Source organism: Alteromonas sp. KUL150 (assembly GCF_009811475.1).
Taxonomy (GTDB): domain Bacteria; phylum Pseudomonadota; class Gammaproteobacteria; order Enterobacterales; family Alteromonadaceae; genus Alteromonas; species Alteromonas gracilis.
Map to the genome: position 1 here is coordinate 1 of NZ_BLIJ01000034.1, position 42,284 is coordinate 42,284.

A 42,284-nucleotide genomic window follows, 5' to 3' on the forward strand; every position below is an offset into this window, starting at 1 on the left:
ACTGGTATCATGGCGCGTCATCAAAATAATAATGGACCAACATTTATGGATTCGACGTCTCGCCCAAGCCTGTTTCAGCGCTATATGAATGGCAGTTTGGTACTGCAAATTATCATTGGTATCGTATGTGGTATCGCGATAGCGAGTTTTTCACCATCGGCTGCCCAATCAGCAGGGCTGTTGGGTAACTTATTTGTAAAAGCTCTTAAAGCCATCGCGCCGCTTTTGGTTTTCGTTTTAGTCATGGCGTCTATAGCCAACCATAAGCAAAACGAACAAACTTTTATAAAACCGGTGCTTGTGCTTTACCTTATAGGCACACTAGTGGCCGCGCTTACCGCCGTGTTGGCAAGTTTTGCATTTCCTACAAGTTTAAGCTTAGTAACCTCAGACATTAGCCAATCTGCACCGAAAGGGGTCTCTGAAGTCCTTTCCACGTTGCTTTACAACATGGTAGATAACCCGGTAAATGCGCTAGTAAACGGAAACTATATTGGCATTCTGACTTGGGCTGTAGGTCTAGGTTTAGGTCTTCGTCATGCTAGTGACGCAACGAAAGCGCTACTTCAAAACATGGCAGATAGTGTAACAACCGTAGTGGGTTTTGTTATCAAACTCGCGCCCTTCGGTATTTTCGGCTTGGTAGCCAATACCATTGCCACAACGGGCTTTGAAGTATTGCTTGGCTATTCCCATTTATTAACGGTACTCATTGGCGCAATGCTATTTATCGCCCTTGTAACTAATCCGTTGTTGGTATTTTTGGCAACGAAAAAGAATCCGTACCCTTTGGTGTTTAAATGTTTAAAAGAAAGTGGCATTACGGCATTTTTCACCCGTAGTTCTGCGGCGAATATTCCGGTAAACATGGCGCTATGCAAACGCTTAAAGCTTGATGAGGACACCTATTCGGTATCTATCCCGTTAGGCGCGACCATCAATATGGCTGGGGCTGCGATCACAATCACCGTGTTAACGCTAGCTGCGGTTAATACTTTAGATATTTCCGTAGACTTTCCCACCGCTGTGCTGTTAAGCGTTATCGCAGCAGTATCGGCATGCGGAAGTTCAGGCGTAGCAGGTGGTTCGCTGCTGCTTATTCCGCTTGCCTGTAGCCTGTTTAATATACCTAATGAAGTGGCTATGCAGGTGGTCGCGGTGGGCTTTATTGTTGGCGTATTGCAAGACTCTGCTGAAACCGCACTCAATAGCTCAACCGACGTTTTGTTTACCGCCGCTGCGTGTGAAAGGGCTGGCGGCCAGTAAACATAAAAGAGTCAAACGTAAAAGCGTTAAACATGTTAAGTGTGCGAACTTATTGCATCTACCGCTTCAAAAATTAGCCGTGCAGCCAGTTTTGCTGTGCGGCTATCAATATCATAATTGGGGTTCATTTCTGCAACGTCACACAGTCTCCACTGATACCCGTAAGTACTTTGTTGCTGTGCTAAAAAGTGCAGTGTGTTGATAACAAGCGTGGGGGAAATTCCCAACGCACTGGGCGCGCTAACGCCAGGTGCTTGTGCTGCTTGGAACGCATCTAAACATATGGTGACATAAAGCGCATCAATGTCTTTTAGCATCGGAGATAGCAGTTCATCTATTCGCTGCATACACAGCGACTCATCATTTAACGCCACATCGGTTAAATAACGGGTGTTAGACGCATTAGCAAAGTTAAATAGCGCCGGTGTATTGGCTGCTTTAGATACGCCCAAGCAAGTGTAATGAAACGGTGTGTCGTGAAGCTGACAATGCTCGTACACTTGCCTAAATGGCGTACCTGAACTGCTGTTTGGAGATGGTTTTCTTAGGTCGAAGTGGGCGTCGAAATTAATGATACCAATGCGGATATTTGGGGATTTAGCCTTGAAAAGCCCTTGATAACTACCCCATGCGATTTCATGTCCCCCTCCCAGTCCAATGACTAATCCGTCATTTTGCTTGAGGGCATAGCTGATGGCATCGGCATATTGAGTTTGTGCTTGGGCTAAGTTATCTTGGGCAGTAACATTCCCTAAATCCGCCAATGATGTGCCTGGCCAGTGCCAAGGCAAGTTTGCAAGCGCATGGCGAATAGCGTTTGGACCAGCAGCTGCACCTACGCGGCCTTTGTTAAATGCCACACCCAAATCACTTTCAAAACCAACAAGAGTAACGGAGTCGGCTAACGCAGTTTCGTCGCCTGCCTCGATTTCGCTGACTTTTTGATGCCAACGTAGGCCCTCAACACCGTCTTCACTGTCTACTCTGCCTTCCCATTCAAACATGTTTACCTTCCTTATAAACCGCCACAGGGCGGTGGCCATTAATACAATAGGCAAGCTCAGCGGGCGTTTCGATATCCCACAGCGTTAAGTCAGCAAGCTTGCCTGCTTCAATAACACCTCGGTCGTGCAGCCCGAGTGCACTCGCCGCGTGCATTGTAGCGCCGCGTAGCGCTTCTTCTGGGGTGAGTTGAAACAGCACACACCCCATATTTATCGCGGTAAGGATAGAGGCTATCGGCGAAGTACCTGGATTAAAGTCAGTCGCTAAGGCCATGGGCACATTGTGCGCCCTTAGAGCACTTACCGGCGGCTTTTGCACTTCGCTTAAATAATAAAATGCGCCCGGTAACAGCACGGCAACGGTGCCACTTTGTGCAAGTAAAGGAATATCGCTGTCAGCTAAATATTCGATATGATCTACCGATAGTGCGCCGTACTTAGCTGCTAGAACTGCGCCTTTGCTGTCGCTAAGCTGCTCTACATGAGCTTTAATTGGCAGGCCATGCTTCTGTGCACTGCTAAATACACGTTCTGTTTGTGAAGTAGAGAAACCGATGGTTTCACAAAATACATCAACGGCGTCAGCCAAATGTTGCGAGGCAATGTGAGGAAGTGCCTCTTCACAAATAAAATTGATATACCCGTCTGGGTCCTCAGCGTATTCGTTTGGTAGGGCGTGAGCGCCTAAATAGGTGGTTTGAATACTCACAGGAAGGTGCTGCTCAAGCGATTTAGCTACACGTAACATGCGCACTTCAGTGTTTAAATCCAGCCCATATCCTGATTTTACTTCAATGGTGGTAACACCTTCTTCGCACAGTCGCTTTGCTCGCTTTATCGCGGTATTAAGCAAAGTGGGCTCATCTGCTCGTCGTGTTTTTTCCACTGTGCCTTTAATGCCACCGCCTCGTTGTGCAATGTCCACATAGCTTGCACCCTGTAAACGCATTTCAAATTCTTCAGCGCGGTTACCGCCGTAAACTAAATGAGTATGACAATCTATAAAACCAGGCAATAGCCAAGGAAGTTTAGTTTTATCCCCTTCATCTTGCGGAATTAGAGTAGTGGCGTCTATGACGGTATTGGCTTGCTGGAATACCTCGCCCAGTGCGTCATGGCAAGGAATTAACGCAGCAATTCTGCCGGCTGTTATGGCAATAGCATGTGACGATAGTTCGCCATAAGGAAAGCCGTTGTCTTGCATAGACGCAATGCGAACATTGTAAATAAGCGTGTCGTACTGATAACCCATAACGTGGTCCACTCTAAGTCACTCTTTGTTTAACTCTATCCAGAGTCACTACTGAAAGTAGTGTAAATTTTGAAGTAAGTGTACTTGTGCATACTTGTATATACAAGTATGCTGTTAGCATACTATTAACAATTTAGTTGTGACTCCACGATATGCAACCTCGATACAGGGTAATTAAAGCGGCAATTTTAGATGCCATTGAAAACGGTGACATGAAGCCAGGCAGTCAGGTGCCCTCGGAAAATCAGCTAGCGCAACAACACAGTGTTAGCCGGATGACTGCGCGAAGAGCACTAAGTGAAATGGTGGACGAAGGCATTTTGATGCGTAGCCAAGGGATCGGCACTTTTGTGTCGGATAGTCGCCCTATGAGCTCAATGCTAGAAATTAAAAGTATTCGCGATGAAATTGAGCAGCGAGGCCACCGTTACACCAACGAAATTTTAGTATTGGAAACCGCGCCTGCCAGCGATACCATTTCCCAGCGCTTGGCCGTCGATTTAGGCGCTCCCGTGTTTCACAGCATTATTGTACATTGCGAGAATAACTTACCTGTTCAGTATGAGGACAGGTGGGTTAACCCGGCATGGATAGACGATTACTTAAATAAAGATTTTAAAGCGCAAACCGCAAACTTTTATCTGAATCAAGTTGCGCCCCTTTCACAAGCCGATAACAGTGTAGAGGCGGTGGTTGTTGAAAAAGATATTGCGCAGGCGCTATTAATCAAACCCAAAGAACCATGCCTTAAAATTACACGACGGACATTCTCCCGAGTGCCAAATGCATTAAACAACCATTTAAGTGACAGCGGCGAGTCGCTATCTGCTAAGACGCGCGCAAAAAACACATCAAGTGCTGTCGTGAGCTACGCCGTTCTCTATCATCCAGGTAGTCGATACCGTCTGGGAGGACATCTAGAGTTCTAAGTATTACTGCGCCGCGAGCGCCAATAACTCGCTACTTTTTAAAACAGATACTTCCTAATAAAAATATAAATTGGCAAGTCAAAAAATATGCCTAGGAGAAGTTTATGAAACGCCTCGACCCTACAAGAGATATTCGTGCCCCAAGAGGCAGTAAGCTCAATGCGAAGAGCTGGCAAACCGAAGCTCCGCTTCGCATGTTAATGAATAATTTGGATCCGGAAGTGGCTGAGCACCCGCAAAATCTTGTAGTTTACGGTGGTATTGGTCGAGCTGCCCGTGATTGGGCGTCGTACGATAAAATTGTTGAAGTACTCAAGCGCTTAAATACCGACGAAACTCTACTTATTCAATCAGGCAAACCGGTTGGCGTATTTCCCACTCATGAAAATGCGCCGCGAGTACTTATAGCTAACTCTAACCTTGTACCTCACTGGGCAAACTGGGAGCACTTTAACGCGCTAGATAAAGCGGGTTTGATGATGTACGGGCAAATGACGGCAGGGTCGTGGATTTACATTGGCTCGCAGGGCATTGTTCAAGGCACGTATGAAACCTTTGTAAGCGTGGCGAAAACACATTTTGAAGGCAGGGCTGAAGGGCGCTGGATTTTAACTGGCGGATTGGGTGGAATGGGCGGAGCACAGCCCTTGGCCGCGACCATGGCGGGCTTTTCTATGGTGGCGGTAGAGGTTGATGAAACCCGTATAGATTTCAGAATTCGAACAGGTTATTTAGACAAAAAAGCACATTCGTTAGAAGAGGCTTTAGCCTTTCTAGATGAGGCCAAGCAAGACGGTAAGCCAGTATCAATAGGTTTGCTTGGAAATGCTGCAGAGGTATTTCCAGATATGTTATCAAAGGGGATTATCCCTGACGTAGTAACTGATCAAACGAGTGCCCACGACCCACTAAATGGCTATCTGCCAGTGGGTTGGACCCTAGATCAAGCCGAAGCGCAACGTAAAAAAGATGAAGCGTGCGTTGTTAAACAAGCAAAACAGTCGATGGCACTGCAAGTTAAAGCCATGCTTGGTTTTCAGCAAGCGGGTGCCGCCACCCTCGATTACGGCAACAACATCAGGCAGATGGCACTAGAAGAGGGTATTGAACATGCTTTCGATTTCCCGGGGTTTGTTCCTGCCTATATTCGACCGCTTTTCTGTCAGGGCATAGGACCTTTTAGATGGGCGGCGTTGTCCGGTGATCCAGAAGATATTTATAAAACTGATGCCAAGGTTAAAGAACTCATACCCAACAATCCACATCTACATAACTGGTTAGATATGGCCAAAGCGCGTATTCAATTCCAGGGTCTTCCCGCGCGTATTTGCTGGGTGGGACTAGGAGAACGCCAAAAGCTAGGGTTAGCATTTAATGAAATGGTTCGAAGTGGTGAGCTTAGCGCGCCAGTCGTGATTGGTCGGGATCACCTTGATTCGGGCTCAGTGGCTTCACCAAATAGAGAAACTGAGGCCATGCTTGATGGTTCAGATGCTGTTTCGGACTGGCCTTTACTAAACGCGTTATTAAACACTGCGGGTGGCGCAACCTGGGTGAGCCTTCACCATGGAGGCGGTGTAGGTATGGGCTTTAGTCAGCACTCGGGCGTTGTAATAGTGTGTGACGGCACTGATGAAGCGGCTGAGCGTATAGCCCGAGTACTCCATAATGATCCTGCCACAGGCGTGATGCGTCATGCTGATGCAGGCTACGACATAGCGAAAGACTGCGCTGCTGCGCACAACCTCGACCTTCCTATGATAGATTGTGCGGGTAGCACTCAGGAAGGGAGTGGTACAGGTCTAAACCAACACGCAGTTAAAGCTTCAGATAAAGGGCCTGACAAACGAGCAGGCGGGGAGGCGTAATCATGTCACATTCGTCTTTCTTCACTGATAACGCTGGCGTTAAGCAGTTAAACCTTGTACCAGGCACACTGACCCTTGAACAATTAAGAGAAGTGCATAGGCATCATATCCACTTGTCGCTGGATGAGAGTGCTATACCGGCTATAAACGCCGCCGAGCAAGTTGTGCTCAATGTAATTAAAGAGAACCGAACTGTTTATGGCATTAATACGGGCTTTGGTTTGTTGGCTAATACGCGTATTCATGTTGATGAGTTGGAGTTATTACAGCGCAGTATCGTGTTATCGCATGCGGCCGGTACGGGCGATTTTATGCAAGAAGATACTGTCCGCTTGCTCATGTTATTAAAAATAAACTCTTTGGCCAGGGGGTATTCAGGCATTCGGTTAAGTGTAATAGAAGCGCTGATTACTTTGTTTAATGCACAGGTTTATCCCGCCATTCCTGAAAAAGGTTCGGTCGGGGCCAGTGGAGACCTCGCACCGCTAGCCCATATGAGCGTGGTGCTGCTAGGAGAGGGGGAAGCCTTTTTCAAAGGATCGCGAATTAGTGCGGCTAAAGCACTCGAAATAGCAGGTATGAAGCCTATTGCCCTTGCGCCTAAAGAAGGATTGGCGTTATTAAACGGTACGCAAGCGTCGACAGCGTTTGCGCTTCAAGGGTTGTTTTACACTGAAAATGCCCTTCATAGTGCTATTGGCATTGGTGCGCTAACAGTGGAGGCGGCCCTTGGCTCTCGCGTCCCGTTCGATGCACGTATCCATGAAGTTCGCGGTCATAAGAGTCAGTGCGATGTGGCTGCCGCCTTTAGATTTCTTCTTGATACATCTGAAATTGGAAATTCTCACCAGCGATGTGAAAAGGTACAAGACCCTTACTCTTTGCGTTGTCAGCCACAGGTTATGGGCGCCTGCTTACAGCAAATGCGCTATGCCAAAGATATTTTAGAGGTTGAAGCCAATGGTGTTAGCGACAACCCTCTGGTCTTCGTAAAAAGTGGCAGCAATACTGTCACGCCAGCGGGAGATATTTTATCCGGCGGAAATTTTCATGCAGAAACTGTGGCGATGGCGGCAGATATGTTAGCAATTGCACTTTCTGAAATTGGCGCGCTATCAGAGCGCAGAATGTCGCTTATGATAGATACCCATTTAAGCGGCCTACCGCCGTTTCTCGTTGAAAATGGCGGAGTAAATTCAGGGTTCATGATTGCTCAAGTAACCTGTGCGGCACTCGCTAGCGAGAATAAAACCTTGGCGCACCCTGCATCAATCGATTCTTTGCCAACGTCGGCGAATCAAGAAGACCATGTATCCATGGCAACGTTTGCGGCGCGAAGGTTAAGAGATATCTTTGATAATGTAGCAGGTATATTGGCCATTGAATGGCTAGCGGCCTGTCAGGGAGTAGATTTCAGAAAGCCGCTTGCAACAAGCGAAAAGCTGCAGATGCTGATGCAGCTATTAAGAGAGCAAGTACCGTTTTACGACAAAGATCGCTATTTCGCGCCGGACATTGAAAAAGCAAAGCAACTGATTAAGCAATGCGACCTTATGGATAAGACACAGTTAAACCTGTTAGGTTAGAATGATCCAGGCTTGATATTTCGAGTAAATACAATGCAGATCATAAATAAGGTAACGGTGGGAAAAGTATGAAAACAAATGGACGTTGGTTCAATTCGCAAGAGGCTCGTACTTCTATGAATGGCAATTTTGTGAAAAGCTCCCTATTAGGTTTACTCGCTGCTTCAGTATTTACTTTGGCGGGCTGTAGCGACAGTGAAGTGGGCGATGTATCGCTAGGGCTTTTTACTACAAAAGATATTAAAATTGACGCGCTTCAAGACCCTGTAGTGACTGGCGTAACCTGTCATATTTCAAGTATTGAAGCGAACCTGGATTTGTCAGACCCATCAGACAGTTCTATCGCGTGCAGACAAACTGGCCCCATTACCGCTGAAATGCTAGAGGCTATTGATAAATCTGATTCAGGAGAAGTGATCTTCAAAAAATCAAAAAGCGTGTTTTTCAAAAACATGAAGCTTAGAAGAATTTACGATGCCGATTCAAAAACACTGATTTATCTGTCTTACAGCACCAAAGAAACATCGGGCAGCTACAAACATAGCTTGTCTACCGTACCGCTATGGGAAACGCTCGCGTTTAAAAAGCCCGCCTGATTTAACAAATTGCGCTGACATTGCGGTGTTGTCAGCGATACCTGCTACCTGCTGTTTTAGGTACTACCAACATGCCCTCACTAGAAGGCATGTTGGTATACAAACTTCGAATGTCGCTTACATTGGATAGCCTATTGCCAATCAAAAGACACTATTGATAGCTGATGACAAGTAAGCGATAAGCGAAAAGAACTCGAATGCAAACTAGAAGAAGCGGGTGTATACCAGCATTGCATTAAGTGATGTGTCATCATCGGTTAATGGGCTGTCGCTAATACTGTCGTCAAAGAATGTCGCACCTAGCTCTAAGCGCGTTATGCCTTTGAAGAACTGCCGTGTAGACACTGCAATACGAATTTCAGTATTCAAGGCCCCATCACCATTGTAAGCGCTGCGAAATGCAGTGGCTTCTTCTGGGCGAACGCCGTAGTAGTAATCTACATAGTTACTATCTTGGTAGTTTACGCCTATGGATGGTTCTATCATGTATTGGTCTATTCTAAACTGTTTACCAATGCGGGCTGACGCTTGATACCCGTCAAACTTGCCTAATATATCCGCGCTGGTGGAAAGTGAATAAACCCAGCCACCGGTGTTGTAATTAAGCCCTATCCCAGCGGCGTAGCTAAAGTCTCTGTCTTCCATGCCGGTGAAGACGGCGCTATCGTCTTCTTCATAGCCTGCAAAAACAGGCACCAGTTGGGCGTCTAGCGTAAAACCGTCTTGCTGAAAAAGTTGATAGCCCACAAAGGGGCCGTATACGCGAAGTTTTTCGCCCGTGTAGCCAATGATAGGTATTGGAACAATACGGTTGTCGAAATCGGTATACACGTCTTGAGACGCCGCCACGCCAAAGCCCCACATCCATCCTTGAGGCTGCTGTGCGTTTCGCGGTTGTTGAGCAAAGGCTGCCGCGGATAGCAATAATGATGAAGACAGGCTTGCTATGCCTAAATACGAAGTGAATTTCATGGTTACATTTCCTTTTTTAAAACAATACAGTTCAGGCTCAAGCTTCGATCAACATGCCGCACGTATTTAAGTACATGTTTCATTGTTGTGTGCGTTTTCCCTCCGTTTTAGCAATACGCACAAATAAAAATTGCTTACTGTGTGATAAGAGCATTCTATTCCCCAATACGCATTAGAAAGACTTGGATATCGATACACACGGGCATGTTATCGGGGTTCCAATCCGATAAGTATGGCGAGCATTTGTTACAGTGAAATTTACCCATTCGTTTTAAATAAAACCCTGGTTTAGGTGTCATTTCATTTATACGGTGAATATCCTCACTTGCTAACCTTGGGTTAATTCATTAACGCCAGAGTTTACTCAGAAGGCTTTTCTTCTCAGTCGGTCCGAATATCCACAGGTAAATTCCATACCAATGCACGTTGTTTTTATTGAAAAGATGTGCGATTTTAAGTTACTTATAACCTTACTTTTTTAAGTTATAAAATTTGCGCTGAGACAGTTAATCTTAGATTAAAACCATTGTTTAAAAATTAAGAATAATACGAAGGATCGACAATGAAATTGCCAATTAAATTATTTGCGCTGCTAATAATATCTATCATAGTTACTGGGTGTGCCTCTACATATGTCCCTCCAACAACAGGTTATAAAGCGCCTGAAAAAAGTAAGGTCGGCGTTTTGGTTGTAGCTAAGGAGTACCCCAGTCACACACATGTTGGTACCACTATTTTTAACAACTTTAGTAAAGAATATGAGTACGACTGGCAGCTCAAAGAAACTATCTTTAAAACTTTCGAGAATAAAATAGAGAATGGGACCTCATTCGAAGTTGTTGATTTATCGAACTTCCTTTCTGAAGGTAGCACGCCGAGCTTTGTCACTGTGGAAAATAAAGAATGGGTATTTAACGAAACAAGTGCGGCGATTAGAGAAAAGCTAACTGCAGAGGGAATAACAGCGGTTGTAATTATAAAAGAATCACCAACACTAGCTGCAATGGAATGCGGCATGTACGGTTGTTCGGAGCACTATAGTCAAGGTTATGGACTCTTTACACGAAGCTTTCTGGGTTTAGATAACTACATGGCATCTGCTAGTTTTCAAATATCTATCGAGACAATTGATAAACCGGTGGATATCACGCGTTTAGAGCGTGTGAAAGAAACACAGAGCTACTTGGCAAAGAACAAACAACTAGAAGATTTTCGTGACCCTGAAGATTTTGAAAATATTACAGAGAACGAGCTTTTACCTGTGAAGGCAGCGCTTGTAGAGTATTTTGATAATTTAGCGGTAATGACGCGTCAGTTCTTAATTGGAGCGGACGTGTCTACAGGCAAATGAAAAGTTGATTAACTTCCTTTGTAAACATTGAAAGGGGCAATATAGCCCCTTTTTTAAATTAACTTACGCGTTCTCTTTATGCGCTAAGAACTCTTCATAATTACCGTCGAAGTGATTAAGCTGCTTATCCTTAATTTCGATAATTTGCGTCGCTAGCGATGAAACAAACTCGCGGTCGTGGCTTACAAAAATAACCGTGCCGTCAAATTTGTAGAGTGCATTGTTCAGCGCTTCAATCGATTCCATATCCATGTGGTTAGTAGGTTCATCCATCACCAATACGTTAATGTCTTCAAGCATTAATTTACCGAACAACAACCGGTTCTTCTCACCACCAGAGCATACCTGTACGCGCTTGTTAAAATCGTCAGACGTAAATAATAAACGGCCTAGCATGCCTTTGATCTGAAGGTCATCATGTTTGGGGCTGCGCCATTGGCTCATCCACTCAAACATTGTGATATCTTCTGCAAAGTACTTGGCGTTATCCTGCGGAATATAACCAATTGCAGCATTTTCTGCCCATTTGAAACTACCTGAGGTGGGCTCAATGTCGTTTACTAAACATTTTAGCAGCGTGGTTTTTCCTGCGCCGTTTTCACCGATAATAGCCAAACGCTGACCGGCTTCCAGAAGCAAATTTGCATCATCAAAAAGTGGAAGGTCTGGATAGCTATGGCCTAACTTTTCAAGGGTGATGGCGAGGCGGTGAAGCTTTTTGTGCTGCTTAAAGACAATGTATGGCTTGCGGCGGCTAGAGGCTTTCACTTCAGCAAGCTCAATCTTCTCAAGGCGACGAGCACGAGAGGTTGCTTGCTTTGCTTTTGAAGCGTTTGCAGAGAAGCGCGCTACGAAGCTCTGTAGTTCTTCAATTTCAGCTGACTTCTTCGCATTTTCAGCGTGAAGCTGCTCTTGAACTAGCATGGCAGCTTCGATGTAATCATCGTAGTTACCCGGATATACACGTAGTTCACCATAGTCGATATCAGCCATGTGTGTGCACACAGAATTAAGAAAGTGCCTGTCGTGCGAAATGATAAGCATGGTCGACTTACGCTTGTTAAGTTCGTCTGCCAACCAACTGATGGTGTAGATATCCAAGTTGTTGGTGGGTTCGTCAAGAAGCAGAATGTCTGGTTCAGCGAACAGGGCTTGCGCTAAAAGTACACGCACTTTCTTGCCTGGCGCGACTTCTTTCATCAAACCAAAATGGTAGCTCTCGTCAATGCCCGCAGAATTTAAGATATCCCCAGCGCGGGCTTCAGCGGTATAACCGTCCATTTCGGCAAATTGCGTTTCAAGGTCGGCGACACGCATGCCGTCTTCTTCGCTCATATCCGCTTTGCTATAAATGGCGTCACGCTCTTGTTTTACTTCCCAAAGCTCGCGGTCGCCCATGATCACAGTATCGACAACGCTGAATTCTTCAAACGCAAACTGGTCCTGACTCAGAATGCCCAGCTTAGTGCCAGGTGACATAGAGACATTACCGGAGGAGGGCGTAAGCTTACCACTCAGAATTTTCATAAAGGTTGACTTGCCACAACCGTTCGCGCCAATAAGGCCGTAGCGGTTGCCATTGCCGAACTTTGCGGAAATATTTTCAAATAATGGCTTAGAGCCAAACTGCATTGTAATGTTTGCGGTGGTAATCAAAACAGGTATCCAGGGGTAAAACGATGAGAAGAGATACTAACGATTAATAGCGTCGCTAATATTTAAAAGCGCGCGCACTATAAGGAATTGAAGGCGACATGTCGAGGGAATTTTGAACAGTTTTTAGTTCCCTTGGCGATAGAAAGTTGCATACCCCATTTCCACTGCGCATTACGATACATAAGCACATAGGAAAATAATGCATAAACGTAAAAATTTTACCCATTACTTAAGTAAGCAGCTTTAGGTTTATTCTAACGGTAGATTTTTTAATAACGGCTGAGCTTGAGAGTACGCGATAGCCAAGCCGCGCACTACAAGGCTTTATTGAGGCGAGAAAATAAAAAAAGAACGTACTTAATGGCACGGTCTAAAATTTGCTACTAACTTAAATTGAGATGAAAACGCAGAACGCAATCGCGCCTGTGAAGTCAGTGCGAAGTTTTATGGAACCGTGCGTTAACTGCACCAATGACGCAGTTAACACAATGAAAAATAAAACTGGGCATTTTTAAAAAGGAAATCCTATGAAGTACTTGAAAAAAATCGCAATTGGTTGCTTTTCAGCAACGGTTTTAATGTCTGGCAGCGTGCACGCTGAGGCAATTAGTTCAGATGCCGTTATGCAAACTCAAGTTGCTCAGTATAATAAAACCCAGCTGATTAACATGGTTAACCGCTCTGATGTACAAAGCAAACTGATTAGTTTGGGCGTTGATAGCAATGATGCCATTGCTAGAATTAATGCTATGACAGATAGCGAGATTGCACAGCTAAACGATGAAATAAACCAAGCGCCTGCGGGCGGTATTGTTGGGGCGGTACTTACTGTTCTTGCAGTGATTGCTATTTTAGATCTAGTTGGTGTAACCGACGTATATCCGTTTATTCGCCCAGTGAACAGCTAATTGAATGAATGGCATTATTAAGAAAGCCTGCTATCTTGCAGGCTTTTCACTCTTTCTTATTTTGACTGGTTGCCAGTCTACCCCGCAAGCTGATCAGTTACGACAAGAGGGGCTCTCCTCCTTACCTGAATCTCATACTATTCAAACAGTGCCATTTTTTCCACAGGAGCAGTATTACTGTGGGCCTACTACGTTATCTGAGGTATTTGGATATTACGGAAAAAATGTTTCTCCAGAAGAAATCGCACCTAAGTTGTTTATTCCAAACAAGGACGGAAGTTTGCAACTAGAAATGGTTAGCGCTACGCGTCAGTATGGTCTTTTGCCATACACTGAACGCGGAACACTTTCTTCTTTATTGCAGTTTGTTAAAGACGACATACCGATAGTCGTTTTCCAGAATTTATCTATACAGCTACTCCCCCAATGGCATTATGCCGTTGTTATCGGATTCGATAGTGAGAAAGGCTCAGTAACATTACATACTGGTGTAACGCCAAACCATGAAATGTCTCTAGAATTGTTTGAAAGAACGTGGGGGAGGGGGAATTATTGGTATTTGGCGCCTGTCCCCCCCGGAGTAACGTCGTCTGAGATGACGCCATTTACGTATGTAAGCGCTGCCTACGATATGCTAAAAGTTGGTGATGAAGAGCAGGCATTAGCTTTCTTAGAAACAGCGACAAACCAATGGCCAGATTATTGGTTGAGTTATTTTTTAGTTGCAAATCACTATCTTTCTGCTGATGAAGATAAAGCCGTACGTTGGTTTGAAAAAGGCTATGACGTGGGGAAAACGCAAAATGCTTATGTTCACAACTATATATTGGCTTTGAGGAAAAGCGGTGCAAATTCAAAGGCCGACACGATTTTAACTGAAGCATTAGTGCAGTTTCCCAATGACGAAAAACTTATAGCGTTAAAGCGATCATAACAACTGTTGAGGTCGAACCACGTACTGCTAATGTACGGTTCCATTAGACAAAATTTGGTCTACTATTAAACCACGTTAGTAGGTTTCGTTTCGACTATGCAAAAGCATTTAAGCACTTCTTTTATTAATTATGATAACGGCATTGTTGTGTCGGAACTGCACGGCATTTTTAATCAGAAAAGCGCTGAAGAGTATCAAAAAGCACTTTTTTCATTAGTTATGAGCCTAAATAATCAGCCTTTTGCGCTGCTCGCTGACATCAGTCGTGTAGAAGGTGCTACGCCAGAAGCTTTCGATATAGTAAAACGCATTATTAATCGTCTGCCTGAATTCGGTTTGGTCGCCAAGGCTTATGTGTATAAAGGGCCAGTGATCAAAGGGATGATGTTTCAGCGAATTCCAGAGCTTGAGCAATTGGAATATTCCTTTTTTACCGACCGCAATACGGCCTCCGATTGGCTTACCAAAGAATACCAACGACAGACTAGTTCTCACTCCTAAAGAACATTTGGTGTAGGTCTTGCGTAAACATTAGTTCATGAAAAGCACAACACCTCGATAGGAGCCCTCACCAGTGAACAACATTAGTATTTTCGATAACGAGCAAACAGTTGCGATACTGGGGCTAGTTGGTGTTGTTATTGTGCTTTTCGCCATCAAGCGACTCATATTGGTGCGTTTGAAGGCAAAGGCGCGTTCAGAAACAAGCAGTATGTCAGATATCTATCGGGTGCTCGTACTGTCTTTAAACGCGCCTTTAAACTTACTGATACTGATCATTTTTGCACAGTTAGTTAAAAGCATCATTGCGGTCTTTGGGGTTGAAAGCGAAGCGCCTATAAAAGCGCTTGATACGGCCATTGATGCTGGATTGATAATCACGCTAGTTCTCTTTTTCGAGAGATTTGTTACTTATTCACTGAAACGCTATCGTGACCAGTCGACTATTGTGAAAAATACCAGTGCTATCGCAGGTGGTGCTGTACGTGCTGTATTTTCCATATTGGCCATTCTCATTATTTTAAGCACTATGGGCGTATCCATAACGCCTATCGTTGCTTCTTTGGGTATTACGTCACTTGCAGTAGCGCTAGCCCTACAGCCCACGTTAGAAAACTTCTTCTCAGGTATTCAACTTGTTATGGATAAGCCTATTCGCATCGGTGATTTCATAGAGTTAGATTCAGGGGAGCAAGGGTTTGTTGAAAAAATAGGATGGCGCTCAACGTGGGTCAGAATGCTGCCCAATAATATTGTTATTATGCCTAACAGTAAGTTATCTAACTCGAAGTTAATTAACTATTACTATCCTGAGCGGGAATTGTCGGTGCCGGTCGAGGTCGGCGTTCACTACAGTTCAGATTTAGATCACGTGGAAAAGGTATGTTTAGACGTTGCCAATACTATTTTAAAAGAGCATGAGTACGGGGTAGATACCTTTAAACCCTTTGTGTTGTTTCATACCTTTGATAACTCAAGCATAAATTTAACGGTGATGTTGAGAACCCGTGAATACTTTAATCGATTCTTTATCAAAAGCGCGTTTATCAAAATGCTGAAAAAGCGTTTTGACGAAGAGGATATCGTTATCCCATTCCCAATTACTGCGGTTAATATTGAGCAGGAAGGCGCCGCTAATTTCTTGTCGACAAGGAATGGACAAACAAAGCCTCAGAGTTAAAAAAATGGTTACCTCAGGATACCGCTTTGTTGAATGCTTTAGTCTAGCTTGTTGGGCCATACTCCAAACAAAGCGAATGTAGAACCATCAAAAAAGCCACGTTAGAAGACGTGGCTTTGGCATTTACTCGCTATATCATTTATAGCGTATTAAAACGTATAGCGCGCTGATACACCTAGCAGGTCTACATCGTCAGCGATGACATAAGTTGCACCAAACGAGAATTGTGGTGTGAAAAAGTAGTCAGCACCGATTTCAAAGGCAGTGTCGTCTTCTTCAATGTCGATATAACGAATAGCACCGCGCAATTCGAATTGCTCAGTAAGCATTGAACGAATACCTGCGGAAACGCCGTAACCGTTGTCGTCTTCACCAGAAATGCCGTCTAGTTCTACATCTAAATTGACATACTCATAAGTAACTTCGCCAAAAAAGTCTGTATTAGCGGTTAATCCATAGCGGTAACCAATACCAGCTGAAGCATAATCTAAATCGATATCAACCCCAGCAACATCTTCACCAAGCTGACCGTAACGACCAGTAAGATATACGCTTTCATTCAGAGATTTAAAGCCTTGAATTTGAAAGCCCGTTGGCTCGAAGTCGCCTGCGTCTTCGATGTCTGCTTGTACATATCCAGCTTTGACGAAGTCATAAGAAGGCGAAGCTGCGAAAGCATTTAAAGAGAGCGCGCCAAGAATACTGGCGATAATAGTGCGTTTCATTGTTTCTAATATCCTTTTAACAATCATAACTTCCAACCACTTTTGGAAGCTTCAACATTATGGGGATGAGTTTTGAAAACCAAATAGGTTAGTACAAGAAGTTTTTGTTTATTGACTATAGCCAGCGCGGTTTTTAAGTCGTGATTGAAATTACATTGTCGAAAGAATGATCAGTTAATGCTTTTTCAATGATAAACAGATAAGAATACTGGCAAGGCTCAGTGCGGATGTGGTGTAGGCAAAAGAGGCTGTAGGCTCCATATTTAAAAGGGTTACCGCGTAAGCGCCAATCGCAGCTCCTGTAAGGTGAAAAAAGCCGGTTAATGCTGCTAAAAAGCCAGCAGAGGTGCCAGAAAAACCAAGAATAATAGTGACACTGCACGGCATTGCTATGCCAATAAAAAAGAAAACAATGTAGCTGAACCCCAATACTATTGCTAAAGCATTTACGTGAAGAGGCACAGTGAGAACCCAGAATACAAGTGACAGCACGAATATAAATAGGCTGGATAGTCGAAACTTCTGCAATACAGGAGTGGCTACCAAACGAATATTCATTACGCTGCCTAATACGAAGCATAGGGTTGCAAATAGCGAGTAGATTGAAAACATTGTTTTACTTAAACCGAACTGCTCCATCACCATAGATGGCGCGGCCGTGATAAAGCTAAACACAATGCCATAAAGAAGCCCGCTCGCCATACCTACCGCGGCAATTTTTATAATTGATGCCTTGATAAGAACCAGTGTCTCGCTTAGCACATTCTTTGAGTTAGAAGGAATGTATTGCGAAACGGTAGACATTACCGATAAAAGCAGTACAAGCGCTACAGCACCCATCATTAGAACAAAGTAAAAGATGGCAGTAGTACCGAAAGACTCACCAATCAACGTGCCCACGAGTGGAGCGATGGCAGGGGCAACAGCGAATGCAATATTCGTTAACGAGAGTGAGGTATTTAGCTGTTGTTCAGAAAATATCTGCCTTGATAAACCGCGGGACACAGACACACCCACACCGCCGCCAAGGCCTTGTATGATGCGCCCAATAAGAAAGGTTTTTTCAGTGTCGGCGAAAACGAGCATAATCGTTCCTGCCCCGAACACCAAAATGCCGCACAGCAGAAGTTTTTGCTTGTTGACATAATCGCAGGCGATACCAAAGACAAGCTGTGACATAGAGAAGGCGACAAGAAAAATAGCAACGCTCTTTTCTATAACGCCAACGTGACTGTTGTACATTACCGCTAAGTCGTAAAAAAAAGGGCTATAAATGCTCGTGGAAACTTGGCCCAATATAGAAAGTATGATGAAGGTGCCAGTTAGCAGATAGAAAGTATTGGAAGGCATTGACGACTTCATTAAATGACTAACCAGTATTTAAGTAACGAGTAATGCAAATGCTACAGTTGTGATATGACAGTTTTAATAAAGGCTATGGAAGCTAAGACGTTACCGATGAAACGATATCAGACTCTTTATCATTAACGTTGGTCAAAACTAATGAACTTAAACAATGCTTCGTGAAGAAAATGGTGGCCCACCCTGACTTGAACAGGGGACCTGCCGATTATGAGGCCCCATTGGCAAGCTTATAATCCCTTTATAAGTGCGCTTTTTAACGTGGTCATGACCAGCAACTTACCGATATTGTTACCACCTATGAATTGTATGGTGTAACTCAAATTGATTCTTACCAGTTCTGAACTAAACTTTATTATGGTAGTATAAAGTAGGATTGAATCCTTACAAAGTTTCTTTCATTGGAGGTAAATTATGGCAATGGTAAAGAAAAGTATCACAGTAACTGATCAACAAGAACAATGGATGCAAGCACAGCTAGCTACTGGCAATTATGCCAGTGACAGTGAGTTATTACGAGACTTAATCAGAAAAGAGCAAATGCGTACTAGCCAAGTTGAAGTTATTAGACAAGAACTGCTCAAAGCAGAGCAAAGCGGTTTCAGCTCTCGTTCTCCTGAAGATATTGTTAATGCGGTGATTGCTAGAAAACAAACTAATGGCGAAGTATAGATTAAGTAGTGCTGCCGATCAGGATTTCGAGCAGCTATTTGAATATGGCATTGATAACTTTGGGTTAGCTCAGGCTAAATCATACGTTGATGGGTTGATTATTCAGTTTCAAAGCATTGCGGAAAACCCGTTGCATTATCAGGCTGTAGATCACATTCGTAAGGGATATAGACGAAGCGTGTATGGAAAACATGCTATTTACTATGTCGTTTCTAATGACAGCGTTGATGTCATGCGAATACTAAGAGCAGAAAACCTTAACACTGCTTTTGAGTAATTAATGTGTCCAGCTCGTTATCAGATAGGCTCTTAGAAATTGATAATCGACTTCAGCAGCTCGCTGAAGAAAAAGAGTCATTGTTAAATGAACGTAATAGTATTCTTGCACAACAAGAAGTCGAGCTAGCCAAACACTTTAACCAACACGTTTCACCTAAAGCTAAAGTCGATTTATTCATTTCTTATTTTAAAGGTCGAAATGACGTTTACCCGTTTCGTTGGGAATCGCAAAATGGGCGAAGTGGTTATTCGCCAGCGTGTTGGAATGAATGGAAACCTAAAGTTTGTAATAAACCACGGATTAGTTGCACGGAATGCTCAAATCAACAATTCAAGCATTATGATGGTCAAGCGATATTTGATCACCTAAAAGGGAATCAAACGATTGGGATTTACCCACTTCTAGAGAACAACACAACCCACATTCTTGCTGCTGATTTTGATAAAGACGATTGGATTCACTCCGTTAAAGCTTTTTCTGAAGCCTGTGATTTTTATAAAGTACCTCACATTATCGAACGCTCTAGAAGCGGCAATGGTGGACATGTATGGATCTTCTTTTCGCAAGCTATTGAAGCAGTCAAAGCTAGAAAGTTGGGTAATGGGCTATTAACGAAAGCGATGGAAATGTACCCTGCGCTCTCATTTACTTGCTTTGATCGTTTGTTTCCGAATCAAGATATTATGCCAGAAGGTGGCTTTGGTAACTTGATAGCATTACCTCTTCAACTAGAGCCAAGAAAACAAGACAATAGTGTATTCATAGATTCGTCAGGGATAGCTTATAAAGACCAGTGGTCTAAGCTGGCTTCCATTCAAAAAGTTGATAATACAGCACTTGAAGGGTTGCTGTCCGAAATAACGTTAATCGATGAAAAAGCTAATAATGACTTGGCAGATAAGCCTTGGAAGAAACTATCTACTATTGATAACGATGTGATTGCCAATTGCCCGGAAGAAGTAACCTTAGTTATTGCTGATCAAATTTATATTCCTATCGAGAAGTTTCCCGGCAAATTAACATCAATACTAAAACAGTTAGCAGTATTTTCTAATCCAGAGTTTTATAAACGGCAAGGCCTTCGGTTATCTACTATTGGGATTCCAAGATATATCTGTGCAGCTCATATAGAAGGCCACTTCTTAATTCTGCCGAGAGGTTGTTTATCGTCTGTAAAAGCTAAATTAACCGAGCAAAAAATTGAAGTAAATCTAGATGATAAGCGTTTTTCAGGTGACAAGCTTATTAAGGTTAAATTTACAGGAAAGCTGAAAAGTCAGCAGAATAAAGCAGTAAATGCGTTATTAGATTCATCTGTTGGGATACTCGAAGCTTCTACAGGCTTTGGTAAGACAGTTACTGCTTTAGCACTGATTGCTAAACGCAAGGTGAACACTTTAATATTAGTTCACAGCCGGCAACTGGCTGAACAGTGGTTAGGGCGTATTAATGTTTTTCTAAAAGATACTGAAGTTGGCTCATTACTTGGTGGTAAGGAAAAGCTGTCGTATCAGGTTGATGTGGCTACATATCAAAGTTTAGTCAGTCGAAACGGTATGGATATAAAGCCATACATTGAAAAATATGGGCAAATTATTGTCGATGAATGCCACCATTTATCAGCATCAAACTATGAAAGCTTGATCAAATCCAGTCATGCTAAATTCCTTCATGGGTTTACAGCAACACCAAAACGGCAAGATGGCTTAGAAAAGCTAATGATGTTTCAACTTGGATATATTGTTTATAAAGGCGTTAAATCAGGTTCAATGCTTAATCGGCAAGTGATAGCACATGAAACAGATACAACGTTTCCTAAGGAGTGGCTAGAGCCTGATACTAAGCCTCATATTTCACAAATTTATAAGCACCTAGTAAACAGTGATTGCAGAAACCAAAAGATCGTCGACGATATTCTCCGTTGTATTGATGATAAACGTGCTGTAATGGTGTTAACCGAAAGAAAAGAGCACATCGAGCTTTTGTCAGCTTTACTAACGCAGAAAGAGCTAATGGTTGTAGAGTTGCATGGTGGAATATCAGCTAAACAGCGGCAAGAGCGCATCGCTATGCTTGAAGAAAACAAAGATCTAAGTAACGATAAACAGGTAATTCTTGCAACAGGTAAGTATGTTGGCGAAGGGTTTGATTTACCATACTTGGATACGTTATTCATCACCTTACCTATAGCGTGGAAGGGTATATTAGCTCAATATGCTGGCCGAATTGGACGAGAGTGGAGCAACAAAAATTCGGTTCAGGTTTATGATTACCTTGATGACTTCCCAACACTCAAGCGAATGTTTTCAAAACGAGAAAAGGGATACAAAGCATTGGGTTATGAAATTACATACCGTTAACCGTACTTGAGTATTTAACCAGCAACTCAATTTTTAATTAATTGCTCAAGCTTTGGCTATAAACTAAAAAATACTCAAGTATATGCAGTATTTTCATTGAAATTACGCAAACGTGTTCGAAACAGCTAACAGAATCCCTAATACCTATCTGATGACCTAAACTAACCCTTTGGATTTACAGGGCTTTCCAAGCAAGGCATACTTATACTATATAACTTTATCTATTTTTCACAGGATTAATAACTTCTTCTCTGGTAGTTCTAGTCAACTGAATTACTTTACATTTGGTCATTGACTTTATCCTATTCATTAAGTCTGGATGCATAAGCACTTCAACGCCTTCAAGTTCAATGACATCGGTATCATAAGAGTCTTCGTATATTTTTTACCAATTGCGTAAAACTAAAACGTCATTGCCCGAGTTATCCTGAGCTATAAAAGGATTACTGGGAGCAATTTCAAGGCCTAATGCTGCTAACAATGAACTATGCGGCACTAGAACGTTCAACTCCCCTAACCAGGTTGTGTAATCGTCAAGGCCAAAGCTAAGGTGGCTATATTACGTGAAATAAGCTGTGTCTATACCTTTAGGGAAGTAGATGATGACATTTTGAATGTAACACTTGATAGTCCAGAGAAGGTTTATCAAGTGTTTAAGCATTTGAAGCATGAAACCAAAGAGCGTTTTATCGTGGTGAACTTGAACAGCCAGCATCAAATCATCAATTATTAAGTTATAGCGATTGGCACGGTAAATCAGATATCACTTCGTCCGGCTGAAGTATTGAGAACAGCCATTTTAATTAACGCACCAGCTATTATTCTAATTCATAACCATCCATCAGGTGATCCAAAACCAAGTCAGCAAGATTTTCATTTTACCGAACAAATTAAACAAGCCGCAAAGATGTTCAGTATCTATGTGCTTGACCATGTTGTTATTGGATATGAGCGTTTGATAGAGCTGTCAGAGATTAAGCCCTGTTAAAATCAGGGTTTCAACCAAATTCATAGTTACCAAAAAATTACACTAATTTCGTTACTAGGGGCGATACTCAATCAAACGTGGCTACTTTTTAAAATGAAATTTAGGGAAAATAGAGGTGGTCCTAGTTGACCTTGGTCGGGATTGGCGACTTATATGGTAAAACAGAAAATAGTGAGCAGTTATTCACCATCTAGCCCACGTATTTAGTGGAAATGGTGGCCCCACCCTGACTTGAACAGGGGACCTGCCGATTATGAGTCGGATGCTCTAACCAACTGAGCTATGGGGCCGTAACTTTTTATTTTGCTTACAACAGGCTTACATCAAAATTTCAGTTAGCTTTATTTTTCTATAAGTTGTTGTCTTTAATATACTTTATATCTCTTAAAATGACCAGCGCAACTTATTATGAGTCGGATGCTCTAACCAACTGAGCTATAGGGCCATTTAGAGATGCGTTCTAATATTGTTTTGGATAGCAATAACAAACGAGCGCAAGTATAAGCAGTTTTAACTACCTTGTCACGCCTAGGTTAGGGGTTTGTGATTTGTTTGCTTTATTTTTGTTCACTCAGTGGTTTGAATTACTCAGCGAGTTCACTTTATTGGGGCTAATAATGGTATTCTGTAACGAACGAAGTGCACAATGCCGTAGTCGGTTCTTATAAGCAGCTCATAAAGCGATATTGCATAGTTCACCTTAATTAATAAATAACGCGGTTTCCTTTTCCAACTGCTCGCTAATCACAGGAAGTAAATAATAAGATGAAAAAGTCTTTTCGCGCGCCCGTCATATCTTCTCTATTCATAGCTGTGTTCTTCTCGCTAGCTGGGTGTGACGTAATAAATTTTAAAGGAAGAGAGCCCGGTGAAATTCCTTTTAAATTAGTAGGTGTGGATACTGGCGCTTGCCCCATGATCATGAGCATAGGCCAGCAGCGCTGGAATATAGACTACTTTGGCTTTTATCTTAGCAAGCCTGAGCTTCGCATTGATGGAAAATGGCAAAGAGTGAAGTTTAAACAAACTCAGTGGCAAACGCCGAATGCGGCTCTGCTAAAATTCCACAATAAGTGCGTTAATCCCGATGATGCTAACACCAAAATAGTATTGGATGTGTCTGAGCAACTTTTGAAGTTATCAACTAACCTCCGTTTTACCATGGGGTTACCTTTTGATATTAACCACGCTAATCCATCTACTCAGCCGTCGCCATTGAACGATTCGTCGATGTTTTTAAATCAGCGTAACGGCCACACGTTTCTTAAGTTTGATGTGTCCAAAAGCGGAGAAGAAGCGCACGAGTGGTCTTATCATCTAGGAAGTGCAGGGTGTGAGTCGGAATCTGAAAACACACCCCCAGAGAGTTCTTGTGCTTTTACAAACCGCGTAGAATTCATTTTGCCAATGACGCAACTTGATACCGACTTAGATTTAGAGGTATCAGTGTCTAATATCGTCGCCCAGGTTCAAATAAACGAGGCACCAAACTGTGTGTTCGCATCTTCAGAAATCACGCCATGTGACAAGCTGATTCAGAATTTGGTGCACCGACCCTGGATAAAGTGGCAGTAATAACCTGACATCGTCATGTTTATACGAAAATATACGAAGGGCGAAAAATAGCCGTTTATTGCTTTTGATGACTAGTTTATACTCCGAAAATATACCAATTAAATGCCTATGTGTTGATTATTAACTTCGTGGTAGACTTTGATACTTACAAGTTACGTTAATAATAAAAAAAGCAGGTAAAAAGTCGCGGAGACGAAAATGACTGAAAAACCTTTCATTACGAGTGGTCGAAATACTATCATTCATAAAATCAGAAAGCTTGACCTATTGGTGACGAACGGAGACGAGAACCCTCCGATACTAGTGACCTACAAAGGTATTAAGCAGTATGAAGGTAAAATTCCAGATAACAAACGCGAAGCCAAAGCGTTAGATATGGAATTGGTAGACGTTACCACCAGCGAAGTCTTTGGCGACGAGAAAACGTTAGTTTTTATTCAGACACTAAACGGCAAAGAATACAAAGTTGACTACTCAAAAGTCGGTACGAGTATGTTTATCAAAATTCACCAAGACAGTATTTTTTAGAAGAATTCAAGCATTAAGCGTTATAGCATAATGTATTAAAACGGGGGCCAATAGCCTCCGTTTTTTTTATAACAACTCATGTTGATTCGGTATTATCCTCAAGGTAGGTTCACACTGATTGAAGTGCCAGCTTTGAGCAGTAATTGTTTAAACTTGACGATCGTCATTTTAAAAACACATCAATGTTCTCCCCTATACCCTCGTCATTCCTTTTCCGCGTTACAAAGAATGTTGCAAAGTGTGTGTTAAGTTCGACTAATAACTGTTTAGACCGATGGTTAAACCTCTGCTTTTGTGCGCTTGTCGCAACATCTCATATAGCGGTGTTTTAACGTTTTTATCGCGTAGTCATCACAAAGTTTCACTAATTTAATGATGCGGGGGCTTAAAGAGGTCGTCACCGCGTTGCCAAATATTATCAGAGGAACTTGTTATGTTTATGTCACGCCGTGTTACCCAACTTGCTTTACTTGGAATGAGTCTGTCACTAACCGTTACTGCCGCCAGCGCTGCTTCGTATCCACGTGAGCTAGAGAACAACTTAATTGCAGTATGCGAAGCAGTGAAAAGTGACAATCGCTTGAAGCTTCACCGCGCTGTAAAAGCCACAGGCCTTAATATGAAAAATCTGCACACCGGCTTAGTGTGCAATGGGCAAGATATGCTTACGTTCGCTATTACTAATGGCGCGGATGTCAATGCGCAGCATATCGCTCGTCGTATCAATGCAAGCCCAAGTGTTTTAACTGCAAAACGTTGAACGATTTCTGTTTACCCTGACCATTGGGCTACATAAAACGTAGCCCTTTTTTAAAATTGTTTATTTCACTTTCTTAGTCATGACTTTTTTGAAAGTTAGAATTAAAAGTTCTTGGTGCTAGTATTCTTTGCACCTGCAAGGGAACGCAAATGATCGCACTGGTATTCTTACAATCTACTTCTCTGCAAAAGGCGCTTTGTGAAATATTAGAAAAGCGTGGTCTGTTCAGTAAAATTTATAGCGCAGATTCAGCTGGTCATTGCCTGGCGCTCGCTGAAAAGTATCAAAACGCTATCGGGTTTTACTCGGTTGCGCCATCAAGCAGAAATCTAGCCTCAAAATATTGGCTGGCTGTGGGCAGTCAAGACGAAGAAGCTTTGTTAGCTTTTTCTCACAATGCATCAGGTTTTGTAAAGATTCCACTAGAAGAAGCGCAGGTTTTACGAGCAATTGAAAGTGCGAAAATTAAATATCACTGCTACGAGCGAGATTTTCAATTTTCTCAACTTATTAGAGGCTTATGTAAACAGTACGGTGTCTCAGAATCCGCGCTACTAGCGAGCTTAAGACTGCAACTATTCAAAAATGCCCAGCCTTGTGTAGTGGGGATCCGCGCTGAAAACGGGTGGTGTTGCCTAAACCCTGAAGATATCAAATGGATTGAGGCTGCGGGTGATTATATGTGCGTTCAAACCTTGTCAGAAAGTTATGTCGTTCGCACTACTTTGTGTGACTTACTTAAACGGTTGGGAGCGCACTACTTTAAACGATGCAATCGCTCAGTCGCCGTCAATGAAATGCATGTTGCTCACTTGGAGCAAAAATGCAGTCAGCAGCAAGTTGTCATGCAAAGCGGCGAAAGCTTTAAAATTACCGACAAATATTACTATCAGTTTTGGCAGTAAAACGCAGGCTGCTCTAAAGATAAAAAAGCGCTGAGTTGTGCGTATACGACCATGGTACTGCTAGCGGTTAAATGCGCTTCTCGTTACACTACATCGATTGGAGTTGCAGATAAGTCATAGTAGGGAGTATGCGTGCAAAATGTGAAAGACACGATGGTAGGCGCGGCCGCAGTTTTCATCGCTTATTATCTTGGCCTTTTAATTGTAGGTGCAGCATCTCTTCCCATTCCCGGCCCGCTTCTCGGGCTTTTTCTGCTGCTCGTGGCGTTATTTTGCTTTCCAAAGCTTGAACATTATGTAGCGCGCGCAGTAACGTTTCCTCTCAAGCACATGTCACTACTTTTTATCCCAGCGGTGTTAGGCGTGACCATGTATTGGGGGGAATTGAAAACTTATGCTTTAGCTATTGTGATTGCTATTGTCGTTACGACGTCGTTTAGTTTGGGCTTTACTGCTTGGCTATCGCAACAGCTTTTGAACTCAAAAAAGCGCGGTGTTCTAGCTAACGGTAAAAATTTCGGCGATGTAGATGATTGAGGCTTTACATAATACTTTAAGTTTTCAAGGTTTACTCTGGCTGAGCATTTCTATCGTCAGCTACATGATAGCGCTTTGGGCCAATAGAAAATGCAGTGGCCACCCTGCGGCTCACCCCATTATCATCACAGCGTTATTTGTTTCCTTGGGGCTTTATTTTTCCAATACGCAAGTTTTTGAATATCAACGTGCTGCTTCATTACTGCATTGGTTGTTAGGGCCAATCACGGTAGCACTCGCCCTACCTATTTATCGCCAATGGCAAAAGTTAAGGCATTATGGCTGGCGTTTAGTAGTAAGTATAATTTTGGGCGGTGTACTCGCCCCTTTTTCAGCGTGGTTGACACTTTTTATATTCGATACGCCCCGCGCTATACAATTCACTATGCTCGCCAAATCAATAACCACGCCCTTAGCGATGGAGTCTAGCGCACAAATAGGGGGGATACCTGCGTTAGCTGCTGTTTTCGTTATCGTTACCGGTATAGTGGGAGCTGTAGTGGCTTCTACTATATTTTCCCTTTTTAACGTTAAAAATCGTCAAGCCCAAGGTGTCGCGCTAGGTACTGTCGCCCATGCCATAGGCACTGCAAAGGCAATCCAAATGGGAGATGATGTTGCTGCTATGGCAACATTAGGCCTATGTGTGAACGGCATTTTTACCGCACTAGCCTTGCCCGTCGTTTTTAGCTTATTCATCTGAGCGAATGAATCTTAGTCTCTTTAACGCTTAAAGTAGGGGGAAAAGCTGAGCTTGCACGTAGGCCTGCCTTAATTGATGCAAAACACGCTGGCAATATTCTCCAAAAGTGCTATTTCTTAGTGAGGTGATTCGTATCACTATATGCATGAGAAAAATCGTATAAATTTAGCGATGCGGTAATCGAAGACGTTCAGTCGCAAAACGACACTTCAGTTCAAAGTTGTATTGCCGATATAGTCTGGATTGCGACAAAATATCAGTGTTTGCTGGTTTCAAAAGTTAGGTGGTAAAAGAACTTAATGTTTTCTGTACTCGTTTGTGACGACTCGTTAGTTGCGCGTAAGCAAGTGGCAAAATGCCTCCCTCAAGATTGGGACATTGCTGTGCACTTTGCGAAGAATGGCGATGATGCCCTCAAGGCGCTTGCCGAAGGCAAAGGCGATCTTTTGCTGCTCGACCTAAACATGCCTGTTCTCGACGGGTACGGCACGCTCGAGGCAATTAGGGAAAAAGGGTTAAAAACAAAAGTAATAGTAGTGTCCGGAGATATTCAGCCAGAGGCTCATGAGCGTGTGACATCCCTAGGTGCTTTGGACTTTATTAGAAAGCCTGTCGATCCTAAAACGTTAGCAGAAGTCTTAGATAAATATAATATTCTTCATAATGATGAGGAACCGCAGCTAGAGGCATCTCCCCTCGACCCTGATATAAGGGATTGCTATCAAGAAATCACCAATATCGCGATGGGTCAGGCTGGCGACCACCTTGCTCGTACCATGAACGTTTTCGTCGAGTTACCTATTCCCAACGTAAACTTAATTGAAGTTTCTGAGCTTCATATGATGCTATCGGATATCGAAAGTCATGAACAAGTTACTGCTGTGTGCCAAGGCTTTTTAGGGCCTGGAGTCAGCGGTGAAGCCTTGTGTATTTTGAGCGACTCAAGTTTTGATGATGTGGCAAAAATACTTAATGTGGAAGGTGAAGTTGACGACCAACTTCAGTTAGAACTCTTGATGGATGCCGCAAGTATACTTATTGGTACTTGCCTGACAGGTTTGGCAAATCAAATGGACATTAATTTTAGTCAAGGGCACCCTATCGTTTTAGGACAACACCGCGCCATTACTGAAATCATCGCCATGAACCAGATAAAATGGAAGCGTACGCTTGCCATTGAATTGAGTTACGGTTTAGAAGGGTACAATGTGCAGTGTGATTTGATACTGCTGTTTACGGAAGAGTCGATGAAGATGATGAATTCTAAGCTTGCCCACTTGTTGGAGGATTACTGATGAGCCAACATTTAGATGAGTTATTAGAGTTTCATTGGATGATGGACATGCTACAGACCGTTGACGTAGGGATCGTTGTTTTAGACAGGGACTTCACCGTTAAAGTCTGGAATGGCTTTATGGAAAGTCATAGCGGTCTTTTACCTAGCGACGTCAGGGATAAATCTTTGTTTTCGCTATTCCCCTCAATCAAGCAAGATTGGTTTATGAAAAAAGCTAAGCCTGTCTTCGACTTGAAAACTCGCGCTTTCATGACATGGGAGCAGCGCCCCTATTTATTCAAGTTTCCAAATTATCGGCCGATTACAGGAAGTGAATCTTTCATGTATCAGAACCTTACGCTTTCTCCACTGACCTCAGCAACGGGTAAGGTGGATTATATCAGTATGATGATCTATGACATGACTGATGTAGCGGTAGGTAAAAAGCAGCTTGAGGCATTACAGGTAACAATGTCTGAAGCGCAAGAAGCGAAAAAACTCTTCTCATAGCCGCGACAAGCTGTATGCGTTAATGACTAATAGTTAAACAGCGACATAATCTACATCAAGTTTTCACCTGACACTGTGTTTAATTCATTGCACAGTGCAATGGGAGTATGTATGCAATTAAACGTGTTTTCAGGTTCAGATAGGTATTCTGGTGTCCTAGGCCGATGTCTAATTTTTATCGCAGTTGTAATGCTTTTGGCTGCTTGTGGCGGAGGCGGAGGCGGTGGTGGTGATAGCGATAGCGGGAACAACACTGGAAACCTTGTTGTCAATGCAGGGCCAGACGCTACTGTGACTGAGGGTGCTAGCTATGCTTTGAGTGCCCAGGTTAGTGGAGGCGATGGAACATACACGTACAATTGGACTGCTTCGCCTTCATTATCGATTGCTCACGATGATACCAGTTTATCTGCAGCGAGCTTTGTTGCGCCACTGGTAAACAATGCAACGCAATACACAGTAACGGTTTCCGTTAACGATCAAAGCGGTAACACAGCAAGCGACTCTGCCGTAATTACCATTGCTCCAGTCAATATTCCTCCCCAAGCGAGCATTGCTGTTCCACAAAGAGACGACCTGCCTCAAAACACGTTTCCTGGTGGTGTTGAGCTAATATTAGATGGCACCTCAAGCCGAGATCCAGATGCTACTGATGAAGCAGTATCTGACTATATGTGGTCTCAAACTGATGGTGTTAATGTGATTACAGGTGTTGAAACAAATCTGTCAACGCTGACTATCGTTACGCCGATAGCAAATGAGGAGCAGTCGCTTTCTTTTGAGTTAGTGGTCACAGACAGTGAAGGAGCGACCGATACTCAAGCTATTACTATTGTTGTGCAGTCTGAAACGGATACGCTTCCTACGGTAAGTGCGGGTGTTTCTCAAGGTGTGTTTAGCGGCGAGATAGTAATACTCGAAGGCGAGGCCACAACCAGCATTCCAAATGCTATGCCTCTCACTTATCTATGGGAAAGAAGCAACAACGTTCCGGCTGGTTCGACAGCAGGCCGTCCTATTGATGACAACGACGCGCTTTCAACCTTTGCCGTAGCGCCTGCTGTTTCAAGTTCTACAGTGGTTGCGTATACGCTTACGGTAACTGACGCCAATGGAAATAGCGTAGAAGATACAATAAACGTTCAGGTTCGTCCCATGCCTACGCCGCTTATCAACGATACTGGATTTTTACAGCAGGCAACGAATAATGCGTTAACGCAGGCGCAGCAAAATGAATTCCCAGGTCAAGATGGGCAAAGAGGGGCGGATGTTGTTGAGCAAAATGGGTTGATTGAAAAAGCCGGTCGCGGAAAAGCTGGTTTTGATTTTACCCGCTTAAACGCTAACGGGGATGAGCAGGATGCTGACGCCGATTCGTGGTCTTGTGTACGCGACAACGTCACCGGATTAGTATGGGAAGTAAAGACTGACGACGGTACGTTTCAAGATAAAGACTTTACTTATTCCTGGTTTAGCGAAGAAGTAAACGGCGGTTTTGAAGGGGATGAAACAGGCGCTAATGGCACCTGTTTACTCACAAATTGTAACACGTCAGCCTATGTTCAGGCCGTAAATGCGCAAGGTTTGTGCGGCTTTTACGACTGGCGTTTGCCTACTCATCATGAGCTTTTCTCATTAATGCACTTAGGTATTGCTGCTGATGTTGCTATAGATGAAGACTATTTCCCTAACACCGGGGAGGTCTCCTCAGTGCCTTTGTGGTATTGGACGTCCGTACCAAGTGCTGACGGTGTAAATAGCGACGATGCGCAAAATGCATGGGCATTGGACTTCGATTCAGGGGTTGATAACTTCCTTAATAAATCAACAGCTGGCCGAGTGCGTCTTGTAAGAGCAGGGAGATAGTGATGAGTAACGTAATGAAAGAAACAACCCTTACAAGCAAAGTATCATCGGCGATTAAAGCCCTATTTATTTCGACGTTTCTTACTTCCGTATCAATTTCAACAATTGCTCAGGAGTGTTTATCAGACGGCCTAGAAACCACGCCTAATGATAACTTTGAAGCAGTGACGACGAGTACGTTGTTGGATACTACTACTGACTTGGTATGGAGACGTTGCGCTGAAGGCCAAACCTGGGATGGTTCGACATGCAGTGGCGAAGCGGTGAAATATACCTGGCAGCAAGCGCTGCAGCTAGCCCACGAAGCCAGCAACGAAGATTTGCTAGGGTGGCGATTACCGAATGTTAAAGAGTTAGCAACAATTACAGAGCGTGACTGTGTTCGCCCAGCGATAAACAGTTCTCTTTTCCCAGCCACGCCACCAGATGATTTTTGGACATCAACGCCATCGGCGGATGATCCTGACCGCGCGTGGGTTGTTGCGTTTTTTAACGCGAGTCATTCCATAAAGGAAAAAGACCGGTTTATCTACGTGCGTCTAGTGCGAACCTTTACCAACGACTAAGTATAGAGAGCACAAAAGCGTATTAAACTTTAGCCTTTCGTCTAATATCTTGGGCTGGGACTTTTTATCACCAAAGCACGCTTTATAATGCGTGCTTTCTCTTTTCAAGTTAGCCGGCAAATTGTTACACGAAAGTGTTTTGTCAATCACGCGATGGTTATGATACCTGCGGGTAGATGTTCTCGACATGTTCAACCTGATTTTTAGCACGTTAGACTCATGATGGCTTTTTATTTCCGAGTAAGCTAGCCACAATGACAGTATGAAAATGATATCGCGCCTAAAGGCAGGCTTTCTTACATTCTGTTTGTTCGCTGGACTTAGCACGTCAGCACATGCGGAATATACCTGCAATATTGATTTTGCCTATGGTATTGCTGTTAACGACCAGCAGCTTCGTGTGATGGATAAAACCCGAACTGTGGTTCAAATTAACGGTCAAGACCAATTGTTCATTGGCGGTCGCTGGCAGACACTGAATGAACAAGAGCGGCAGTGGCTAGAAGAGTATTCTTCAGGTTTGCACTATGTAGTTCCAAAAATGATTATTTTGGCTACCGAAGGTGTCGACTTGGCTATTGATACCATTGAACACGTGTATTTAGGTTTAGTTGGCAGCGACCACGATAGCTATGAGCGTTTAAACGCTGCTATGAAGCGCGTGCAAAATCGCGTGAAAGATAAATTTAGGCACGCCAGTAATCATTATTTTATCGGCCCCGGGTCACTTGAAAGCGTTGATGAATTTGTTGATAGCGAAATTGAAGCACAGCTTGAGGAAGCTATTTCTACTTCAGTTGGCGGCATATTATCGGCGATAAGCGGCATTAATACCGGAAGCGGAGAGGTGAATCAGGAAAAAGTGGCTGAAATTACACGGCAGCTCAACAATGTCGGAGAGCATCTTGATGTAGGTGACAAAGCCACCACTTTGCGTAAAAAAGCAGAGTGGTTTTGTGAAAAACTTAAGCGTTTAGACGTTGCAGAAGAAAACCTTCGAGCCAGCGTACCTGCCTTTAAACCTTACAATATCATTACGCGCCACGATGAAAGTGAAAATTAGGCGCAGATAGGAAAGCAACACCGTCTTTCAAAACTGTTTATAAGAGAAAAGCCTGCGTGAGCAGGCTTTTTCGTTCCAAGTTCTTTGTGAGGCTTAAGTAAAGTTGAAAGCTTAGAAAAGCTTTCAACTTAGGATAAGTAGGTTTAAACGAAACACGACAGTAACGAGTTGAGATATCTACGTCCTTTAGCAGTTACCTGCCAGTGACTATCTGAAATAGAAAGTAACCCTTGGTGATGAGCATCAGAAAGCGCACGCTTAACATCGTCAGCTACTTCAATACCCGTAAAGTCGCTGAAGTCACGTATCGGGCAAGGCTCAACTAAACGAAACCTATTCATAAAAAACTCAAACGGCAGGTCGTCTGCACTAACCAGTGTTTGCGTATCTAAATACGGTCGGCTCATTTCCATGTAGCCTCTGGGGTGTTTTACCTTCACCGTGCGATGGATTGTGCCATTTGAACCGTCGGTAATTTTACCGTGAGCACCACAGCCAATACCTAAGTAATCGCCAAAGCGCCAGTAATTGAGGTTATGACGGCATTGATGTCCTGTTTTTGCATAACCAGAAATTTCATACTGTTGGTAGCCAGCAGCCTCTAATAAACGGTGTCCCTTTTCCTGTATTTCCCAGAGGATATCGTCGTCAGGTAGTTCTGGTGGTTTGGAATAAAAAGGCGTGTTTGGCTCGATAGTCAGCTGATACCACGAGAGGTGATAGGGGTTTAACTCTATACCTTGCTTCAGATCTGTCATGGCATTCTCTACGCTTTGTTCAGGTAGACCGTGCATGAGATCCAAGTTAAACGTAGGTAGCCCCGCGCTGTGCGCTTGTTTTACCGCGTTTTCGGCTTGGCTTTCGTTATGAATGCGACCTAGCACCTTTAAATGCTTAGGTTGAAAGCTCTGAATGCCCACCGAAATTCGGTTTACGCCCGCCTGATAAAAGCCTGCAAACTTACCTGCCTCAACGGTACCTGGGTTGGCCTCCATGGTGATTTCAGCAGTGTCGCTCAAGTTAACCCGTTGTTTAACGCCGTTTAAAATGTCAGCCATGGCCTCGCTTGAAAACAAACTGGGCGTGCCACCGCCAATAAAGATTGTCTCAACAGGGCGGTCTCCAATGCGTTTGGCATCAATTGCTAAATCGTCCAGCAGGTGCGCCACATATTCTTTCTCGGGTAAATCAGATTTAAGCCCGTGAGAGTTAAAATCACAGTACGGACACTTCTGAACACACCAAGGAATGTGGATATAAAGGCTAAGCGGTGGATTACGCAAAAGTCGCTCTCATATTATCAAGCAAAATCGCTAGGGCGTTGCCGCGATGGCTAATGCGGTTCTTTTCGGCTTTCTCCAATTCTGCTGCAGTACAGCCATGAGTTGGCACGTGAAATACGGGGTCGTAGCCAAAACCGTCGTTACCAGAACGAGCGGTTAAAATTTCACCTTGCCACTTACCTTGACTAACCAGTGGTACCGGATCGTCGGCATGACGCATAAACACCAAGGTACAAAAGAAATGCGCTTTACGCTGAGTTTCGCCATCAAGGGCAGCTAATAGCTTGTCGATATTGGTATCATCAGTTGCATCAGCGCCAGCATAGCGGGCTGAATAAATACCGGGCGCACCGCCAAGGGCGTCAACCACTAAGCCTGAGTCGTCAGCAATAGCAGGAAGGCCTGTTACTTTTGCGGCATGGCGCGCTTTAATAATGGCATTTTCAACGAATGTTGTGCCTGTTTCAGGTACATCAGATACACCTAATTCTTTTTGGGCCACAACGTCTACGCCGTAATCTGCAAATAAGGCGGCGAACTCACGCACCTTGCCTTGGTTACCTGTGGCTAAAACAATCTTTTCTGGGAATTTCATTGTGTACTCTTTTGAACTGACGGTGAGTTAAGGCGGTAGGCAGCGGCTGCGGGCGAAACATTGCCTCCACAAACACGCGGTAAACACATCCATGTGCGCTCCGCTGCCGCATCCCTGCAGTAGAGGGTTTGTGTCGGCAATGTTCCACCCACATCCTGGCCACCGCATTAACTCACCTGAATGCTACTTATTGACTATTTTCGCACGCTTTACTTTTTCTTCTTAGGCTTAGCTTTTGCCTTGGCTTTGTCTTTGGCCTTCACTTTTTTCTTTTTTGGGCCAATTTTAGGCGTTTTATTTTTAGGGCGTAGCTCGTCGATGACGCGAGCTTTAAGCGGTTCGCCCATGTAACGGGATGCTTTTGTTACCATTTCAAAGTCGTGAGCTTCAACCAAAGATATAGCCGTACCTTTTGCGCCGGCACGACCTGTTCTGCCTATACGGTGAACGTAAACATCGGCCTTGCGAGGCATATCGAAGTTAATGACGTGACTTACATTTGGTACATCAATACCTCTCGCAGCGACATCGGTAGCTAATAAAATTGGCACCTCACCGCTTTTAAAGCGAGCCACAGCAGCATTGCGTTTATCTTGTGGCATTTCGCCCTGTAGCCAGCACACCGGGATGTCCTTCGAGGCTAAAAAGTCTTTTAGCATTTGAAGACGGTCGCGTGTTTTCACAAAAACAACCGCAGACGTCGTCGTTTCTTGCTTTAAAATATTAACCAGCAAAGCTTGCTTGTGATTCATATCGTCAGCAAGGTGATACCATTGGTGAATTTTGTTTTTCTCTTTACGCGACGGGTTCGCTTCAACCACTTCTGGATTATTGAGAATGTCGTGCGCAAAGGTTTTAACACCTTTACCTTCCAGCGTGGCAGAGAACAATAGGTTTTGCTTGCGCCAGCGCGCTTCCGCAGCAATTTGGTTAACTACCGTTGAGAAACCCATATCCAACATGCGGTCAGCTTCATCAAGAATTAAACACTCGATATCACGGCAATCTGCAGCTTCTTTTTCGATATGCTCAAGCAAACGACCTGGCGTGGCCACAAGAATATCGAGATTTTTGCTCAAGGTTTCTTTGTCGGTGCCATAGTTAATACCACCTGTGATAACGCCGCACACAATTTGGGTGTGCTTAGTAATGGCAACGGCTTGCTCGTGAACCTGTAATGCTAGTTCACGGGTGGGCGTTAGAATTAGAATGCGTGTGGCCCCAGGCTGTTTACGCGGGTAATCAAGTAAGAACTGACAGGCAGACAATAAAAATGCCGCAGTTTTTCCCGTTCCCGTTGGTGCAGACGCCAAGATATCTCGCCCGTCTAACGCATGAGGGATCACCAGTTCTTGAATGCTAGTTGGAGTTTCAAACCCCATATCGGCAACTGCGTGACACAGTGCTTCGTCTAATTCGAGTTCTTCGAAAGTCATAGTATAAAAAACGCTCTAAATGAATGGGGCGTATTGTACCATTGATACACCATTTTAAGCAGTAAATCTCAACCGACTTCAACAAGTTATTCTTTTCTAAGAAGTTGATTTGTTGCTCTCATAATACTTTAGGAGAGATCTCAATAAAAAAATGGTTTTGTTATGTTTTTAAACTATAACTATAACCATCAATATTCGCGACAGCTATGTCTTATCTTCCGTTTTTACTTGTGCGTATAGGGAAATTTAGTGACTTTAAAAAAGCGTTTAATTATTGCTATTGTATCTTTGGTAACGATGGCAGTCTTGCTATTGTCCGGTCTATCACTATACGTATCAGTGACAAGTGCTGAAAGTGCACTCCAAGCGTCAGCAAAAGACAAGTTACGTCAGCAAGCAATTCAAACTAAATCTGCTATTCAAGATTACATGGCTTTTAATGAGAAGCAGATACGCAACTTTTCTGAATCTTCTCTAATACTAGAGGCCACCAAGGCGTTCGTGCCAGCTTACAAAAGCTATATAAAAGAGCGCTCTGCTTTGACTGACTCTCAAAACGATGTTCTGTCTGGTTATTACTTGCAAGAATTTGCAGTACGTTATGAAGAGCGAAATGCTCAAAAGCTTCAGCAAGCAGATTCTCTCATTGACCCATTGCCTCTGGTTGCCAAAACGTTGCAATATGACTTCATTGCAAATTCTACGTTACCCATAGGGCAGAAGGACGGTCTCACTGATTTGTCCAATTCAACAACATACTCAGGAGTACACGCTCGTTATCATACGGAAATAAGACGGTTTCTAAATGAGTTTGGTTACTACGATATTTTTATCGCTGACCCCACTACAGGAAACGTTATTTATAGCGTTTATAAAGAGCTCGATTACGCAACAAGTTTGATAAACGGTCCCTACGCAAACACAGGGATAGGGGAAGCCTTTTCCTTAGCAAAACAAGTTTCTAATAAAGACAGTGTATCGGTTAGTAAACTTGAAAAATATCTACCTTCCTATGACGCCTTAGCGGGTTTCCTGTCGAAACCAATAACAGATGCCGATGGGTTAACGGTTGGCATTCTGATATTTCAAATTCCGATAGACAAAATTAGTTCTGTTCTAACTCATCAATCTAAATGGAAGCAGAACGGGTTTGGAGAATCTGGAGAAACTTACCTTGTCTCACCTGACAAGTTACTAGTCACTGAAAGCCGATTCTTTTTAGAAGATAAACAAGCTTATTTAAAAGCCATTGAAAAGAATTTTCCAAAGATAGCTGCTCAGGCAAGAGATGCGGATACATCTGTCGGTATTCAGCCGGTTAATACCGAATCTGTTAGAAAGGCGTTAATGGCAGAAGAGGGCTTTCTTAAAATAAAAGATTACCGTGGCGTAGATGTTTTCTCCTCTTATGTGCCCTTAAAAATTGGTGAGTATAATTACGGGCTTTTAGCTGAAATAGATGTGGAAGAGGCCCTGTCGCCCGCTTATGAGTTACGCTCCAATTTAACAATTTCAACGGTAATTGAAGCGATTATCATTTTGGGTGTCGCGATTATAATTGCTCTATGGTTAGCGAAAATTTTAGTTCAGCCACTTTTGCAAGTAGGGCAAGCCTGTAAAGAACTTTCAAATGGAGATGGCGATCTCACGATAAGATTAGAACCCTCTTCTATTTCTGAAATAAACAATATCATCCTTCCGTTCAACAGTTTTATTGAGCAGATACAAAATATTGTCCTCAAAATAAAAGAGAACAGTGAAAGCGTATTTTCATCAGCGCAAGAGCTTAGCGCTACTATGGAACAAAGTAACAACAGTGTTAATCAACAACTGCAAGAGACGCAAATGGTTGCGACCTCGGTGGAAGAGCTGTCGATGTCAATTACTGATGTTGCCAGAAATACTGTTGATACAAAAGACGCTACTGATAACGCAAACCTAAGCTTAAAAGAGAATATGCAACGAGCCGACTTAGCGGCTGACAACATAAAGCTATTAGTAAAGCTTCTAGGTGACTCAAAAGAGGTGATTTCTTCTTTGCAAAGAGAAGTTTCACACATAAATAGTTTACTTAGCGATATTACGTCTATTGCCGATCAAACGAATCTTTTAGCGCTTAATGCTGCAATAGAAGCTGCTAGAGCCGGTGAAGCAGGGCGAGGTTTTTCTGTTGTTGCTGATGAGGTAAGAGCTTTGGCGAATCGTTCACAGAGTAGTACTGTTGAAATATCACAGATTGTAGACAGAATGAATAACGCTTCAAGTTTATCTGTCAAGGAAATGGATAAGGCTACAACCGCTGCAGATGGAGGCATTCATTTAGTTGATCTTGTTACCACTGCTATGGATGAGCTGTCACAGATAATTTCAAAAGTGAAAGCGATGGCTGACAGTGTCGCTGCTGCAACAGAAGAGCAAAATGTAACCTCTGAAAGTGTAAGCGAGAGCGTAAATAGCATAGCTGTTCAGTCAGAAGAATTGTCGCGGGGAGTGGCCGTAGCCACTCGCTCAGCGCAGGACCTTTCTATTATTGCTGAAGAAAATAAGAAATTAGTATCAAGGTTCAAAGCTTAAACTAAATATTGATTTTCTTTTTGAAAGGGAAGCCGTATAAACCACTTAGGGAAACTACATAAGTGAAATTTACAGCAAATGAATCGCTCAGTTAATATTAGTTAGTGATTGATGCAATAGCGTTTAGCTTGGCTTGGTTAAGCGCGTCTTTTATTTCAGGGCCTTTAACGCCCGTGGCAATGATATCTTGCACGTTCACTTGGTTGGCGGCTGCCAACGCATTTTCAATGCGTTTTTGTTGGTGTTGCCAATCTACACCTTTGTTATGTGCATAAGGCGCAAAAGCGCTGAGTAATAATGTGAAACGTTCCTCTCTACGCCATGCATCACAGCCATTGAATAAGGCGAGTAAGTCGGCAGGCGAATTCTGTATGTCTAAAAGAGCGTCTTTAAATTTGCTGCTTAGAATGGCAATTTCACTGACTTGGTTTTGCACTTTTAGTCGGCTGCAAAGACGCTTCGCTTCCTCTTCATTAAGATGAGTGAGCAGAGCTGTAAATCTTGTTATTAGCCGAGTGATTTCTAGAGCGCTGCTTTCAGATGTTTGGGTTCCAGAGTCACCTTTATTAAAAGAGCTTTCGTTTACAGCCTTCTCTAGCGCTACCGCGGTTTTTAACGTTGCCAAAGCAGTATCTACACTACATTCAAGCTCAGCAAACCAATCACTTAGCCCATGGGCCTCGTTTAATACGCTGAAAAAAACATGCGGTGTTTTCTCTAAAAGACTACGCTTTGTTTCTTGCCATACGCGCTCCGCGCTTAGCGTGCTTAGTTCGCCGCTTTGCGCCATGGCCTGCATAAGTGCCATGGTTTCATTGGCGATAGTAAAGCCCAAATAGGCATAGCGGGTGGCAAATCGAGCCACACGAAATACGCGTAAAGGATCTTCATTGAAAGCTTCAGAAACGTGGCGAAGTAGGCGGTTCTCTAAATCTTTTTGGCCGCCGTAAGGGTCGATAAGTTTTCCTAAGTTGTCTTGCGCTATGGCGTTAACCGTCAAGTCTCTTCGTAATAAATCTTCTTCCAATGTTACCGAACTTGATGCATCGCAAACAAAACCAGTATAGCCTTTTCCTGACTTACGCTCTGTTCGTGCAAGCGCATATTCTTCCTGAGTTTTAGGATGTAAAAATACAGGAAAGTCTTTACCCACTTGGGTAAAACCTTGGCTAATCATTTCTTCAGGGGTAGCGCCTACCACTACATAGTCGCGTTCAACAACTTTTCTGTTTAATAGTGCGTCACGCACTGCGCCACCCACGAGATATACCTGCATGCTATTCCAATGATTTGTTAGTCAGTAATGCTTTTTAATTTGGAGAGTAACGATTTTTGGCGTGTTACAAAAATCAATTCAACCAAGCTTATAGTGGCGCAGTATAGCAATGTTACAAATAAAATTCGTAGCCTCATCGTTATGCGCTTTCACTTCATGGTTGCCTCTGGTAGTTTAATCGCTGTCAAAATAAAAACAGATAGGCGCTTCAGCAACCATGTATTTGAACTATTTCGGGTTAAATGACAATCCTTTTTCGATTGCGCCAAACCCCGATTATTTGTATATGAGCCCAAGGCACAAAGAAGCATTAGCTCATTTGACTTTCGGCCTTAGGGAAAGTGGCGGTTTTGTGATGCTCACAGGCGAGGTGGGCACAGGAAAAACAACGGTTTCACGAAAGTTATTACAGCAGCTACCAGATAATACGCAGGTAGCCATGATCCTAAATCCGACGCTGTCAGCCCTTGAGTTATTGGCAACGGTTTGTGATGAATTAGGATTACCGTACACCCCTGAAAGAGCGAGCCTAAAATATTTTACCGATCTTATTTTGTCTAAACTGGCAGAGAATCATCAATCTGGCATTAATACGGTTTTGATGGTCGACGAAGCACAGCATTTGATGCCAGAAGTACTTGAACAGCTCCGTTTATTAACTAATTTAGAAACAAATCGGGAAAAATTGTTGAAGGTAGTGCTAATCGGTCAGCCTGAACTGCAGCAGTTGTTAAAACGCAATGAATTGCGCCAGCTTGCACAGCGCATAACCGCTCGTTATCACTTACTTCCTTTAACAGCGCCAGAAGTGAGCGCCTATATTGCTCACCGCCTAAGTGTAGCCGAAGGTGATATTAGTATATTTAGTAAATCTACCCTTCGCGCGGTACATCAAATTACAGGTGGAATTCCAAGGGTTATTAATTTGCTTTGCGACCGTGCGTTAACCTTGTCTTTTACCAAGCAGCATGCGGTTGTGCAAAAGCCAATCTTCTTGGCCGCGGCAGAGCAAATCTTAGGTGAAGATGTAGTAAGTCAGCGAGTACAGAGTCAGCGCAAGTGGTATTTGATGGCAACGTTTGTATTGGCGGTGTGTTGTGGCTACGGGCTAGGGAGTTTGTATGTCTAATATCGTTGCCATTGAAAATTTAAAGCCTGGAATGGTAATTGTTCAAATTACTCAACAGAACGGGCCAGTAAAAATAAGAAAGTCGGGCTTGGTGACCAGTGATGCCATGGTACAGGGCTTATCTGAAATGGGAGTACAGGAAGTTGAAATAGACCCTGAACAAACCGTTGAAATTGCACCTGCTGCAACGCACCATAGAACCCAAACTCAAGCGCTGCTCCGTGGTGAACACGATACTACCGCTAAGTTTGATAAATCGCTTAACGAGCAGTTTAATCGCAGTTTGTTTTTGCCAACGGTGGAAGGCTTACCATCGGCATGGAAGCTGTATACCAAGCAATTTGGGCTTTTTGCTGTCGTTATTCTTGGCGGTTTGTGTATTGGATTTTCAGCCGCGACGACTGAGCGCTGGTGGCCGGCGTTAGTATCGCAATCCATTAGTAGTGTGGATGCTAAGAGCGATAGTAAGGATGAAAACAATACGGCTTTAGCTACCCCTCAACAGGTTGTGTCGCAACAGGGTAGTAATAGAAGCGTCGAGTCGGTTGATGGGGGGAGCACCGGGGTAGAAGAGCAATCAACCGGCCAGAATATAGGGCAGAGAAACAACGCTAATGATGTAGCAAGTGCACAAACCCAGCCAGGGCAAAACAACAATTCGGCTAACGGTACCGCATATAATCAGCGAGACACAGCGAGAGAGGATTTTCTTGCAGGTAACAACCAGCGTGGCAGTGAGAATGCTGTAAGTAATCTAAATAGCACAGCACAGACCACAGCACCAGCCGTAAACAGGGGCTACGAACAAACTCCGCAAGACGGTGAGCCACAAGGGGTCAATTCACAGAACTATGAAGGAAAGGTGCTTAACGAAAGTACCTCGCAGTCTGATGTATCTGTGTCTCCAGAGCTGATGGCCCGCTTCAACGCGGCTGTTGAAGCGCTTGATACCAAAGCGCAAGATAACGAGCAGCCAAAAGAAAGTAAAGTAACCGTAAGAGACGATATTCCTCGTGTCGATCAGCTACCCGTTCGTTTACTAACAAGACTTCCATCGATGAATTTCAGTGCGCACATGTATGCGTCTCGTCCCGCTGATAGATGGGTGAGAGTCAACGGACGTCAGGTCGGCGAGGGGGATTGGATTGCTGATAGGGTGCAAATAGTAAATATTGAAGCCCAGCGTGTGGTACTTTCGTTTGAAGATGAACTCTTCACCATGGCAGCGTTGACAGATTGGTAACGGTTTCCATCTGATAGAAAACGAAAGCCGGTTTTCAATGCGCAATGCTAAAAGATACGTAATACCAAT

General features: G+C 43.5%; 39 protein-coding genes and 1 tRNA gene. 29 read left to right on the top strand and 11 right to left on the bottom strand.

Annotated elements, in window-relative coordinates:
- The first annotated feature begins 45 nt into the window (after positions 1 to 45).
- The gene (gene sstT / locus GVO62_RS07830; protein ID WP_159118478.1) at positions 46 to 1,266 is read left to right on the top strand and encodes a serine/threonine transporter SstT; all 1,221 of its coding nucleotides are present in this window, start codon (positions 46 to 48) and stop codon (positions 1,264 to 1,266) included.
- 35 nt (positions 1,267 to 1,301) lie between these two features.
- On the opposite strand, the gene hutG is transcribed toward sstT, so the two are convergent.
- Both hutG and hutI read right to left on the bottom strand, forming a co-directional pair.
- A complete protein-coding gene (hutG, locus tag GVO62_RS07835) occupies positions 1,302 to 2,270 on the bottom strand; it encodes a formimidoylglutamase (RefSeq protein WP_159118479.1) in 969 nt (322 codons plus the stop codon).
- The gene (gene hutI / locus GVO62_RS07840) at positions 2,263 to 3,522 is read right to left on the bottom strand and encodes an imidazolonepropionase (RefSeq protein ID WP_173359639.1); all 1,260 of its coding nucleotides are present in this window, start codon (positions 3,520 to 3,522) and stop codon (positions 2,263 to 2,265) included. Before hutI ends, hutG begins: the two co-directional genes overlap by 8 nt.
- 152 nt (positions 3,523 to 3,674) lie before the next feature.
- Here hutI and GVO62_RS07845 point away from each other — a divergent pair, with 152 nt between their 5' ends.
- The 4 genes from GVO62_RS07845 (at position 3,675) to GVO62_RS07860 (ending at position 8,501) form a co-directional block, all read left to right on the top strand.
- Entirely contained in the window at positions 3,675 to 4,451 is a 777-nt protein-coding gene (locus GVO62_RS07845; protein WP_159118481.1) for a UTRA domain-containing protein, read from the top strand.
- Between the two features lie 104 nt (positions 4,452 to 4,555).
- Complete coding sequence (hutU, locus tag GVO62_RS07850) at positions 4,556 to 6,319, top strand: urocanate hydratase (protein WP_236547100.1); 1,764 nt, start codon at positions 4,556 to 4,558, stop codon at positions 6,317 to 6,319.
- Positions 6,320 to 6,321: 2 nt separating this feature from the next.
- Complete coding sequence (gene hutH, locus GVO62_RS07855) at positions 6,322 to 7,905, top strand: histidine ammonia-lyase (protein ID WP_159118482.1); 1,584 nt, start codon at positions 6,322 to 6,324, stop codon at positions 7,903 to 7,905.
- Positions 7,906 to 7,973: 68 nt separating this feature from the next.
- Positions 7,974 to 8,501: a CreA family protein gene (locus GVO62_RS07860; RefSeq protein ID WP_159118483.1), complete on the top strand. Its 528-nt coding sequence runs from the start codon at positions 7,974 to 7,976 to the stop codon at positions 8,499 to 8,501.
- A 204-nt stretch (positions 8,502 to 8,705) separates the two neighbouring features.
- Here GVO62_RS07860 and GVO62_RS07865 read toward each other — a convergent pair whose 3' ends face one another.
- Positions 8,706 to 9,473 (bottom strand): MipA/OmpV family protein, encoded by a 768-nt coding sequence (locus GVO62_RS07865; RefSeq protein ID WP_159118484.1) that lies wholly within the window; start codon positions 9,471 to 9,473, stop codon positions 8,706 to 8,708.
- A 562-nt stretch (positions 9,474 to 10,035) separates the two neighbouring features.
- On the opposite strand from GVO62_RS07865, the gene GVO62_RS07870 reads away from it, so the two are divergent.
- Positions 10,036 to 10,824, top strand: a complete 789-nt coding sequence (locus GVO62_RS07870) for a hypothetical protein (RefSeq protein ID WP_159118485.1) — start codon at positions 10,036 to 10,038, stop codon at positions 10,822 to 10,824.
- A gap of 63 nt (positions 10,825 to 10,887) precedes the next feature.
- On the opposite strand, the gene GVO62_RS07875 is transcribed toward GVO62_RS07870, so the two are convergent.
- A complete protein-coding gene (locus GVO62_RS07875; RefSeq protein ID WP_105930604.1) occupies positions 10,888 to 12,480 on the bottom strand; it encodes an ABC-F family ATPase in 1,593 nt (530 codons plus the stop codon).
- A gap of 527 nt (positions 12,481 to 13,007) precedes the next feature.
- Between GVO62_RS07875 and GVO62_RS07880 the strand changes: the two genes are divergently transcribed.
- The 4 genes from GVO62_RS07880 to GVO62_RS07895 all read left to right on the top strand — a co-directional run bounded on the left by GVO62_RS07880 (position 13,008) and on the right by GVO62_RS07895 (position 16,003).
- Complete coding sequence (locus GVO62_RS07880; RefSeq protein WP_159118486.1) at positions 13,008 to 13,388, top strand: PA2779 family protein; 381 nt, start codon at positions 13,008 to 13,010, stop codon at positions 13,386 to 13,388.
- Positions 13,389 to 13,392: 4 nt separating this feature from the next.
- Positions 13,393 to 14,322 (top strand): PA2778 family cysteine peptidase, encoded by a 930-nt coding sequence (locus GVO62_RS07885; protein ID WP_159118487.1) that lies wholly within the window; start codon positions 13,393 to 13,395, stop codon positions 14,320 to 14,322.
- 96 nt (positions 14,323 to 14,418) lie between these two features.
- Positions 14,419 to 14,823, top strand: a complete 405-nt coding sequence (locus GVO62_RS07890) for a hypothetical protein (RefSeq protein WP_159118488.1) — start codon at positions 14,419 to 14,421, stop codon at positions 14,821 to 14,823.
- A gap of 73 nt (positions 14,824 to 14,896) precedes the next feature.
- Positions 14,897 to 16,003 carry a mechanosensitive ion channel family protein gene (locus GVO62_RS07895; protein WP_159118489.1) on the top strand — a complete coding sequence of 369 codons (1,107 nt, stop codon included), beginning with the start codon at positions 14,897 to 14,899 and terminating at the stop codon, positions 16,001 to 16,003.
- 149 nt (positions 16,004 to 16,152) lie between these two features.
- Here the strand turns inward: GVO62_RS07895 and GVO62_RS07900 are convergent, their stop codons facing one another.
- Positions 16,153 to 16,728: an outer membrane beta-barrel protein gene (locus GVO62_RS07900; protein ID WP_159118490.1), complete on the bottom strand. Its 576-nt coding sequence runs from the start codon at positions 16,726 to 16,728 to the stop codon at positions 16,153 to 16,155.
- A gap of 174 nt (positions 16,729 to 16,902) precedes the next feature.
- Positions 16,903 to 18,078: an MFS transporter gene (locus GVO62_RS07905; RefSeq protein WP_236547101.1), complete on the bottom strand. Its 1,176-nt coding sequence runs from the start codon at positions 18,076 to 18,078 to the stop codon at positions 16,903 to 16,905.
- 426 nt (positions 18,079 to 18,504) lie between these two features.
- Here GVO62_RS07905 and GVO62_RS07910 point away from each other — a divergent pair, with 426 nt between their 5' ends.
- The 5 genes from GVO62_RS07910 to GVO62_RS19435 all read left to right on the top strand — a co-directional run bounded on the left by GVO62_RS07910 (position 18,505) and on the right by GVO62_RS19435 (position 22,390).
- Positions 18,505 to 18,762, top strand: a complete 258-nt coding sequence (locus GVO62_RS07910; RefSeq protein WP_159118492.1) for a ribbon-helix-helix domain-containing protein — start codon at positions 18,505 to 18,507, stop codon at positions 18,760 to 18,762.
- A complete protein-coding gene (locus GVO62_RS07915) occupies positions 18,749 to 19,039 on the top strand; it encodes a type II toxin-antitoxin system RelE/ParE family toxin (protein WP_159118493.1) in 291 nt (96 codons plus the stop codon). The genes GVO62_RS07910 and GVO62_RS07915 overlap by 14 nt, the downstream gene beginning before the upstream one ends.
- A 5-nt stretch (positions 19,040 to 19,044) precedes the next feature.
- On the top strand, positions 19,045 to 21,402 hold the full coding sequence (locus tag GVO62_RS07920) for a TOTE conflict system archaeo-eukaryotic primase domain-containing protein (RefSeq protein WP_159118494.1): 2,358 nt from the start codon (positions 19,045 to 19,047) through the stop codon (positions 21,400 to 21,402).
- A gap of 550 nt (positions 21,403 to 21,952) precedes the next feature.
- The gene (locus GVO62_RS19430) at positions 21,953 to 22,135 is read left to right on the top strand and encodes a hypothetical protein (protein ID WP_236547102.1); all 183 of its coding nucleotides are present in this window, start codon (positions 21,953 to 21,955) and stop codon (positions 22,133 to 22,135) included.
- A gap of 9 nt (positions 22,136 to 22,144) precedes the next feature.
- On the top strand, positions 22,145 to 22,390 hold the full coding sequence (locus GVO62_RS19435) for a JAB domain-containing protein (RefSeq protein WP_268891132.1): 246 nt from the start codon (positions 22,145 to 22,147) through the stop codon (positions 22,388 to 22,390).
- Positions 22,391 to 22,603: 213 nt separating this feature from the next.
- Here GVO62_RS19435 and GVO62_RS07930 read toward each other — a convergent pair.
- Positions 22,604 to 22,680 (bottom strand) — tRNA-Ile (locus GVO62_RS07930).
- Between the two features lie 475 nt (positions 22,681 to 23,155).
- On the opposite strand from GVO62_RS07930, the gene GVO62_RS07935 reads away from it, so the two are divergent.
- The 11 genes from GVO62_RS07935 to GVO62_RS07985 all read left to right on the top strand — a co-directional run bounded on the left by GVO62_RS07935 (position 23,156) and on the right by GVO62_RS07985 (position 32,679).
- Positions 23,156 to 23,965, top strand: a complete 810-nt coding sequence (locus tag GVO62_RS07935) for an MbnP family protein (RefSeq protein WP_159118495.1) — start codon at positions 23,156 to 23,158, stop codon at positions 23,963 to 23,965.
- A gap of 198 nt (positions 23,966 to 24,163) precedes the next feature.
- Positions 24,164 to 24,493 (top strand): hypothetical protein, encoded by a 330-nt coding sequence (locus tag GVO62_RS07940; RefSeq protein ID WP_159118496.1) that lies wholly within the window; start codon positions 24,164 to 24,166, stop codon positions 24,491 to 24,493.
- A 433-nt stretch (positions 24,494 to 24,926) separates the two neighbouring features.
- Complete coding sequence (locus GVO62_RS07945; protein WP_120960641.1) at positions 24,927 to 25,253, top strand: DUF3718 domain-containing protein; 327 nt, start codon at positions 24,927 to 24,929, stop codon at positions 25,251 to 25,253.
- A 149-nt stretch (positions 25,254 to 25,402) separates the two neighbouring features.
- The gene (locus GVO62_RS07950; protein ID WP_159118497.1) at positions 25,403 to 26,158 is read left to right on the top strand and encodes a LytR/AlgR family response regulator transcription factor; all 756 of its coding nucleotides are present in this window, start codon (positions 25,403 to 25,405) and stop codon (positions 26,156 to 26,158) included.
- Positions 26,159 to 26,290: 132 nt separating this feature from the next.
- Complete coding sequence (locus GVO62_RS07955) at positions 26,291 to 26,695, top strand: CidA/LrgA family protein (RefSeq protein WP_159118498.1); 405 nt, start codon at positions 26,291 to 26,293, stop codon at positions 26,693 to 26,695.
- Positions 26,688 to 27,398 carry an LrgB family protein gene (locus GVO62_RS07960; RefSeq protein ID WP_159118499.1) on the top strand — a complete coding sequence of 237 codons (711 nt, stop codon included), beginning with the start codon at positions 26,688 to 26,690 and terminating at the stop codon, positions 27,396 to 27,398. The genes GVO62_RS07955 and GVO62_RS07960 overlap by 8 nt, the downstream gene beginning before the upstream one ends.
- A gap of 299 nt (positions 27,399 to 27,697) precedes the next feature.
- Positions 27,698 to 28,693 (top strand): response regulator, encoded by a 996-nt coding sequence (locus tag GVO62_RS07965; protein ID WP_159118500.1) that lies wholly within the window; start codon positions 27,698 to 27,700, stop codon positions 28,691 to 28,693.
- Positions 28,693 to 29,184, top strand: coding sequence for a PAS domain-containing protein (locus tag GVO62_RS07970; protein WP_159118501.1), 492 nt, complete (start codon positions 28,693 to 28,695; stop codon positions 29,182 to 29,184). The genes GVO62_RS07965 and GVO62_RS07970 overlap by 1 nt, the downstream gene beginning before the upstream one ends.
- A gap of 111 nt (positions 29,185 to 29,295) precedes the next feature.
- Complete coding sequence (locus GVO62_RS07975) at positions 29,296 to 31,050, top strand: Lcl C-terminal domain-containing protein (protein ID WP_159118502.1); 1,755 nt, start codon at positions 29,296 to 29,298, stop codon at positions 31,048 to 31,050.
- A 2-nt stretch (positions 31,051 to 31,052) separates the two neighbouring features.
- Positions 31,053 to 31,616: an Lcl C-terminal domain-containing protein gene (locus tag GVO62_RS07980; protein ID WP_159118503.1), complete on the top strand. Its 564-nt coding sequence runs from the start codon at positions 31,053 to 31,055 to the stop codon at positions 31,614 to 31,616.
- 268 nt (positions 31,617 to 31,884) lie between these two features.
- Positions 31,885 to 32,679: a YggN family protein gene (locus tag GVO62_RS07985; RefSeq protein WP_159118504.1), complete on the top strand. Its 795-nt coding sequence runs from the start codon at positions 31,885 to 31,887 to the stop codon at positions 32,677 to 32,679.
- A gap of 143 nt (positions 32,680 to 32,822) precedes the next feature.
- On the opposite strand, the gene hemW is transcribed toward GVO62_RS07985, so the two are convergent.
- From hemW to srmB, 3 genes are all read right to left on the bottom strand, one after another.
- Complete coding sequence (hemW, locus tag GVO62_RS07990; protein ID WP_159118505.1) at positions 32,823 to 33,962, bottom strand: radical SAM family heme chaperone HemW; 1,140 nt, start codon at positions 33,960 to 33,962, stop codon at positions 32,823 to 32,825.
- The gene (locus GVO62_RS07995; RefSeq protein ID WP_159118506.1) at positions 33,955 to 34,557 is read right to left on the bottom strand and encodes an XTP/dITP diphosphatase; all 603 of its coding nucleotides are present in this window, start codon (positions 34,555 to 34,557) and stop codon (positions 33,955 to 33,957) included. The genes hemW and GVO62_RS07995 overlap by 8 nt, the downstream gene beginning before the upstream one ends.
- Before the next feature lie 209 nt (positions 34,558 to 34,766).
- Complete coding sequence (gene srmB / locus GVO62_RS08000; protein ID WP_105932336.1) at positions 34,767 to 35,993, bottom strand: ATP-dependent RNA helicase SrmB; 1,227 nt, start codon at positions 35,991 to 35,993, stop codon at positions 34,767 to 34,769.
- Positions 35,994 to 36,242: 249 nt separating this feature from the next.
- Here srmB and GVO62_RS08005 point away from each other — a divergent pair, with 249 nt between their 5' ends.
- On the top strand, positions 36,243 to 38,567 hold the full coding sequence (locus tag GVO62_RS08005) for a methyl-accepting chemotaxis protein (protein WP_159118507.1): 2,325 nt from the start codon (positions 36,243 to 36,245) through the stop codon (positions 38,565 to 38,567).
- Positions 38,568 to 38,664: 97 nt separating this feature from the next.
- Here the strand turns inward: GVO62_RS08005 and GVO62_RS08010 are convergent, their stop codons facing one another.
- On the bottom strand, positions 38,665 to 39,843 hold the full coding sequence (locus GVO62_RS08010) for a CCA tRNA nucleotidyltransferase (RefSeq protein WP_159118508.1): 1,179 nt from the start codon (positions 39,841 to 39,843) through the stop codon (positions 38,665 to 38,667).
- Between the two features lie 217 nt (positions 39,844 to 40,060).
- Here GVO62_RS08010 and GVO62_RS08015 point away from each other — a divergent pair, with 217 nt between their 5' ends.
- Entirely contained in the window at positions 40,061 to 40,972 is a 912-nt protein-coding gene (locus GVO62_RS08015; RefSeq protein WP_159118509.1) for an ExeA family protein, read from the top strand.
- Positions 40,965 to 42,215: a general secretion pathway protein GspB gene (locus GVO62_RS08020; protein WP_159118510.1), complete on the top strand. Its 1,251-nt coding sequence runs from the start codon at positions 40,965 to 40,967 to the stop codon at positions 42,213 to 42,215. Before GVO62_RS08015 ends, GVO62_RS08020 begins: the two co-directional genes overlap by 8 nt.
- Positions 42,216 to 42,284: the final 69 nt, after the last annotated feature.

Bases quoted from the DNA above. Each gene is read 5' to 3' on its own strand.
- GVO62_RS07890 (WP_159118488.1), top strand. From the start codon at position 14,419: ATGCAAAAGCATTTAAGCACTTCTTTTATTAATTATGATAACGGCATT.
- GVO62_RS07880 (WP_159118486.1), top strand. From the start codon at position 13,008: ATGAAGTACTTGAAAAAAATCGCAATTGGTTGCTTTTCAGCAACGGTT.
- GVO62_RS07980 (WP_159118503.1), top strand. From the start codon at position 31,053: ATGAGTAACGTAATGAAAGAAACAACCCTTACAAGCAAAGTATCATCG.
- GVO62_RS07845 (WP_159118481.1), top strand. From the start codon at position 3,675: ATGCAACCTCGATACAGGGTAATTAAAGCGGCAATTTTAGATGCCATT.
- GVO62_RS07970 (WP_159118501.1), top strand. From the start codon at position 28,693: ATGAGCCAACATTTAGATGAGTTATTAGAGTTTCATTGGATGATGGAC.
- srmB (WP_105932336.1), bottom strand. From the start codon at position 35,993: ATGACTTTCGAAGAACTCGAATTAGACGAAGCACTGTGTCACGCAGTT.
- hutG (WP_159118479.1), bottom strand. From the start codon at position 2,270: ATGTTTGAATGGGAAGGCAGAGTAGACAGTGAAGACGGTGTTGAGGGC.
- GVO62_RS07985 (WP_159118504.1), top strand. From the start codon at position 31,885: ATGATATCGCGCCTAAAGGCAGGCTTTCTTACATTCTGTTTGTTCGCT.
- GVO62_RS07945 (WP_120960641.1), top strand. From the start codon at position 24,927: ATGTTTATGTCACGCCGTGTTACCCAACTTGCTTTACTTGGAATGAGT.
- GVO62_RS07910 (WP_159118492.1), top strand. From the start codon at position 18,505: ATGGCAATGGTAAAGAAAAGTATCACAGTAACTGATCAACAAGAACAA.
- hutI (WP_173359639.1), bottom strand. From the start codon at position 3,522: ATGGGTTATCAGTACGACACGCTTATTTACAATGTTCGCATTGCGTCT.
- sstT (WP_159118478.1), top strand. From the start codon at position 46: ATGGATTCGACGTCTCGCCCAAGCCTGTTTCAGCGCTATATGAATGGC.
- GVO62_RS08020 (WP_159118510.1), top strand. From the start codon at position 40,965: ATGTCTAATATCGTTGCCATTGAAAATTTAAAGCCTGGAATGGTAATT.
- GVO62_RS07940 (WP_159118496.1), top strand. From the start codon at position 24,164: ATGACTGAAAAACCTTTCATTACGAGTGGTCGAAATACTATCATTCAT.
- GVO62_RS07935 (WP_159118495.1), top strand. From the start codon at position 23,156: ATGAAAAAGTCTTTTCGCGCGCCCGTCATATCTTCTCTATTCATAGCT.
- GVO62_RS07995 (WP_159118506.1), bottom strand. From the start codon at position 34,557: ATGAAATTCCCAGAAAAGATTGTTTTAGCCACAGGTAACCAAGGCAAG.
- GVO62_RS07905 (WP_236547101.1), bottom strand. From the start codon at position 18,078: ATGCCTTCCAATACTTTCTATCTGCTAACTGGCACCTTCATCATACTT.
- GVO62_RS07860 (WP_159118483.1), top strand. From the start codon at position 7,974: ATGAAAACAAATGGACGTTGGTTCAATTCGCAAGAGGCTCGTACTTCT.
- GVO62_RS07870 (WP_159118485.1), top strand. From the start codon at position 10,036: ATGAAATTGCCAATTAAATTATTTGCGCTGCTAATAATATCTATCATA.
- GVO62_RS07915 (WP_159118493.1), top strand. From the start codon at position 18,749: ATGGCGAAGTATAGATTAAGTAGTGCTGCCGATCAGGATTTCGAGCAG.
- GVO62_RS07965 (WP_159118500.1), top strand. From the start codon at position 27,698: ATGTTTTCTGTACTCGTTTGTGACGACTCGTTAGTTGCGCGTAAGCAA.
- GVO62_RS07975 (WP_159118502.1), top strand. From the start codon at position 29,296: ATGCAATTAAACGTGTTTTCAGGTTCAGATAGGTATTCTGGTGTCCTA.
- GVO62_RS08010 (WP_159118508.1), bottom strand. From the start codon at position 39,843: ATGCAGGTATATCTCGTGGGTGGCGCAGTGCGTGACGCACTATTAAAC.
- GVO62_RS07885 (WP_159118487.1), top strand. From the start codon at position 13,393: ATGAATGGCATTATTAAGAAAGCCTGCTATCTTGCAGGCTTTTCACTC.
- GVO62_RS08015 (WP_159118509.1), top strand. From the start codon at position 40,061: ATGTATTTGAACTATTTCGGGTTAAATGACAATCCTTTTTCGATTGCG.
- GVO62_RS07900 (WP_159118490.1), bottom strand. From the start codon at position 16,728: ATGAAACGCACTATTATCGCCAGTATTCTTGGCGCGCTCTCTTTAAAT.
- GVO62_RS07950 (WP_159118497.1), top strand. From the start codon at position 25,403: ATGATCGCACTGGTATTCTTACAATCTACTTCTCTGCAAAAGGCGCTT.
- hutU (WP_236547100.1), top strand. From the start codon at position 4,556: ATGAAACGCCTCGACCCTACAAGAGATATTCGTGCCCCAAGAGGCAGT.
- hutH (WP_159118482.1), top strand. From the start codon at position 6,322: ATGTCACATTCGTCTTTCTTCACTGATAACGCTGGCGTTAAGCAGTTA.
- GVO62_RS07865 (WP_159118484.1), bottom strand. From the start codon at position 9,473: ATGAAATTCACTTCGTATTTAGGCATAGCAAGCCTGTCTTCATCATTA.
- GVO62_RS07960 (WP_159118499.1), top strand. From the start codon at position 26,688: ATGATTGAGGCTTTACATAATACTTTAAGTTTTCAAGGTTTACTCTGG.